Origin of the sequence: Streptomyces sp. SCUT-3 (genome assembly GCF_014083985.1) — a bacterium.
Taxonomy (GTDB): domain Bacteria; phylum Actinomycetota; class Actinomycetes; order Streptomycetales; family Streptomycetaceae; genus Streptomyces_H; species Streptomyces_H thermolineatus.
In genome coordinates, this window is sequence record NZ_CP046907.1 from 1930998 (window position 1) to 1987407 (window position 56410).

Annotated in this window: 51 protein-coding genes, 2 tRNA genes, 1 pseudogene and 1 riboswitch (2 of these 55 only partly in view); of the genes and pseudogenes, 23 read left to right on the top strand and 31 right to left on the bottom strand. The window is 73.3% G+C overall.

The features are described 5' to 3' along the window. Together GQS52_RS08340 and GQS52_RS08345 are read right to left on the bottom strand one after the other, a co-directional pair. Positions 1–1545: the 5' portion of an ATP-binding protein gene (locus GQS52_RS08340; RefSeq protein ID WP_182312793.1), read on the bottom strand. The gene continues 960 nt to the left of window position 1, outside the view; only the first 1545 of its 2505 coding nucleotides appear in the window; it begins with the start codon at positions 1543–1545; the stop codon falls past the left edge of the window. Between the two features lie 315 nt (positions 1546–1860). After that, complete coding sequence (locus GQS52_RS08345) at positions 1861–2592, bottom strand: Crp/Fnr family transcriptional regulator (protein ID WP_182312794.1); 732 nt, start codon at positions 2590–2592, stop codon at positions 1861–1863. Between the two features lie 238 nt (positions 2593–2830). Here GQS52_RS08345 and GQS52_RS08350 point away from each other — a divergent pair, with 238 nt between their 5' ends. The 3 genes from GQS52_RS08350 to GQS52_RS08360 all read left to right on the top strand — a co-directional run bounded on the left by GQS52_RS08350 (position 2831) and on the right by GQS52_RS08360 (position 5469). Beyond that, positions 2831–3574, top strand: a complete 744-nt coding sequence (locus GQS52_RS08350) for a hypothetical protein (protein ID WP_182312795.1) — start codon at positions 2831–2833, stop codon at positions 3572–3574. Between the two features lie 10 nt (positions 3575–3584). Beyond that, positions 3585–4040, top strand: a complete 456-nt coding sequence (locus tag GQS52_RS08355; RefSeq protein ID WP_182312796.1) for a hypothetical protein — start codon at positions 3585–3587, stop codon at positions 4038–4040. 208 nt (positions 4041–4248) lie between these two features. Beyond that, positions 4249–5469 (top strand): cytochrome P450, encoded by a 1221-nt coding sequence (locus GQS52_RS08360; protein WP_182312797.1) that lies wholly within the window; start codon positions 4249–4251, stop codon positions 5467–5469. Positions 5470–5543: 74 nt separating this feature from the next. Here the strand turns inward: GQS52_RS08360 and GQS52_RS08365 are convergent, their stop codons facing one another. From GQS52_RS08365 to GQS52_RS08390, 6 genes are all read right to left on the bottom strand, one after another. Beyond that, complete coding sequence (locus tag GQS52_RS08365; RefSeq protein ID WP_182316294.1) at positions 5544–6734, bottom strand: cytochrome P450; 1191 nt, start codon at positions 6732–6734, stop codon at positions 5544–5546. Between the two features lie 71 nt (positions 6735–6805). Beyond that, positions 6806–7411: an ATP/GTP-binding protein gene (locus tag GQS52_RS08370; RefSeq protein WP_182312798.1), complete on the bottom strand. Its 606-nt coding sequence runs from the start codon at positions 7409–7411 to the stop codon at positions 6806–6808. Continuing rightward, on the bottom strand, positions 7392–7763 hold the full coding sequence (locus GQS52_RS08375; RefSeq protein WP_182312799.1) for a DUF742 domain-containing protein: 372 nt from the start codon (positions 7761–7763) through the stop codon (positions 7392–7394). The genes GQS52_RS08370 and GQS52_RS08375 overlap by 20 nt, the downstream gene beginning before the upstream one ends. After that, positions 7760–8179 carry a roadblock/LC7 domain-containing protein gene (locus GQS52_RS08380; protein ID WP_182312800.1) on the bottom strand — a complete coding sequence of 140 codons (420 nt, stop codon included), beginning with the start codon at positions 8177–8179 and terminating at the stop codon, positions 7760–7762. Before GQS52_RS08380 ends, GQS52_RS08375 begins: the two co-directional genes overlap by 4 nt. Positions 8180–8375: 196 nt before the next feature. Next, positions 8376–10139 (bottom strand): ATP-binding protein, encoded by a 1764-nt coding sequence (locus GQS52_RS08385; RefSeq protein WP_182312801.1) that lies wholly within the window; start codon positions 10137–10139, stop codon positions 8376–8378. A gap of 539 nt (positions 10140–10678) precedes the next feature. Next, positions 10679–11311 carry an MBL fold metallo-hydrolase gene (locus GQS52_RS08390; protein WP_182312802.1) on the bottom strand — a complete coding sequence of 211 codons (633 nt, stop codon included), beginning with the start codon at positions 11309–11311 and terminating at the stop codon, positions 10679–10681. 147 nt (positions 11312–11458) lie between these two features. On the opposite strand from GQS52_RS08390, the pseudogene GQS52_RS08395 reads away from it, so the two are divergent. Beyond that, positions 11459–12510 (top strand): annotated as a pseudogene (locus tag GQS52_RS08395) (transposase). Positions 12511–12560: 50 nt separating this feature from the next. Here the strand turns inward: GQS52_RS08395 and GQS52_RS08400 are convergent. Next, complete coding sequence (locus GQS52_RS08400) at positions 12561–13646, bottom strand: S-(hydroxymethyl)mycothiol dehydrogenase (protein WP_182316295.1); 1086 nt, start codon at positions 13644–13646, stop codon at positions 12561–12563. 82 nt (positions 13647–13728) lie between these two features. Next, on the bottom strand, positions 13729–14715 hold the full coding sequence (locus GQS52_RS08405; RefSeq protein WP_182312803.1) for a LysR substrate-binding domain-containing protein: 987 nt from the start codon (positions 14713–14715) through the stop codon (positions 13729–13731). Positions 14716–14808: 93 nt separating this feature from the next. Between GQS52_RS08405 and GQS52_RS08410 the strand changes: the two genes are divergently transcribed. The 4 genes from GQS52_RS08410 to GQS52_RS08425 all read left to right on the top strand — a co-directional run bounded on the left by GQS52_RS08410 (position 14809) and on the right by GQS52_RS08425 (position 17896). Then, positions 14809–15702, top strand: coding sequence for a pyridoxal-phosphate dependent enzyme (locus GQS52_RS08410; RefSeq protein WP_182312804.1), 894 nt, complete (start codon positions 14809–14811; stop codon positions 15700–15702). A 39-nt stretch (positions 15703–15741) separates the two neighbouring features. Continuing rightward, positions 15742–16233 (top strand): GNAT family N-acetyltransferase, encoded by a 492-nt coding sequence (locus GQS52_RS08415; RefSeq protein WP_182312805.1) that lies wholly within the window; start codon positions 15742–15744, stop codon positions 16231–16233. 185 nt (positions 16234–16418) lie between these two features. Further along, the gene (locus GQS52_RS08420; protein WP_182312806.1) at positions 16419–16832 is read left to right on the top strand and encodes an anti-sigma regulatory factor; all 414 of its coding nucleotides are present in this window, start codon (positions 16419–16421) and stop codon (positions 16830–16832) included. Between the two features lie 167 nt (positions 16833–16999). Beyond that, positions 17000–17896 carry an RNA polymerase sigma factor SigF gene (locus GQS52_RS08425; RefSeq protein WP_259371067.1) on the top strand — a complete coding sequence of 299 codons (897 nt, stop codon included), beginning with the start codon at positions 17000–17002 and terminating at the stop codon, positions 17894–17896. Between the two features lie 19 nt (positions 17897–17915). Here the strand turns inward: GQS52_RS08425 and GQS52_RS08430 are convergent, their stop codons facing one another. Next, the gene (locus GQS52_RS08430) at positions 17916–18446 is read right to left on the bottom strand and encodes a hypothetical protein (protein WP_182312807.1); all 531 of its coding nucleotides are present in this window, start codon (positions 18444–18446) and stop codon (positions 17916–17918) included. 59 nt (positions 18447–18505) lie between these two features. On the opposite strand from GQS52_RS08430, the gene GQS52_RS08435 reads away from it, so the two are divergent. Together GQS52_RS08435 and GQS52_RS08440 are read left to right on the top strand one after the other, a co-directional pair. Next, a complete protein-coding gene (locus GQS52_RS08435) occupies positions 18506–19486 on the top strand; it encodes a diacylglycerol kinase family protein (RefSeq protein ID WP_182312808.1) in 981 nt (326 codons plus the stop codon). 302 nt (positions 19487–19788) lie between these two features. Further along, on the top strand, positions 19789–20046 hold the full coding sequence (locus GQS52_RS08440) for a WhiB family transcriptional regulator (RefSeq protein ID WP_182312809.1): 258 nt from the start codon (positions 19789–19791) through the stop codon (positions 20044–20046). Positions 20047–20278: 232 nt separating this feature from the next. Here the strand turns inward: GQS52_RS08440 and GQS52_RS08445 are convergent, their stop codons facing one another. The 6 genes from GQS52_RS08445 to GQS52_RS08470 form a co-directional block, all read right to left on the bottom strand. Next, the gene (locus tag GQS52_RS08445) at positions 20279–21793 is read right to left on the bottom strand and encodes a PAS domain-containing sensor histidine kinase (protein ID WP_182312810.1); all 1515 of its coding nucleotides are present in this window, start codon (positions 21791–21793) and stop codon (positions 20279–20281) included. A 547-nt stretch (positions 21794–22340) separates the two neighbouring features. Beyond that, positions 22341–23432, bottom strand: a complete 1092-nt coding sequence (locus GQS52_RS08450) for an SIS domain-containing protein (RefSeq protein ID WP_182316297.1) — start codon at positions 23430–23432, stop codon at positions 22341–22343. Between the two features lie 26 nt (positions 23433–23458). Continuing rightward, entirely contained in the window at positions 23459–25042 is a 1584-nt protein-coding gene (locus GQS52_RS08455; protein WP_182312811.1) for a glycoside hydrolase family 3 protein, read from the bottom strand. 7 nt (positions 25043–25049) lie between these two features. Then, positions 25050–25895: a carbohydrate ABC transporter permease gene (locus GQS52_RS08460; RefSeq protein WP_259371068.1), complete on the bottom strand. Its 846-nt coding sequence runs from the start codon at positions 25893–25895 to the stop codon at positions 25050–25052. Positions 25896–25927: 32 nt separating this feature from the next. Then, complete coding sequence (locus GQS52_RS08465) at positions 25928–26944, bottom strand: sugar ABC transporter permease (protein WP_182312812.1); 1017 nt, start codon at positions 26942–26944, stop codon at positions 25928–25930. A 176-nt stretch (positions 26945–27120) separates the two neighbouring features. After that, positions 27121–28395, bottom strand: a complete 1275-nt coding sequence (locus GQS52_RS08470) for an extracellular solute-binding protein (RefSeq protein WP_182312813.1) — start codon at positions 28393–28395, stop codon at positions 27121–27123. A 256-nt stretch (positions 28396–28651) separates the two neighbouring features. Here GQS52_RS08470 and GQS52_RS08475 point away from each other — a divergent pair, with 256 nt between their 5' ends. From GQS52_RS08475 to GQS52_RS08500, 6 genes are all read left to right on the top strand, one after another. Continuing rightward, entirely contained in the window at positions 28652–29398 is a 747-nt protein-coding gene (locus tag GQS52_RS08475; RefSeq protein ID WP_259371069.1) for a GntR family transcriptional regulator, read from the top strand. 258 nt (positions 29399–29656) lie between these two features. Then, positions 29657–31801, top strand: coding sequence for a carbon starvation CstA family protein (locus tag GQS52_RS08480; protein ID WP_182312814.1), 2145 nt, complete (start codon positions 29657–29659; stop codon positions 31799–31801). 10 nt (positions 31802–31811) lie between these two features. Then, on the top strand, positions 31812–32048 hold the full coding sequence (locus GQS52_RS08485; protein ID WP_182312815.1) for a YbdD/YjiX family protein: 237 nt from the start codon (positions 31812–31814) through the stop codon (positions 32046–32048). Positions 32049–32242: 194 nt separating this feature from the next. Next, positions 32243–32524, top strand: coding sequence for a hypothetical protein (locus tag GQS52_RS08490; RefSeq protein WP_182312816.1), 282 nt, complete (start codon positions 32243–32245; stop codon positions 32522–32524). Positions 32525–32664: 140 nt separating this feature from the next. Further along, positions 32665–32795, top strand: a riboswitch (cobalamin riboswitch). Positions 32796–33066: 271 nt separating this feature from the next. After that, a complete protein-coding gene (locus GQS52_RS08495; RefSeq protein WP_259371070.1) occupies positions 33067–35427 on the top strand; it encodes a ribonucleoside-diphosphate reductase subunit alpha in 2361 nt (786 codons plus the stop codon). A gap of 119 nt (positions 35428–35546) precedes the next feature. Then, positions 35547–36521: a ribonucleotide-diphosphate reductase subunit beta gene (locus GQS52_RS08500; protein WP_259371071.1), complete on the top strand. Its 975-nt coding sequence runs from the start codon at positions 35547–35549 to the stop codon at positions 36519–36521. Between the two features lie 58 nt (positions 36522–36579). Here GQS52_RS08500 and GQS52_RS08505 read toward each other — a convergent pair whose 3' ends face one another. From GQS52_RS08505 to GQS52_RS08540, 8 genes are all read right to left on the bottom strand, one after another. Next, on the bottom strand, positions 36580–37317 hold the full coding sequence (locus GQS52_RS08505; protein WP_259370658.1) for a D-Ala-D-Ala carboxypeptidase family metallohydrolase: 738 nt from the start codon (positions 37315–37317) through the stop codon (positions 36580–36582). Positions 37318–37521: 204 nt separating this feature from the next. Beyond that, a complete protein-coding gene (gene def, locus GQS52_RS08510; RefSeq protein WP_182312817.1) occupies positions 37522–38154 on the bottom strand; it encodes a peptide deformylase in 633 nt (210 codons plus the stop codon). A gap of 76 nt (positions 38155–38230) precedes the next feature. Continuing rightward, positions 38231–39217, bottom strand: coding sequence for a hypothetical protein (locus GQS52_RS08515; RefSeq protein ID WP_182316303.1), 987 nt, complete (start codon positions 39215–39217; stop codon positions 38231–38233). Positions 39218–39327: 110 nt separating this feature from the next. After that, positions 39328–39555 carry a biotin/lipoyl-binding carrier protein gene (locus GQS52_RS08520; RefSeq protein ID WP_182312818.1) on the bottom strand — a complete coding sequence of 76 codons (228 nt, stop codon included), beginning with the start codon at positions 39553–39555 and terminating at the stop codon, positions 39328–39330. Between the two features lie 398 nt (positions 39556–39953). Next, positions 39954–40289, bottom strand: coding sequence for a mycothiol system anti-sigma-R factor (gene rsrA / locus GQS52_RS08525; protein ID WP_182312819.1), 336 nt, complete (start codon positions 40287–40289; stop codon positions 39954–39956). Further along, positions 40286–41086 (bottom strand): sigma-70 family RNA polymerase sigma factor, encoded by an 801-nt coding sequence (locus GQS52_RS08530; protein WP_259370659.1) that lies wholly within the window; start codon positions 41084–41086, stop codon positions 40286–40288. Before GQS52_RS08530 ends, rsrA begins: the two co-directional genes overlap by 4 nt. Before the next feature lie 186 nt (positions 41087–41272). Next, on the bottom strand, positions 41273–41923 hold the full coding sequence (locus GQS52_RS08535; RefSeq protein ID WP_182312820.1) for an alpha/beta family hydrolase: 651 nt from the start codon (positions 41921–41923) through the stop codon (positions 41273–41275). A gap of 84 nt (positions 41924–42007) precedes the next feature. Beyond that, a complete protein-coding gene (locus GQS52_RS08540; protein WP_182312821.1) occupies positions 42008–42823 on the bottom strand; it encodes an SOS response-associated peptidase in 816 nt (271 codons plus the stop codon). Between the two features lie 56 nt (positions 42824–42879). On the opposite strand from GQS52_RS08540, the gene GQS52_RS08545 reads away from it, so the two are divergent. The 3 genes from GQS52_RS08545 (at position 42880) to rsgA (ending at position 46058) form a co-directional block, all read left to right on the top strand. Further along, a complete protein-coding gene (locus GQS52_RS08545; protein ID WP_182312822.1) occupies positions 42880–43593 on the top strand; it encodes a M50 family metallopeptidase in 714 nt (237 codons plus the stop codon). Positions 43594–43670: 77 nt separating this feature from the next. After that, positions 43671–45047 carry a 3-phosphoshikimate 1-carboxyvinyltransferase gene (gene aroA, locus GQS52_RS08550; protein WP_182312823.1) on the top strand — a complete coding sequence of 459 codons (1377 nt, stop codon included), beginning with the start codon at positions 43671–43673 and terminating at the stop codon, positions 45045–45047. Between the two features lie 9 nt (positions 45048–45056). Next, a complete protein-coding gene (rsgA, locus tag GQS52_RS08555) occupies positions 45057–46058 on the top strand; it encodes a ribosome small subunit-dependent GTPase A (RefSeq protein ID WP_182312824.1) in 1002 nt (333 codons plus the stop codon). A gap of 63 nt (positions 46059–46121) precedes the next feature. Here the strand turns inward: rsgA and GQS52_RS08560 are convergent, their stop codons facing one another. Further along, positions 46122–46637 (bottom strand): MarR family transcriptional regulator, encoded by a 516-nt coding sequence (locus tag GQS52_RS08560; RefSeq protein WP_182312825.1) that lies wholly within the window; start codon positions 46635–46637, stop codon positions 46122–46124. Between the two features lie 141 nt (positions 46638–46778). Between GQS52_RS08560 and hisN the strand changes: the two genes are divergently transcribed. Both hisN and GQS52_RS08570 read left to right on the top strand, forming a co-directional pair. Next, positions 46779–47579: a histidinol-phosphatase gene (gene hisN / locus GQS52_RS08565; protein WP_182312826.1), complete on the top strand. Its 801-nt coding sequence runs from the start codon at positions 46779–46781 to the stop codon at positions 47577–47579. Positions 47580–47732: 153 nt separating this feature from the next. After that, positions 47733–48206 (top strand): CBS domain-containing protein, encoded by a 474-nt coding sequence (locus GQS52_RS08570; RefSeq protein WP_182312827.1) that lies wholly within the window; start codon positions 47733–47735, stop codon positions 48204–48206. A 99-nt stretch (positions 48207–48305) separates the two neighbouring features. Here the strand turns inward: GQS52_RS08570 and GQS52_RS08575 are convergent, their stop codons facing one another. Continuing rightward, positions 48306–49775: a catalase gene (locus GQS52_RS08575; protein WP_182312828.1), complete on the bottom strand. Its 1470-nt coding sequence runs from the start codon at positions 49773–49775 to the stop codon at positions 48306–48308. 140 nt (positions 49776–49915) lie between these two features. On the opposite strand from GQS52_RS08575, the gene GQS52_RS08580 reads away from it, so the two are divergent. Next, positions 49916–50332 carry a Fur family transcriptional regulator gene (locus GQS52_RS08580; RefSeq protein WP_182312829.1) on the top strand — a complete coding sequence of 139 codons (417 nt, stop codon included), beginning with the start codon at positions 49916–49918 and terminating at the stop codon, positions 50330–50332. 164 nt (positions 50333–50496) lie between these two features. Here GQS52_RS08580 and GQS52_RS08585 read toward each other — a convergent pair. From GQS52_RS08585 to GQS52_RS08600, 4 genes are all read right to left on the bottom strand, one after another. Next, positions 50497–50570, bottom strand: a tRNA-Met gene (locus tag GQS52_RS08585). A 75-nt stretch (positions 50571–50645) separates the two neighbouring features. Continuing rightward, positions 50646–52544 carry a tetratricopeptide repeat protein gene (locus tag GQS52_RS08590; protein WP_259370660.1) on the bottom strand — a complete coding sequence of 633 codons (1899 nt, stop codon included), beginning with the start codon at positions 52542–52544 and terminating at the stop codon, positions 50646–50648. A 252-nt stretch (positions 52545–52796) separates the two neighbouring features. After that, positions 52797–52870, bottom strand: a tRNA-Met gene (locus GQS52_RS08595). A gap of 66 nt (positions 52871–52936) precedes the next feature. Continuing rightward, the gene (locus GQS52_RS08600; protein WP_182312830.1) at positions 52937–55834 is read right to left on the bottom strand and encodes a UPF0182 family protein; all 2898 of its coding nucleotides are present in this window, start codon (positions 55832–55834) and stop codon (positions 52937–52939) included. Between the two features lie 146 nt (positions 55835–55980). Here GQS52_RS08600 and GQS52_RS08605 point away from each other — a divergent pair, with 146 nt between their 5' ends. After that, positions 55981–56410 carry the 5' portion of a PPA1309 family protein gene (locus tag GQS52_RS08605; RefSeq protein WP_182312831.1) on the top strand. 128 nt of this gene lie beyond the right edge of the window, so the window shows 430 of its 558 coding nt (coding positions 1–430); it begins with the start codon at positions 55981–55983; the stop codon falls past the right edge of the window.

Here is a 56410-nt window from a genome sequence, read left to right on the forward strand (position 1 = left end):
GTCCGGGGCGGGCTGCGACGGTACCTGGGGCTGCGGCGGCGGTGTGTACTGCTGGGCGTTGAGCGCGGCGTCGACGCCGTCGGTGTCGCCCAGTTCCCGCCACAGCACCACTGCCTCGGCCAGGAGGGTCGCGGCCACCACGCGTTGGCCGACCAGGAGGCACCGGACGGCTTTCTCGTGGGTGAAGTAGGCCTCGGCCGTCCTGTCGCCCGCCCGCCGGGCGGCGTCCTGGCCCTGGTCGAGCAGCCGGCCCCACACGCCGAACCGCAGTGAGTGCGCCAGCGCGGGCGACACGGCCCGTGCGACCCGCACGGCGAGGTCCGGCCGTCCCTGGTGCTCGGCCAGTTCGGCCGCCAGCTCCAACGCCCGCCCGTGGTCGGCGACCTGGGCCGGGGTGGTGGACGGCAGCGCGGCCCAGCCCGCGAAGTGGTCGCACAGCCGGTCGGCGGGGAACGCCCGGGGGTTCCGGCGCCGGACTTCCGGCACGGCGTCCGGGGCGCACCGGTACCCGCGCTCCGTGGCCAGGGCCAGTCCCAGGCCGGCCAGGTCGCCGCAGAGCGCCGCCGGGTCCGCGACCCGGCACAGTGCACCGATGTGCGCCGGGGCCAGCTCCGCGTCGCCCAGCGTCGCGAGGAGGTGCAGGGCGCTCGTCGCCGCCGCGTCGAGTCTGTCGAGCAGCAGCGGCAGCAGGCCCTTGACCTGGGCCGGGCGGGGCAGCCTGACCGCGTCCGGCGCGTCGAGCCGGGCCAGTCCGGCCGCGCGCAGCAGCAGCAGGGGCCGTCCGAGCGACAGCATGCACAACTCGCCGGCGGCCGCCCGTTCGCCCTCGGGCAGCGGGCGGCCCAGCTCCCGGGCCAGCAGCTCCAGTCCCGCCTCGCGGCGCAGTCCCTGCAGCTCCAGCGGCGTTCCCTCGCCGAGCAGGGTCCGCTCGCGGCCGGCGAGGACGAACGTCGCGTCAGGGGCCGCGTCCGCGAGCAGGTCCAGCTGCTCGGGGGGCAGGTCCGCGTCGTCGAGGTACACCGTCACCCGGACCCCGGCCATCAGCCGCCGCAGTTCCGGGCCCGTCGGCGCGTATCCGGGGGCCTCGTAGCAGGCCTCGAATATCTCCTGGGCGAGGTCTCCGGCCTCCCGGTGGGCCGCGTTCAGGAACAGCGCGCCGTCCGGTCCGGGCTCCAGGCAGCGTGCCGCGTACCGCAGGAGTGTGCTCTTGCCCACCCCGGGCGGCCCCCACAGCTGCACCGGGCCGCCCGCCCGCACGGCTTCCTCCAGGGCGGCCAGGTCGGCGTCCCGGCCCACGGGTTCGCGCCGGCGCCGGGGCAGCAGTGCGACCCGGTCGCGGCGCACCGGCCGCGGGCGCTCCTGCGGCGCGAGCAGGGTCACGGTGGACCCGTGCTGGGCGTCGATCACGACGTTGTGGTTGCCGGCGACCACGGGCCCCGACACGTTGCCGTCGATGTCCACGCGGTACTCGTTGTGCGCCTGCCCGGCCGCCGCGTCCCGGCCGGGCCCGTCCGGGGCGCCCACGGCGCCGTCCGTCTCTTCCATCGCCACGTCTCATTCCCGGTCGCGGAGAGTGCGACCGCCCCCTGGCGGGACGCCTGGGCGCCCGTCGGTTCCGAAGTTCTCCGTGCAGCCGGGCGGTTCGGCGGCACGTCCGCCCCGTCCGCCCGTCGGCCTTCCGGGTTTCACGCTAGCGAGGACCGCGGCGGGCAATACCGTCGTACGACTGCTTCTGCTCATTTGCTCCACAGCTCGCGCCCCGGCGGGCGACGGCGGTCCGTCCCGCCGGTCCGTCCCGCCGGTGCGTCCCGCCGGTGCCGCGCGGCCGCCGCGGTCACGGCGGACGCGGCGGACGCCGTGTCACCGGTGGTCGAAGGCGATGCTGTTCAGACGGGTGAGGTCCTCGACCCGGATGGTGCGGTAGCCCGTGGAGACCACGCCCGCCTCGCGGAACCTGCGCAGCGCCTTCTGCACGGTGGGTTCCGCCGCGCCGGCCAGGGTCGCCAGTTCCGGCTGGGTGATCGGCCAGCGGATCACGACCCCCGCGCCGGAACGCTCTCCGTGGGTCATCGCGATCTGGTGGAGGACCCGGGCCAGCCGGGTGGTGGCGTCGCACCCCGTGAAGTCGATGCGGTGGGTGTTGGCGGCGCGGAGCTTGGAGACGACGGACGCGTTGACCGCGTGCGCGATCCCGGGGTCGTCGCGCATGCGGGCGAGGAATTCGTCGCGGCCGACGACCCTGGCGGCCACCGGCCCGCAGGCCGTGGCCGTCGCCGACCGGGGCTTCCCGTCCAGCGCCGCGAACTCGCCGACCAGGTCCCCGCCCATGCGGACGGCCAGCAGGGCGTCCCGGCCGTCGTGGGTGCGTCCGGTCACCTTGACCACGCCGCCGAGGAGCACCAGGACGAAGGTGGTCGGATCCGATTCGCGCACGAGCACGCGGCCCGCCTCGTACCGTTTCCGCACGCCCAGCGCGAGGAGCCGGTCCCGGGCGGGCCGGGGGAGGCCGCCGAGCAGGCTCGCCGGGGGCCAGGTCCGTTCCTCCCGCGCCGGTCCGCCGTCCGCGCCCCGGCCCTGCGGTGTGCCACCCATGCGCTCCCCGCCTCCTGCCGACGCGGGGTCCGTCGCCGGGACCCGTGCGGCCCCGGGACCCGCTTCGGCGTCTTCTTCGCCGGAGCCCGCTCCTGCGGCTTCGGGCCGATCCAGTATTGCGACGGGATCCGCCCCTTTCAATCGGGGCACAGTGGGAGCACGGACGTGGCAGGGTACGGCCACGCCCCGCTTCGAGGACCACCCGTGCCGGGGCCCGTCCCGCCGTCAGGAGGAGCGCATGGAAGAAGAACCGGAGTACCGGGCCCTGTTCGCCGCGGACATCGAGGGCTCGGCGGGGCGCGGCGACGTGGCGCTCCGGCAGATCCGCGAGGTGCTCCGGGCGGCGCTCCGCGAGTCGTTCGGGCGGAGCGGGATCGAGTGGGAGGAGTGCCTGCGCGACGACCTTGGCGACGGCGTGCGGGTGACGGCTCCGGCCGGGGTCCGGAAGGCCCGGCTGATCCACCCGCTGGTCCACGAGCTCGCGGTCCGCCTCCGCGCCCACAACGAGCTCGCCGGGCCGCTCGCCCGGGTGCGTGTCCGGGTCGCGCTGCACGCGGGGGACGTCCGCATCACCCCGGACGGCAGGGCCGTCGGCCGGCCGCTCGAGGTCCTCGCCAGGATGCTCGACGCCTCACCCGCCCGGGACGCCCTGGCCCGGACCCCCGGGGCCGCGGTGGCGCTGCTCGTCTCGCGGCACTTCCACGAGGAGACGGTCTGCCACGGCTCCCCCGGGATCGACCCCGCCGCCTTCCGCGAAGTCACCTTCACCGAGAAGGAGTACACCGCGTCCGCCTGGCTCCACGTGCCGGAGTACAAGGTGCTCGCCCCGGGGCCCGCCGGGCGGGCGCCGGGCGGCGGAGGGGCGTCCGGCGGCGGAGGGGCGTCCGGCGGCGTGAGGATGATCAGCAGGGCTTCGGGCAACGGGACCGTCTACGCGCTCGGGAACGGCACACAGAACATCCACATCAACGGCAAGGCGTGAAGGGGCCCGGGTGACCGAGGAACTGACCCTGCTGGCGGAAGCAGGCGCCGCGGCAGTGGTCGCGGCGATGGCGACGGACCTGTGGCAGAGCACGAGGGAGGCCGTCCTCGGTCTCTTCCGCCGGGGCGACCCGGACCGCAGTGCCTCGGTCGAGGCCCGGCTCGACGGGAACGCCTCCATGGTGCGGGGGACCGCGTCCCCCGACGACGTCCGGCAGGCGCTGCTCGGGGCCTGGGCCCTGGAGCTGGAGGCGCTGCTGCGCCGGGCCCCCTCCTGCCGCACGTCCCTGGCCCGGCTGGTCGCCGAGGTCGACGGCGCCCTCCGGGACGGCCGCGGGAGGCCCGTCCTGGAGCAGACCAACACCGCCCGCGACTCCGGCACCGTCTTCGCCGTCCAGTACGGCGACCTGCACGCGTACGGGCCGGACCGGACCGGGGCCCCGCCCGGCGCCGACCGGTCGTCGTGACGGAACGCGAGCCGCCCACCCGGTGGCCGAAAACAGCCGTCGGGGGCGTGCCCGCGGGGCCGCCGGGCGGCGGCCGTGAGGTAAAAGACCTTGCACGGAAGGGGCGTTCACCTGCATATACGCGCTTTTTGATGATCGATACACCTAGACCTGACGGTGTGGCAGTCATAGCCTTCACACAGCGTCCACATATCGCTGAAGGAGCGTCATGACCGCTACAGCGCAAGCGCCCGACATCGTGTCCCCGGAGTTCGAGGCCGACCCCTACTCCGCGTACCGCACCCTGCGCAAGGACTTCCCGCTCCTGTGGCACGAGCCGACCAAGAGCTACATCATCTCGCGTTACGAGGACGTCGAACGCGCCTTCAAGGACCAGGTGTTCACCACCGAGAACTACGACTGGCAGCTGGAGCCGGTGCACGGGCGCACCATCCTGCAGATGAGCGGCCGGGAACACTCGGTGCGCCGGGCACTGGTCGCCCCGGCCTTCCGCGGCAGCATGCTGGAGGAGAAGTTCCTGCCGGTGATCGAGCGCAACTCGCGCGAGCTCATCGACGCCTTCCGCGGCGCCGGCAGCGCCGACCTGGTCGCGGACTACGCCACCCGCTTCCCGGTGAACGTCATCGCCGACATGCTGGGCCTGGACAAGGCGGACCACCCGAAGTTCCACCGCTGGTACACGGCGATCATCAAGTTCCTGGGCAACCTCACCCAGGACCAGCAGATCATCGAGGACGGCCTGCGCACCCGCGACGAGTTCGCGGCGTACATGCTGCCGATCATCCGCGAGCGCCGCGCAGACCCCGGCGACGACCTGCTGTCGGTGCTGTGCGAGGCCGAGATCGACGGCACGCGGATGAGCGACGAGGACATCAAGGCGTTCTGCAGCCTGCTGCTGACCGCCGGCGGCGAGACCACCGACAAGGCCATCGCCAGCATGTTCCGCCTCCTGCTCGCCCACCCCGAGCAGCTCGCCGCGGTGCGCGAGGACCGCAGCCTGATCCCCCGGGCGTTCGCCGAGACGCTGCGGTACGCGCCGCCGGTGCACATGATCATGCGGCAGCCGGCCGAGGACGTCACCCTCAGCGGCGGCACGATCCCCGCCGGCTCCACCGTCACCTGCCTGATCGGGGCCGCCAACCGCGACGAGAACCGCTTCGCCGACCCCGACTCGTTCAACATCCTCCGCGAGGACCTGGCGGCGAAGAACGCCTTCACCGCCGCCGCGGACCACCTGGCGTTCGCCCTCGGGCGGCACTTCTGCGTCGGCGCGCTGCTCTCCAAGACCGAGATCGAGGTCGGCGTGGGCCAGCTGCTGGACGCCTTCCCCGACATGCGGCTCAAGGAGGGCTTCACCCCCACCGAGGGCGGCGTGTTCACCCGCGGACTGGACGCCCTGCCGGTCGAGTTCACCCCGCACACCGCGTGACCGCGGCCGCGTGAGCGTCCCGGTGCGGCCCCCCTCCGCAGGGCCGCGCCGGGACTCCCCCGCCCGGAGGCCGCCTAGAAGCCCGCGTCTCCGGCCACGTACGCCGGGCTGAACTCGACCGGGACGGACACCGGGCCGCGCATCCACAGCGACGCCTGCCAGCGGACCTCCTCGGGCTCCACCGCCAGGGCCACGTCGGGGAGGCGGTCCAGGAGCACCTCGACCGTCGCCCTGGCGATGATCTCGGCGATCTCCGGCCCCGGGTACAGGCAGCTGTGCTCGCCGTGGCTGAAGGACATGTGGGCCTGGTTGCCGCGGGAGCCCTCGCTGAAGTCGGGGCGCACCTGCGGGTCGGTGTTGGCGGCGGCGAAGCTGAGCACCAGCAGGTCGCCCGCCTGGATCCGCTGCCCGCCCAGCTGGGTGTTGCGGGTCGCCCAGCGGCCGATGAAGTTCTGGGTCGGGGTGTCCTCCCACAGCACCTCGTTGAGCGCCTGGCCGACGCTGCGCCGCCCGCCCGAGAGGGTGACGGCGAACCGGGGGTCGGTCAGCATCAGCCGCAGCGTGTTGCCGATCCAGTTGGCGGTGGGCTGGTGGGCCGCGGCGAGCACCACCAGGAGGTCCTTGGTGATCTCGTCGTCGGTCAGGCCCGCCGGGTGGGCGAGCAGGTGCGAGGGCAGGTCGTGGCCGGGGTTGGCGCGGCTGCGCTGCAGCAGGGCGGCCATCCGCTCGACGACGCGCTGGTACGCCGCCATGGGCTCGACGTCCTCCAGCGAGGCGGCCACGTCCCGCACCAGGTGGGGGATCTCGTCCTCGTCGAAGCCGAAGAGCATGGCCATGACGCGGATCGGGACCTGGGTGGCGTACTCGGCCATCAGTTCGGCCTCGCCGCGGCCGACGAAGGCGTCGATCAGCTCGTCGGCGACCTTCTCGCTGTACTTGTGCAGCTCGAGCTGGTCGACGCCGGCGAGGAACTCGCTGATGGCCCCGGCCCGCCGCTGGTGCTCGGCGCCCTCCGCGAACATCAGCGACGGCTGGTAGCCGACGTAGGGCATCAGCGGCCAGTCGGCGGGGATGTGCTCCCAGGCGTTCCAGCGGCGCGAGTCCCGGGCGAACAGGTCGGAGTTGGCGGTGACGTAGTGCACCTCGCGGTAACCGAGGACCAGCCAGGCGGGGATGTCCCCGTCGAGCAGGATCGGGGCCACCGTGCCGTGCTCGCGCCGCATGTCCCGGTACATCTGGGAGGGGTCGCGCTGGAACCGCGGCATGTACACGGGCACCGCGCCGGGGTGGGCGGGGCAGCCCGGCGGCGGTGTGCCGGGGGTGTGGGGCTGACTGGTCACGATGCCGCCTCCTGCGAGGACAGTGCGTAGAGGTGGTTGACGAGGGCGATCAGCACGGCCTTGCTGGACTCGCGCTGCCGTGCGTCGCAGTCGATCAGCGGGACCTCGGGCGGGAGGGAGAGCGCCTCGCGCACCTGCTCGAGGGTGTACGCGTCGTCGCCGAAGTTGTTGCGGGCGACGATGAACGGCGTCCCGTGGTGCTCCAGGCGGTCGATGGCGTACCAGGAGTCGGCCAGGCGGCGGGTGTCGACCAGCACGACGGCGCCCAGGGTGCCGGAGAACAGCCGGTCCCACAGGAACCAGAACCGCTCCTGGCCCGGGGCGCCGAACAGGTAGAGCACCATCTGCTCGTTGAGGCTGATGCGGCCGAAGTCGAAGGCCACCGTGGTGGTGGTCTTGTCCTGCACGGCCTGGGCGTCGTCTATGCCGACGCCCGCCTGGGTCATGGTCTCCTCGGTGTTCAGCGGACGGATCTCGCTGACGGACCGGACCATCGTCGTCTTGCCCACGCCGAACCCGCCGACGATGACGATCTTCAGGCCTTCGGTGGCGGTCTCCCTCAGCGGGGTGACGGTGGACGGCTCAGAGCCTCTGGAGTCCAAGGAGCACCTCCTTCAGGATTTCGGGACGGGGCAGCCTGGCTGCCCCGGGCCGGCCGGTGCCGGTGTGCTGCGGGTGGCGGGCCGTGACCTTCCCCGTGTCGAGCAGGTCGCCCAGGAGGATCTTGACGACGCTGACCGGCATGCCCAGGTTCGCGGAGACCTCGACGACCGCGGTGGGCCGCCGGCACATCTCCAGGATCCTGACGTGCTCGGACTGCATGCCGGGCGCGGGTTCGCACTCGCTGACGATCAGCGTGACCAGGTCCAGCCTGCTCTCGTCGGCGCGGCTGCGGCCGCCGGTGACGATGTAGAGCCGGTCGGGGTCCTCGGAGTGGAGCGGCCTTCTGATCATGCTGTCCAGCCGCTTTCGCCGGGCCGTCGCGGCGGGGCGCTCAGGTACTCGCCGATCTGCTCGACCATCTCGTTCATGTTGTGGCCGATGATGCCGACGTCGGCCTCGTCGTCCGCGACGACCGCGAGGTGGGCCCCCTCGCCGGCCTCCACGATGAACAGGATTCCGCCGTGGAACTCGGTCATGGACTGCCGCACGCCGCCGCTGCCGTCGCCGAACTCCATGGACGCGCCGTGCGACAGGCTCTGGATGCCCGAGGCGATGGCGGCCAGCTGGTCGGCCTGGTCGACGCTCAGCCCGTTGGACCGGCACAGCTTGAGGCCGTCCTTGGACAGCACCAGGGCGTGCCGGGTGCCCGGCGTCCTGGCCAGGAGGTTCTCCAACAACCAGTCGAGGTTGTGGTCGGTGATGTTCATCGGGGTTCCGGGGCAAAGGTCCGGGGTCGGTGCCGGACGGTGGGCCCCTGCCTCCATTCTGTTGTCCTGTCCGTTCCGGGCGGGGGAAGCGGCCGGAGCGGATCCTCCGCCGGGCCGACGCGGGCGGCCCGTACGGCTTCGTGCTGGGGTGGGGCGGGTGGCCGTGGCGCCCCCTCCTGGGAGGGGGCGCCACGGGTCAGGAGGTCCCGTCCTCGAAGGGGTTCGTGCCGGTGCCGCTTCCGGTGCCGGCGCCGCTTCCGGTGTCGCCGTCGCCGGCGGTGTCGCTGCCGGTTCCGGTGGCCGCGGCCCTGTGGCGGCCGGCCTGGTGGAAGGCGCCGAGCCGGGACGCGTCGGGGCGGGGGCGGGCCGGCTTCTCCTCCGGGTCGGCGGCGGGGGCCTGCCGGGACGCCTGGGCGAGCGTCTCGCCACGGCGCCGCTTCGGCAGTCCGTACACCTCCGCGCCCGGGGCGGCGGCGGGACCTGCCGGGGCGGCGGGCGCGGTGTGCCCCGTCGGCGCGGCGGGGGCGGCCGGCGCGGCCGGGGCCTCGTAACCCGTCGGCGCGGCCGGCGCGGCCGGGGCGGCGGGCGCCTCGGGCAGCGGGGCCGGGGCGGCGGGCCGGGAGGACGGGCTCACCGGGCGCGGGGCGGAGTGCATGGAGTCCTGCCTGGTCTCGGTGATCAGCTGCCGGGGAATCATGACCACGACTCCGGTGCCGCCGCGGGAGGAGGGCCTGAAGGACACGGTCAGTCCGTGCTTGCGGGCCAGGCAGCCCACCACGGCCAGGCCGAGCCGGGTGCCGGACAGGGTCGTCAGGTCCAGTTCCCTGGCGGAGACGGCCTCCTCGGCGCGGCGCAGGGCCGCGGGGCTCATCACGAGACCGCCGTCCTCGATGGTGACGACGACGCCCGCGTGGACCTCCTCCACGTACACCTGCACCTCCTCCGTGGGAGGCGAGAAGCTGGTGGCGTTGTCCATCAGCTCGGCGAGGGCGTGCATGACGCCCTCGGCCGCGTACCCGGCGACAGCGGCGGTGCTGGTCGAGTGCAGCCGCACCCGCTGGTAGGAGCTGATGCGGCCGACGGCGCCGCGCAGGACGCTCTCCATGACGATCGGCTTGGTCCAGCGACGGCCGGAGCGGGCGCCGGTGAGCACGGCGATGCTGTCCGCCAGCCGCCCGGCCTGGGCGGTGCTGTGGTCCAGCTTCAGCAGGTCGCCGAGGACCTCCTCGCCGTGGCGCCCCTGCATCTCGCGCAGGTCGGCGAGCATGCTGGTGGCCAGGGCCTGGACGCGGCCGGCGGCGTTGGCGCAGGCGGACATCGCGGAGGCGCGCATGCGCTCGCTGCGGCCGACCTCCCGGGCCAGGATCTGCAGGATGCGCCGGTGCGCGGGGAGGGCGGGGCGGGCGGTCCTGGCGAGGGCGGTGTCGGCGGAGGCGCCGTCGCGCAGCTGCTTCACCAGGGCGGGCAGCGTCTCCTCGGCCAGGCGGTTGGTCTCCTCGGCCAGCCGGGCGCTCTCCTCGATGCGGCGGGCGGCCTCGGCCTGCGTCTCCTCGATGCGGCGGGACGCCTCGGCCTCCACGGCCGCCATCTGCTCGCGGTAGTGGCGGGCGGTCTCGGAGGCGCGGCGGTTGGCCTCCGCGTCCATCGCGGCCATCTGCTCGCGGTAGTGGCGGGCCGCGTCGGCGGCGCGGCGGTCGGCCTCGGCCTCGGCCGTCCGGATCCGGTGGCGCAGCTGCTCGGCGGCCTGCGCGCCCCGGGCGGCGACCGCCGCGGCGATGCTCACCAGGGCCGCCGCCACCCCCGTGGACCAGGCCACGAACGTGCGGCTCCCGGTGGGTGCCGCGGCCGTCAGCCACAGACACGCCCCGGCGGTGACCACCCCCGTGACCAGCAGAACGAGCAGGGCCCGCCCCTCGGACGGCCTGCGCACCTGTTGGCGGGTGGGTATGTGTGCTGACATCAATCAGGTCCTCGTGGACGGTCGGTGGCGCGGGGAGCGGGATCGTCGTGGGCCGGGGCACTGCTCGGCCGGGCGGATCACGCAGGCTTCGAGCCGTGGGGGCGGACGGTTCGTCCGGCCGGTCGAGGCGCGGGGTGAGGGGGCAGCGGCGGGCGCGGCGCCGGGGGCTCCGCCGCCCGGGCTCTTCCCACTGTCCTGCCGAGACCTCGTTCCACCTGCGGTTTCTCCGCCCTGGGCTCCGTGCGGGCACGGATACGAGCCGCCCTGCGATGAAGATCTTAGTACCGGACTGACACCCGCTCTTATTGGGCGGGCGTCAAATTAACTCAACGAGCGAGAAGTTTTCACCCCGCGGGAACGCGCTCCGCGCCGGGATGCCGCCTTCGCCCGGCATCGGGGCGGTTTTTCGGGCGCGAACCTGTGAGCAAATCCTCGACCGGAACCCAACTCTCTTCAAAAATAAAGTAGTTGGTTGCCGAAGGCGACCGGAGTGCCTTCCGGTCCAGGAACACGGGCACGGGCCGGTCCGCGGCGCGGGGTCAGTGGCCCCGGGCGATCCACTCGTCCAGGTGGGGCGCCTCGTCCCCGACGGTCGTCGGGTCCCCGTGGCCGGTGCGCACCACGGTGCCCGCCGGGAGGGTCAGGAGCCGGTCCCGGACGGAGGCGACGATCGTCGGGAAGTCCGAGAAGGAACGCCCGGTGGCGCCCGGCCCGCCCTTGAACAGGGTGTCCCCCGTGAAGACGGTGCCCAGGTCCGGCGCGTACAGGCAGACCGCGCCCGGGGCGTGGCCGGGGGTGTGCAGGACGGTCAGCTCCGTGCCCGCCACGGTCAGGACCTGCCCGTCGGCCAGTTCCCCGTCCGGGGAGCGCTCGGGGTGGGTCATCCTCCACAGCGGCAGGTCGTCCGGGTGCAGCAGGACCGGCGCACCGGTGCGGTCCGCCAGGGCCGGGGCGGCGTCGACGTGGTCGTCGTGGGCGTGGGTGCACACGATCGCGACCACCCGGCGCCCGCCGACCGCCCCGGCGATCGCATCGGCGTCGTGGGCGGCGTCGACCACGAGCACCTCGGTGTCGTCGCCGACGATCCACACGTTGTTGTCGACGTCCCACGTGCCGCCGTCGAGGGAGAACGTGCCGGAGGTGACGAGGTGCTCGACGCGGGCGGCCGTCACAGGACTTCCTCCAGGAGGCTTCGGCCTTCAGGCCGGGGAGGAATGAGGCCTTGCTGCGAAGCCGCGAAGCGGCGGATTTCTGTGCGCATCTGTTCCAACCTGGTCTTTCTTCCGGTGTCAGTGGGAGTGGATAGATTTCTGGCGGTGATGACAACAGCAGCGGTGGCCGGTGAAGTGGCGAGGTGTGCCCGGTACACGTACCGGTTGCGGGTGTCGTCGACCGCGTGCGCCCGGTTGGAGGCGGAGTGGGCGCGGTGCCGGTGGGTGTGGAACGAGTGCGTGGCCGTCTCCCGCAGGATCCACGCCCTGAACCGGGCCTCCGGCGAGAAGGCCGCGTGCGGCGCAGGGCCGGGCTGCCGCGGCACAGGAAGAAGCGCGACGCCGACCCCACCTTGAACTACACCGTCCGGGGCTTCCGGCTCAAGGACGGCCGGCTGCACCTCGCGGGCGGCATTGTGCTGACCGTGGTGTGGTCCCGGGAGCTGCCCGCCGACCCGACGAGCGTGCGCATCTACCGGGACGGTCTGGGCCACTGGTACGCCTCGTTCGTCGTGGCTGCCGCGGTGCAGCCGCTGCCCGCCACCGGCCGGGTGATCGGCGTCGACTGGGGCGTGCGGGAGATCGCCACCACCACCTCCGACGCGCACGACCTGCCGCACCCCGGGCACGGCATGGCCGCGGCGCAGCGGCTGGCCCGCTATCAGCGGATGATGGCCCGGCGCCGCCCGGCGCGCGGGCAGGCCGCCTCCGCCGGATACCGGGAGGCACGGCGCCGGACCGCGAAACTGCACAAGAAGGTGGCACGGCAGCGCCAGGACACCGCCCGCAAGTGGGCCAAGACCGTCGTCCGGGACCATGACGCGGTCGCGGTGGAGGACTTCCGCCCGAAGTTCCTCGCCAGGACCACGATGGCCCGGAAGGCGGCCGACGCCGCGATCGGCGCGACGAAGGCGGCGCTGGTGGAGATGGGCCGCAAGCACGGCCAGGACATCCGTCTGGTGCATCCCGCGCACACCACCATGGACTGCGCCCGGTGCGGAGCGAGAACCAAGCACGCACTCCCGCTGTCCGAGCGAACGTACCCGTGCACCGCGTGCGGAGCCGTCTCCCCCAGGGACAAGAACTCCGCCCGCGTGATGCTCGTCCGGGCCGGTCTCGCCCCGGCCGGCGCTGATCTCGTAAGACCTGCCACCTGCTAGGTGCCGGGCGGAGTGAGCCAGAAATCCACCTCGGTCACGAGGAGGAGGAGTCAAAGGACCACCACCGAGCGGAGCACGTCGCCGGCGTGCATGCGGTCGAACGCCTCCTCCACCGCGTCCAGCCCGATCGTCTCCGTCACGAAGGCGTCCAGGTCGAGCCGGCCCTGCAGGTACAGGTCGATCAGCATGGGGAAGTCCCGGGAGGGCAGGCAGTCGCCGTACCAGGAGGACTTCAGCGCGCCGCCCCGGCCGAAGACGTCCAGCAGCGGCAGCTCCAGCTTCATCTCCGGCGTGGGCACGCCAACCAGGACCACCGTGCCCGCCAGGTCGCGGGCGTAGAACGCCTGCCGGTACGTCTCGGGGACGCCGACCGCGTCGATGACGACGTCCGCGCCGAAGCCGCCGGTCAGCTCGCGGACCGCCTCGACGGGGTCGGCGGAGCGGGAGTCGACGGTGTGGGTGGCGCCCAGCTTCCGGGCGGTCTCCAGCTTGCGCCCGTCGACGTCGACGGCGATGACCCGCGAGGCCCCGGCCAGGTTGGCGCCCATCACCGCCGCCCCGCCGACGCCGCCGCAGCCGATGACGGCCACCGTGTCGCCGCGCTGCACGTTCCCGGTGTTGAGCGCGGCCCCGAGCCCGGCCATCACCCCGCAGCCCAGCAGTCCCGCGACGGCCGGGGAGGCGGCCGGGTCGACCTTGGTGCACTGCCCGGCGTGGACCAGGGTCTTGTCCGCGAAGGCGCCGATGCCCAGCGCGGCGGTCAGCCCGGTCCCGTCCGCGAGCGTCATCCGCTGCGCGGCGTTGTGGGTGTCGAAGCAGTACCAGGGACGGCCGCGCCGGCAGGCGCGGCACTGCCCGCACACCGCGCGCCAGTTGAGGATCACGAAGTCGCCGGGTGCCACCTCGGTCACCCCCTCGCCGACCGACTCCACCACTCCGGCCGCCTCGTGGCCGAGCAGGAACGGGAAGTCGTCGGTGATCCCGCCCTCCCGGTAGTGCAGGTCGGTGTGGCACACCCCGCACGCCTGGATCTTCACCACGGCCTCGCCCGGCCCGGGGTCGGGGACGACGATCGTCTCCACCCGCACCGGTTCGCCCTTGCCCCGCGCGACGACGCCGCGCACTTCCTGCGCCATGAGGCAGCCTTTCCACTCGATCACGTGGATTCCACTGTGCTGCGCCGGAGAGCGGGCGTCCAACACCGGAACGCGATCGGATTCAGCAGTCGGAGTGATCAATCGACGCCAGCAGGGCCCGGGCCGCCGCTCCCCGCCGTCCGCCCGCGGGTTCGACCACGCCGACCTTCCACACGGTGCCGTCCGCCAGCGGCAGCGCGCACAGCCCCCGCGCCTGCTCCTTCAGCGTGACCGGGCGGGGCACCACCGCGGCCCCCAGGCCGCGCGAGACCAGGTCGAGGAGGGTGTAGACGTCGTTGACCTGCATGGCGACCTTGCGCGACACACCGGCCGCGGCGAAGGCCGAGTCGGCGGCCTGCCGCGCGCCCCAGTCGGGGTGCAGGTCGACGAAGGCCTCGTCGGCCAGCAGGTCGAGCGGCAGCGGCGCGGGGCCGGCCGTCGACCCTGCCCGTGCCGCCCCCGTCCCGTCCGCCCGGCCCGTCCCGTCCGCCCGGCCCGTTCCGCCGACCGCTGCCGCCGTCGCGCCCGTCCCTGCTCTCGCCGCCAGCGGGTGGTCGGGCCTGCACAGGAGCATCATCGGCTCCCCGGCCACCGGGTGCAGCCGCACCCCCTCCGGCGTCCCGTCGTAGACCACGAACGCCAGGTCCAGGACGCCTCGGCGCACCTCCTCCAGCAGCCGGGCCGAGCCCGCCTGCACCATGTGCACCTCGACCCCGGGGTGCCGGGTGCGGAACTCCGCGAGCAGCGAGACCGCGTCCACGGTGCCCATGCACTGCTCGGTGCCGACCGCCAGGGTGCCGCGCAGCAGCCCGCGCACGGCGGCCACCGCCTCCCGCGCCGCGGCGGCCGAGGCCAGAGTCCGCCGGGCCTCGACCAGCAGCGCCCGGCCGGCCTCGGTCAGCCGCACCTGGCGGGTGGTGCGGGTGAACAGGTCCGCGCCCAGTTCCCGCTCCAGCGACCGCACCGAGGCGGACAGCCCGGACTGGGCGATGTGCAGCCGCTCCGCGGCCCGGGTGAAGTGCTGCTCCTCGGAAACGGCGACGAAGTGCTCGAGGTGCCTGAGTTCCACGATTCAGCAGCCTACGTGCTGACTCACCCGTCGTCGCCCGATCGGGCGGATTCGGGGCGGGGCCGGGGCGGGGCCGGGCGGGAGAATGGGCGGATGCCGCACGCAGCCCTCCCCTTCGACGCCCTGAACCCCCGCCTGCCGTCCCCGCTGCAGGAGATCGAGGACGAGCGGTGGTCCCGGCACGGTGTGCGCCTGCTGCTCAAGCGCGACGACCTGATCCACCCGGACCTGCCGGGCAACAAGTGGCGCAAGCTGCGGCTGAACCTGCAGGCCGCGGCCGACGCCGGGCACGACACCCTGCTGACCTTCGGCGGCGCGTACTCCAACCACCTGCGGGCCACCGCGGCGGCGGGCCGGCACTTCGGCTTCTCCACGATCGGGGTGGTCCGCGGCGAGGAGCACCTGCCGCTGAACGAGTCGCTGGCCGCCGCGGCCGCCGACGGCATGCGGCTGACCTACCTCGACCGCACGACCTACCGGCGCAAGACCTCCCCCGAGGTGGTCGGGGGCCTGCGGGAGCGGTTCGGGCGCTTCTACCTGGTCCCGGAGGGCGGCAGCAACGCCCTGGCCGCCCGCGGCTGCGCCGCGCTGGGCGAGGAGCTGCGGGGCGCGGCGGACGTGGTGGCCGTGGCCTGCGGCACGGGCGGGACGCTGGCCGGGCTGGCGGCCGGGCTCACCCCCGGGCAGCGGGCCGTGGGCTTCGCCGTCCTCAAGGGCGGCGCCTTCCTCGCCGGCGACGTCGAGCGCCTGCAGCGGGAGGCGTTCGGCGCCCGCACCGGCGACTGGGAGCTGGAGGACCGGTTCCACTTCGGGGGCTACGCCCGGCGCACCCCGGAGCTGGACGCGTTCGCCGCCGACTTCGGCGCCCGGCACGGGATCGTGCCCGACCGGGTCTACGTGGCCAAGATGCTGGCCGGCCTGCTCGCCCTCACCGAGGAGGGGCGCTTCGCCCGGGGCACGGCCCTGGCCGCGGTGGTCACCGGTTGACCGGACCGGTCGTCGGCGGCCTCGTCTAGCCTGGTGCGCATGATTCGACCCGCCACCGCCGACGACGTCCCCGCCATCCACACGATGATCCGCGAGCTCGCCGACTACGAGAAGGCCCTCCACGAGGCGAAGGCCACCGAGGAACAGCTGCGGGAGGTGCTGTTCGGCGACCACCCGGCGGCCTTCGCGCACATGGCGGTGGACGACACGACGGGCGAGCCGGTCGGCTTCGCCCTGTGGTTCCGCAACTTCTCCACCTGGACCGGGACCCACGGGATCTACCTCGAGGACCTGTACGTGCGGCCGGCCGCGCGCGGCGGGGGCCACGGCAAGGCGCTGCTCACCGAGCTGGCGCGGATCTGCACCGAGCGCGGATACCATCGTTTCGAGTGGTCCGTGCTCGACTGGAACGAGCCCTCGATCGGCTTCTACAAGTCGCTCGGCGCGGAACCGATGGACGAGTGGACGGTCTACCGGCTCTCCGGCGAGCCGCTGCGCGAGCTCGCCGCCCCCGCACCGCGACCGAATTGAGACGACCGGACCTCTGCCACGTTGAGTGTCCGAGGACCTACCATCGGTGACGGAGGGTGCGGGCCGCCCCGGCGACAGCGGGGCGCGGATCGCGATACCGTCGCTGGCGGTGCGCAACCGCCCCGCGACAGCGGGCGAGGCGCCGTGAACCTGCTGAACCACCGTGTGCCACCTTGGAGGTGAGGGTGTCCCAGTTCGAAGGCGAGCCCGGGACGAAGGACTTCGTCGAAGTCCGCCTGCCCGCGGCGGGGGCCTACCTGTCGGTGCTGCGTACGGCGACCGCCGGTCTCGCGGCCCGGTTGGACTTCACCCTCGACGAGATCGAAGACCTGCGCATCGCCGTCGACGAGGCGTGCGCCATCCTGCTTCAGCAGGCCGTGCCGGGCAGCGTGCTGTCCTGCGTGTTCCGGCTGGTCGGCGACTCCCTGCGGGTCACCGTCTCCGCACCGACCACGGACGGCCGGGCGCCGGAGCGCGACACCTTCGCCTGGACGGTGCTCTCCGCGCTGGCCGGCGAGGTGGAGTCCACCGTCGACGACGACAAGACGGTCGGCATCAGCCTGCACAAGAAGCGCGGTGCGGGTCCGGGGCAGGGTTGAGGAGCCGAGTCCGTGCGACCGTATGGGAACGGGGGATCGCCGTGAGTGACGTGGAAGGCAGCGCACCGGTGGTGCGGAGCCGCACCGTGCCCGCCCAGCCCCCCGCGGCCGGGGAGGCGTCGCGGCCCCGGCCCCGCCCGTCGGAGCCCAGGAGCCCGGTGGACCCGGTGGACCCGATGGAGCTGATCGAACCGGTGGAAGCCGTGGACGACACGATCCCCGCGGAGCCGGCGGAGGAGCACGGGGCCGACGACGGGCACCACGCCCCCGAGGTGCGGGCCGGGCACGACGGGCGCGCGGACCGGGCCGCCGCGGAGCGGGCCAGGGCGCGCGAGCTGTTCGTGGAACTGGCCTCGCTGCCCCCGGGCTCCCCCGAGCGGGCCGAGGTGCGCGACCGCCTGGTGCGCATGCACCTGCCGCTGGTGGAGCACCTGGCCCGCCGCTTCCGCAACCGGGGCGAGCCGCTGGACGACCTGACCCAGGTCGCCACCATCGGGCTGATCAAGTCGGTGGACCGGTTCGACGTGGACCGGGGCGTGGAGTTCTCGACCTACGCCACCCCCACCGTGGTCGGCGAGATCAAGCGGCACTTCCGCGACAAGGGCTGGGCGGTGCGGGTGCCGCGCCGCCTCCAGGAGCTGCGGCTGTCGCTGACCAACGCCACCGGCGAGCTGTCCCAGCGCCACGGCCGCGCGCCGACCGTGCACGAGCTGGCCGAGCACCTGCACATCTCCGAGGAGGAGGTGCTCGAGGGCCTGGAGTCGGCGAACGCCTACAGCACGCTGTCGCTGGACGTGCCGGACACCGACGACGAGTCGCCGGCCGTGGCCGACACCCTGGGCGCGGAGGACGACGCCCTGGAGGGCGTGGAGTACCGCGAGTCGCTCAAGCCGCTGCTGGAGCAGCTGCCGCCGCGGGAGAAGAAGATCCTGCTGCTGCGCTTCTTCGGCAACATGACCCAGTCGCAGATCGCCCAGGAGGTGGGCATCTCGCAGATGCACGTCTCCCGGCTGCTGGCCCGCACCCTGGCCCAGCTGCGGGACAGGCTGCTGGTCGACGAGTAGCCGGCCGGCCGCGGCCGGGTCACCGGTCGCGGCGGCGGGGGTCCCCGGACCTCCCCGGCTTCCCGGGCTTCCCGGAGGAGCCGGACCTCCCCCGCGAGCCGGAGGCCCCGGAGTCCCCGGACGCGGCGGAGGCCCTGGCCGCCTCGGACTCGTCCAGCGCCTGTGTGGTCGCCGGGTGCATCAGCAGTACGAGGCCGGCCACGGCGGCGACGCCGAGCACGATCCCGCCGGACGCCATGGCGCCGCCCGCGGTGAACAGGGTCCAGGCGACCGGCAGGGCCATCAGCTGGACGATCAGGGCCGGGCCCCGGCCCCAGCGGCGGCACTTCCACAGTCCGGCGCAGGCGAGCAGCGGCAGCACCGCCAGGGCCAGCGCGGTCAGTCCGCCGGCCTCGGCCTGGGCGGGGCGGTCGGGGTGGCCGATCAGCCCCATCACCAGCATCCACACGCCCCACGCGGCGAGCACCGCGCCCTCGGCCGCGGCGAGCAGCACCACTGCGGTCAGCGTGGCGGGACGGGGCCTGGGCTGCTGTCTCTGCGTAGCGCTCACGTCCGAAAGCGTAGCCCGGTTCCACGGGGTGGGCCGTCCGGGTGGTTACCCTTCCTGTCATGCGTGCCCTCCTTGTGGTCAACCCGGCAGCCACCACCACCAGTGCGCGGACCCGCGACGTGCTCATCCACGCGCTCGCCAGCGACCTCAAGCTGGAGGTGGCCGCGACCGAGCACCGGGGGCACGCCAGGGAGCTGGCCCGCAGGGCGGCGCAGGACCGGGACGTCGAGCTGGTCGTCGCGCTCGGCGGCGACGGCACCGTCAACGAGGTGGCCAACGGGCTGCTGCACGACGGGCCGGACCCGGAGGGACTGCCGCGGCTGGCCGTGGTCCCGGGGGGCAGTACCAACGTCTTCGCCCGCGCCCTGGGCCTGCCGAACCACCCGGTGGAGGCGACCGGGGTCCTCCTGGACGCCCTGCGGGAGGGGCGCGAGCGCACGGTCGGCCTGGGCCTGGCCTCGGGGACCCCCGGCTCCGAGGACGAAGGGGTGCCCGCCCGCTGGTTCACCTTCTGTGCGGGCCTGGGGTTCGACGCCGGGGTGGTGGGGCGCGTGGAGCAGCAGCGCGAGCGCGGCAGGCGTTCGACGCACGCCCTCTACGTGCGCCAGGTGCTGCGGCAGTTCGCCGGGGAGGAGCACCGCCGGCACGGCACGATATCGGTGCACCGCCCGGGCGGGTCGGGGGGTGCGGAGGTGGTTCCCGACCTGGCGCTGGCGGTGGTCTGCAACACCTCGCCGTGGACGTTCCTGGGCAACCGGCCGATCTACGCGACCCCCAGGGCCTCCTTCGACACCGGCCTCGACCTGCTGGGACTCACCCGCCTGTCCCCCACTGCGGTGGCCCGGTACGGCACCCAGTTGCTGATGTCCTCGCCGGAGCGGGGGCCGCACGGCCGGCACGCTCTTTCCCTGCACGACCTGAGCGAGTTCACCTTGCAATCGCAGGTGCCACTGCCCTTTCAGGTGGACGGTGACCACCTGGGACTGCGAACCAGCGTGAACTTCACAGGCGTACGCCGTGCACTGCGTGTGATTGTGTAAGTAGAAGGGCCGAAAGTCCTTCCACTCGAACGCATAGTCTGTCCTCCACCCCATGGAAGTATGGCTGTGACCTAAGCGACACCAATGAATCCAAAAAAACTTCCTGGAAGGGGTTGTATCCAACACCCAGGTTTGCGAGTCTCTTCTTGGCGATCGGAGCGGCCCGCAGGACAGGGCCCCGAGAGAGCCGATCCTCCTCAATCAAGCGGGACCACACCCGGATTTCCGGGCGTCGGCCCCTCTCTTCGTGGAGGATTCGTGAAAGCGTTCACATTCACAAGCAACTAGGAGTTGGAGCAGTTATGGACTGGCGCCACCGCGCTGTTTGCCGCGAGGAAGACCCCGAGCTCTTCTTCCCCATCGGCAACACCGGTCCTGCACTGCTGCAGATCGAGGAAGCCAAGGCCGTCTGCCGGCGTTGCCCGGTGATGGACCAGTGCCTGCAGTGGGCGTTGGAGACCGGACAGGACGCCGGTGTGTGGGGTGGCCTCAGCGAGGACGAGCGTCGCGCCATGAAGCGCCGCGCCGCCCGCAACCGGGCGCGCAACGCCACCGCCTGATCCACAGGCTTTCCGGGCAGGGCCCCGGGGGTGACGGGAGACCGTCGCCGCCGCCGCGGCCCCGCCCGCCCCGAGCCGCAGCGCGCAGGTCCCCCGCCGCGCAGCATTCGACACCGCACGGAACGCCCCCGGCCCCACAGGCCGGGGGCGTTCCGCATTGCGGGGGCCGCATTGCGGGGGCCGCTGGGGACGTCGCAGGGGGCCGCCGCGGGGGCTTGTCCCCGCGCCCGGGTCACTGCTTCTGCTTCGTGGCCCCCGCCGGGATGTCCAGGAGCACCTGGGTGCCGCCGGACTCCGCACGGCGCATGTCGAAGGTGCCGCCCAGCTCCCCCACCACCAGGGTCCGCACGATCTGCAGGCCGAGGTTGCCGGCCCGCTGCGGGTCGAACTCCTCCGGCAGCCCGCGGCCGTCGTCGGTGACCGTGATCAGCAGCCGCTCCTGGGACGGCCCGCGCCCGTCCCGGGGGCTGATGTCGCGGCCCGGCACCCGGCTGCGCACCGCTCCTATCTCCACCGCCCCGCTCTCCCCCGGGCGGAACCCGTGCTCGAGGGCGTTCTGCAGCAGCTCGGTGAGGACCATCGACAGCGGGGTGGCGGTCTCGGCCGTCAGGATCCCGAAGTGGCCGACCCGGCGTCCGACGACCCGGCCGCCGGGCGAGAGCTCGGCGACCATCGCCAGCACCCGGTCGGCGATGTCGTCGAACTCCACCCGCTCGTCGAGGTTCTGCGACAGGGTCTCGTGCACGATCGCGATGGACCCCACCCGGCGCACCGCCTCCTCCAGGGCCGACCGGGCCCGGTCGTCGTCCATGCGGCGCGCCTGCAGGCGCAGCAGCGCGGCGACGGTCTGGAGGTTGTTCTTCACCCGGTGGTGGATCTCCCGGATGGTGGCGTCCTTGGTCATCAGCTCGCGCTCGCGGCGCCGCAGTTCGGTGACGTCCCGCAGCAGCACCAGGGAACCGATGCGGGTGCCCCTCGGCTTGAGCGGGATGGCCCGCAGCTGGATGACGCCGCCGGCCCCCTCCACCTCGGTCTGCCGGGGCGCCCAGCCGCTGGCGAGCTTGGCCAGCCCCTCGTCCACCGGCCCCCGGGCGGGAGCCAGCTCCGCGGTGGTGTCGCCCAGGTGGTGGCCCACCAGGTCCGAGGCGAGGCCGAGCCGGTGGTAGGCGGAGAGCGCGTTGGGGCTGGCGTACTGCACGACGCCGTCGGCGTCCAGGCGGATGAGCCCGTCGCCGACCCGCGGGGAGACGTCCATGTCGGTCTGCTCGGCCGGGTACGGGAAGGCCCCGGCGGCGATCATCTGCGCCAGGTCGGAGGCGCTCTGCAGGTACGTCAGCTCCAGCCGGCTGGGGGTGCGGACGGTCAGCAGGTTGGTGTTGCGGGCGATGACGCCCAGCACCCGGCCCTCGCGGCGCACCGGGATCGACTCGACCCGCACCGGCACCTCCTCCCGCCACTCCGGGTCGCCCTCCCGGACGATCCGCCCCTCGTCGAGGGCGGTGTCCAGCATGGGGCGCCGGCCCCGGGGGACCATGTGGCCGACCATGTCGTCCTGGTAGGAGGTGGGCCCGGTGTTGGGCCGCATCTGGGCCACCGAGACGTACCGCGTCCCGTCGCTGGTCGGCACCCACAGCACGAGGTCCGCGAAGGACAGGTCCGAGAGCAGCTGCCACTCCGAGACGAGCAGGTGCAGCCACTCCAGGTCGGATTCGGACAGATCGGTGTGCTGGTGCACGAGATCGTTCATCGAGGGCACACCCGGAGCGTACCCGGGGAAGCCGCGCCCCCTCACACCTCGGGCCCGGGGGCTGTAGGTTGTACCGCGACCTGGACAACCGGAAATGGTCCAGTCCACAATGGTCGGACAACTCCATGGACTTCCGTTCCCACCGCACATGGGGGCGGAGACGAGGCCCGCGACGCTCTCTGCCCTGACTGCGCCCGCGGACCTCATGGTCGGTCCGGACGGGCCCGGGGACCGCACGCCCCGCCGCCGACGTCCCCCGACGGCAGTCCGGGCTGCGGTGCCGGAAGGGCTGAGGGTCCCTCGCCGGCGCCGCGGCCCGTGGCACTTCCCCGCCCGTGGCACCTCCCCCGCCCGTGGCTCCCCTCCTCCCCGCAGCGCCGCGCGAGCACGGCACACCCGCGCACCGGCACACCCGCGCCTCCGTCGGCCATGACGCACACGGCGCACACGACTCACACGGCAGCCGTCCACGACGCGCACGACGGAGGCGGGCGCCGCCGGTGTCCCGCACCGGCGGCGCCCGCCTCCGCGTCCCTGCCCTGCTGCCTCAGTGCGTCTCGGTGACCTTGGCCAGGGCGCGCGGCGCGTCGGGGTCCTGGCCGCGGGCCACGGTGACCTCGTACGCCAGCCGCTGGAGCGGCAGGATCTCCAGCACCGGCTGGAGCTCCTCGGGTACCCCCGGGGGCAGGACGAAGCCGGCCGACGCGGCCTCCACCTGTTCGCGCGGGCCGAGGACCACCAGGTCCGCCCCGCGCCCGCGCAGCCTGTCGAGCACCGGCCGGAGGGCCCGGCCGCCCCTGCCGTCGGGGACGATCGCGATCACCGGGGAGACGTTGTCCACCATGGCCAGCGGGCCGTGGAGCAGGTCCGCGCCGGAGAACGGGGTGGCCGGGATGTAGGTGGTCTCCATCAGCTTCAGCGCCGCCTCGCGGGCGGTCGGATAGCCGTAGCCGCGCGAGGTGAGGACCAGTCGCTGGGCGAAGCGGTAGCGTCCGGCCAGTTCGCGGACCTCGTCCCGGCGGTCCAGTACCTGCGCGGCCAGTTCCGGGAGCGCCGCGGCGGCCGCGGTGCCGTCCCTGCCGCGCAGGCCCTGCACGAGCAGGTAGAGGGCGAGCAGCTCGGCGGTGTAGGTCTTGGTGGCCGGCAGCGCCTTCTCCTCGCCGGCCAGGACGTCGACGTGGAACTCGCAGGCCGCGGCCAGCGGCGAGGCCGGGTTGTTGGTCACCGCGAGGGTGACCGCCCCGGCCCGGCGCGCCGCCTCGGCGGAGGCCACCAGGTCGGGCGAGCCGCCGGACTGGCTGACCGCGACGAACAGGCAGTCGGTCAGGTCGGGCTCGGCGCCGTACGCGGTGGTGGTGGACATCGAGGCCAGGCCGGCGGGCCTGCCGAGTTCCACCTCGACGAGGTACTTCGCGTACAGGGCGGCGTTGTCGGAGGTGCCGCGGGCGGCGAACAGGACGAAGCGGGGCCTGCGGGCTGCGATCGCCTCCGCGGTGCGGCGGATCGCGGGCGCGCCCTCGGTGAGGATGCGGTGCAGCACGGCGGGCTGCTCGGCCATCTCCCCGGCCATGATCCGGCCCGGGCGCGCCCGGTGCGGGTCCGGGCCGGCGGTCTGCCGGTGCGGGTCGGTTGCGGACATGCCGGTCTCCTCGGGTCGTCGGTCGGTCACCGCGGTTCTCCTTCGCCGCCGTGCGGCTGTCCGGTGCGGCCGGTGATCACCTCGGCCGCCGCGCGCCCGCACACGCGGGCCGCGCCGTGGGTGGCGATGTGCAGGGCGCCCGCGGGCGCGGCCCGGGGCACCCCCATCTCGACCACGATCGTGTCGGGGCGCTCCCGCAGCAACGCGGCCACCGTGCGGGCCATCCACCGGTGGCGGTGCAGGTCGCGCACCACGGCCACGGTCCTGCGGCCCGACGCGGCGGGCAGCACCTGCGCCATCAGGCCGGGCAGGGCTTCCGGCTCCGCCTCCTCGGCGCCGACCCGGCGCACCTCGGTGCCGGGCAGGAGGCGGTCCAGTTCGGCGGCCACCCCCCAGGGGGTGCCGTCGCCGACGGCGATGTTGGTCACCGGGGTCAGCGCCAGGACGTAGGGGGCGGACCGGACCGGTTCGAACGGCCGCGCGGCCGTGATCCGCAGGGCCCGCCGGGCGGCGGCCAGGCCGATCCCCTCCCCGTCGCCCTCCTCGGCGCCGTCCCCGGGGTGCGCGGCAGCCTGCGCGGCGGCCTGCGCGGCGCTCCAGGCGCCCAGGTCACGGACGCGGGCGGCGGCGTCGGCCAGCCGCTCCTCGGCCAGTTCGCCGGTCCGTACCGCCCGCACCACCGCGTCGCGCAGCCGCAGGACGGTGGCCTCGTCGGCCAGGCCCCCTCCGACGCAGATCGCGTCGGCGCCGGCGGCCAGGGCCAGGACGGTTCCTCGTTCGATGCCCCAGGTGGCGGAGACCGCCTTCATCTCCATGCCGTCGGTGACGATCAGCCCGTCGTGGCCGAGGCCTCCCTCGGCGACGGGGCGGCGCAGCAGGTCGTGCAGGACGGCGGGGCTGAGGGTGGCGGGGCGCCCGGGGTCGAGGGCGGGCACGAGGATGTGCGCGCTCATCACCGCCTTGGCGCCGGCCGCGACCGCGGCGGCGAAGGGGACGAGCTCGCGCGAGCGCAGGGTCTCCGGGTCGGCGAGGACGCTCGGCAGGGCGTGGTGGGAGTCCACCGAGGTGTCGCCGTGGCCGGGGAAGTGCTTGGCGCAGGCGGCCACGCCCGCCGCCTGGAGTCCCTCGACCCAGGCGGCGGTGTGCCGGGCGACCAGTTGCGGGTCGGAGCCGAAGGAGCGCACGCCGATCACCGGGTTGCGCGGGTCGGAGTTGACGTCGGCCGAGGGGGCCCAGTCGAGGGTGACGCCGCAGGCCGCGAGCATGCGGCCGAGCTCGCGGGCCACGGCGCGGGTCAGGTGGGGGTCGTCGACGGCGCCCAGGGCGAGGTTGCCGGGGAAGGAGGAGCCGGTGCCGGCCTCCAGCCGGGTGACGTCACCGCCCTCCTCGTCGGCGGCGACGATGAGTTCGGGCTGTTCGGCGCGCAGCCGCGCGGTGAGGGCGGCCAGCTGCTCGGGGCGGTCGATGTTGCGGGCGAACAGGGCGACGGCGCCCAGGCCCTCGCCGATCCGCCGCAGCAGCCAGTCCGGGGCGGTGGTGCCGTGGAAGCCGGGCTGCAGGACGGTGAGCGCGTCGCGGGTGAGTGTGTCGACGGGTGCGGTGGTGGTCATCGGCGCGTCATCCCTTCACGGCGCCGGAGGTCAGTCCGGCCGCCACCTTGCGCTGCACGATCAGGAAGAAGACGACCACCGGGAGGGCCATCAGGGTGGAGCCGGCCATCATCGGCGCGTAGTCGGTGCCGCGCGAGGTGACGAAGTTGCCGAGCCAGACCGTGGCCGTCTGGTTGTCCTGGCTCATGATCAGCATGGCGTACAGGTACTCGTTCCAGGCCTGGACGAGCGCGTAGATCGAGGTGGCCACCAGCCCGGGGGCGAGGAGGGGCAGGACGACGCGCAGGAAGGCGCCGGTGCGGGTGCAGCCGTCGACCATCGCGGCCTCCTCCAGCTCCTTGGGGATGTTCACGATGAAACCGCGCAGCGTCCAGACCGTGAAGGGGAGCACGAAGGTGAGGTAGGTCAGGACCAGGCCGGTGATCCTGTCGACCTGGCCGATCTCGTTGAGCAGCAGGAAGACCGGGATGATCATGGCGACCAGGGGGACCATCTGCACGGCGAGGACGGCGACGATCACCGCCCTGCGGCCCCGGAAGGCGAAGCGGGAGACGGCGACGGCCGCGAGCAGGCCGACGACCAGGCCGATGCCGACGGTGGCGCCGGCCACGGTCGCGCTGCGGCCGACCGACCCCCAGAAGTCGCCGACCTCCAGGGCGTCGCGGAAGTTCTCCAGGGTGGGGGCGGCGGGCAGGAACTTCGGCTCCGGGGCGAGGGCGTCCCGGGCCGGCTTGAACGCCGTGTTGACCATCCAGTAGAGGGGGAATCCCGCCGTGACGGCGAACACCAGGGCCAGCAGGTTCGGGACCGTCCTGCGCCCCCCGTCCGCTCCCCCGCGGCGGGCCGGGGGCAGGGACCGCCTGCCGGCGGTCGTGCCGGGCACGCTCACTCGACCTCTCCGATCTTGAGCATCTGACGCATGTAGACGGCCATGACCCCGAGCAGCAGCAGGACGGTGACCACGGCGATGGCGGCGCCGGCGTCGTAGTCGTTGACCACGAACGCCTGGTCGTACGAGTAGGTGGTGAGCACCTGGTACTCGGGCTCGGGGTGGCCGTCGCGCATGAGGAAGACCTGCGGGAAGACGCCCATGTCCCAGATGACCGACAGCGTGGTCAGCATGACGATGACCGGCTTGAGGACCGGCACGGTGACGTGCCGGAAGACCTTGACCGGGCCCGCGCCGTCGAGGCGGGCCGCCTCCTCCAGCTCCTTGGGGACCTGGGTGAGGCCGGCGTGCAGGGTGATGGCGACGAAGGGCACGGCGCCCCAGACGACCAGCAGCACGATCACGGCGAGGCCCTGGGTGCTGTCGGTGAACCAGTTGTGGCCCTCCAGGTCGACGCCGGGGATGCGGCTGAACAGCCAGTTCAGCACGCCGTAGTCGCTGTCGAACATCCACTTGAAGACGGTGATCGCCACGACCACCGGCATCGACCAGCTCGCCACCAGCACGATGTTGACCAGGACCTTCACCCACGTGGAGACCCGCTGCAGCAGCAGGGCGACCGCCATGCCGACCGTCATGGTGAGGGTGACGGCGGCCAGGGTGAACAGCAGGGTCCGCAGGACGACGGACCAGAAGGCGCCGTCGGTGAGGATGTGCGTGTAGTTGGCGAGGCCCTGCCAGTCGCCGGGCAGGCCCTGCCACAGCTCCGCCTGCCCGTACTGCCTGAAGGAGATCACCAGCAGCCGCACCAGCGGGTAGCCCAGGACCAGGGCCAGCACCAGGAGGGTGGGCGCCAGCAGCAGCCAGGGGGCCCAGGCGGGGTCGCGGCGCGGTCCGCGTCCGCGTCCGCCTCCGTGGGGCTTGCCGGGCGGCGCCTTTCCGGGGTCGGGCCCCGGGGCGGGCGAGGGCCGCCCGGCCGGCGCCCTGGCTATGGATGTGTCAGCGGCACTCATCGTGCGTGCTCCTCAACTGTCCTGCTGTCCTGCGGGCTGCTGCCCCGGGCGGGGCTGGTCCGTCCCGGGGATGGTCCGTCCCGGGGATGCCGTCCCGGGACGGACCAGCCCCGGGGGAAGCGGGGCCCGGGGCGCCGCGGGGGCGCGCCCGGGCCCGGGGGCGGGGGCGGGGAGGGTCAGCCTCCGTTGATCACCGCGTTGATCTGCGCGTCCGCGTCCTTCGCCGCGGCCTCGACGGACTTCTTGCCGACCGCGATGTCGTTGAGCATGTTCTGCAGGACCTGCTTCTTCTCCACCTGGAGCCAGCCCGGGGCCATGGGGACGAACCAGGTGTTCTCGTTGGCCCTGGCCGCGGCGGCGGTCTCGGGGTCGTCGGCGAGCGGGGCGAGCAGCGACTTGGCGTTGGGCAGGTTGCCCTTCTCGATCAGGCCCCGCTGCGCCTTGGTGTCGGTGAAGCCCTTGATCCAGTCGGCGGCCATCTCCTTCGCGTCCGACTTGGCGGGTATGACGAGGTCGGACCCGCCGATGAAGTTCGGCATGAGGCCGCCCTTCGTGCCGGGCAGTGCGAAGGACTCCAGGTTCTCGGCGAGCTTGCCGCCGGTCTTGTCGAACTTCGGGTCGGCGGCGGTGGCGCCCTCCCAGCTGTTCGCGTAGATCATGGCCGACCTGCCCTGGCCGTAGACGATGTACCGGTCGGCGTCGTCCTTGTTCTTGTCGCCGTGCATGTACGCGTCGATGACGGCCTTCCAGTTCTTCAGGCCCTTCACCGACTCGGGGGTGGAGAGGGTGGCGGTCCACTTGCCGCCCTCCAGTTCGGCGATGTCGCCGCCCGCGTCCTTGACGAAGGCCATGCCCGTGTACCAGTCGCGGGTGGGCTGGTACCAGGCGGAGAACTTGTCGCCCTTCTTCTTCTGGATCTTGTCGAGGGCGGCGGTGAGCTCCTTCCAGTCGGCGGGGGGCTCGTCGACGCCGACCTCCTCGGCGATGTCCGTCCGCCAGGTCGCGGTGCGGGCCCCGGCGTAGTAGGGGACGCCGTAGAGCTTGCCGTTCCAGGTGACGGACTCCCGCAGGGCGTCGAGCCACTGCTCGGAGTTCTCGAAGCGCGACGGGTCGATCTCGGCGAAGGCGCCCTTGGCGAGGTAGCCCAGGGTCTCGGAGTTGCCCATCTCCACCACGTCGGGCACCTTGTCGGTGGCCAGGACGGCGTCCAGCTTCTGGTTCTTGGCCGTCCACTCGAAGTACTCGTGCTTGACCTTGACGCCCTTGTGCCGGGCCGCGAACGCCTGGTCGGCCTGCTTCACCAGCTCCGGCCAGTTCTTCTGCGCGTCCACGGTCAGCCAGACCGTGATCTCCCGGGCGGCGGCCTCCTCGCCCCCGCCGTCCGCCCCGCAGCCGGCGATACCGGCCGTCATCGCCGCCACGCAGACCGCGGCCATGAGTCCTCGCTTCACAACACCCTCCTCATGGGATGCCGACACTTCCCCCCACTGCCCACGAGACGGGGAGTGGTCTTTAATGGTTTAGACCAGTTGCCGCGAGCTTGGACCAGACCTTTGAGAGTGTCAAGGGGCGGGAGGGGACACGGGAAGCCCCGTGCACGACGGGGCGGCACCGCCCCGGCCCCGGCAAGCGGTGCACGGGCCGTGCCACGATGGGACCCACGACGGGGAGGAACCGGTGACGACAGCGGAAGCGGGAACGACGACTGTGCACGACGGGGAGGAGGGGGCCGGCGGCACCACCGCCCGGGTGCCGAAGTACTACCGGCTCAAACGCCACCTGCAGGAGATGACCGAGCAGCTGCCCCCCGGCAGCCCGGTGCCGCCGGAGCGCACCCTGGCCGTCGAGTTCGACACCTCCCGCACCACCGTGCGCCAGGCCCTGCAGGAGCTGGTCGTCGAGGGCCGCCTGGAGCGCATCCAGGGCAAGGGCACCTTCGTCGCCAAGCCCAAGGTCGCCCAGACCCTCCAGCTCACCTCCTACACCGAGGACATGAGGGCGCAGGGGCTGGAGCCCGCCTCCCGGCTGCTGGACACCGGGTACGTCACCGCCGACGAGCGGCTGGCGGGCCTGCTCGGCATACGCGCCGGCGGGCAGGTGCTGCGCATCGAGCGCCTGCGGCTGGCCGACGGCGAGCCCATGGCCATCGAGGCCACCCACCTGTCCGCCGAGCGGTTCCCCGGGCTGCGCGGCAGCCTGGACCGGTACGCCTCCCTGTACGCGGCCCTCGCCGAGGCCCACGGCGTGCGGCCGGCCGAGGCGGAGGAGACGATCGAGACGTCGCTGGCCACCCCCCGCGAGGCCGGGCTGCTGGGCACCGACGTGGGGCTGCCGATGCTGATGCTCTCCCGGCACTCGTTCGACGCCTCCGGGCAGCCGGTGGAGTGGGTGCGCTCGGTCTACCGCGGCGACCGCTACAAGTTCGTCGCCCGGCTCCGGCGCCCCGCCCCGTGAGCACGGTGAGCGCCGCGTGACCGCTGCGGGTCGGCCCGTTCCGCACCGTCACGGCGGCGCCCCGACAGTTTCCGTGCCGCAACAGCAGGGATCCGACTGATTCCGCACCGTTGCTCCACGGGTAAACGAGTCCTAACCGATATCTCCCGGGTGGTGCCGGAGGAGGTGAACTGCTCTAGATTCCAGCACGCCAGGGACCTGTGAAGAAAGGTCCGACAAAGCACCGGTGGTACCGGTCGCACGACAGGAGGAAGCCCGGTGCGCAGGGCGAATCCGAAGAGCATCGTCATATGGGCGCTGGTCGCGCTGGTGGGGGCGGCCGGCTGGACCATCCTCGCGGTGTCGCGTGGCGAGGAGGTGTCGGCTGCCTGGATGGTGGCGGCCGCCCTCGGCTCGTACGCCATCGCCTACCGCTTCTACTCCCGGTTCATCGCCGACCGGGTCCTCAAGGTCGACAAGGACCGGGCCACCCCGGCCGAGCGGCTCAACAACGGCGTCGACTACCACCCGACCGACCGCCGTGTGCTGCTCGGCCACCACTTCGCCGCGATCGCCGGCGCGGGCCCGCTGGTCGGCCCGGTCCTCGCGGCCCAGATGGGCTACCTGCCGGGGACCATCTGGATCATCGTCGGCGTGATCTTCGCCGGGGCCGTCCAGGACATGGTCACCCTGTTCTTCTCGATGCGCCGGGACGGCAAGTCCCTGGGACAGATGGCGCGCGAGGAGATCGGCCCGGTCGGCGGCGTCGCCGCCCTGGTCGCGGTCCTCCTGATCATGATCATCCTGCTGGCGGTGCTGGCCCTGGTCGTGGTCAACGCCCTGGCGTCCTCGCCGTGGGGCACCTTCTCCATCGCGATGACCATCCCGATCGCCCTGCTGATGGGCTTCTACCTGCGCGTCCTGCGCCCGGGCCGGGTCATCGAGGTCTCGGTGATCGGCGTCGCGCTGCTGCTGCTGGCGATCGTCTCCGGCAGCTGGGTCGCCGAGTCCTCCTGGGCCGGCACCTTCACCCTCTCCCCCGGCACCCTGGTGATCTGGCTGGTCGTCTACGGCTTCCTCGCCTCGATCCTGCCGGTGTGGATGCTCCTGGCCCCGCGCGACTACCTGTCGACCTTCATGAAGATCGGCACCATCGCGCTGATGGCGCTGGGCGTCTTCCTCACCCTGCCGACGCTGAAGGCCGACGCGATCACCGAGTTCGCCACCAGCGGCACCGGCCCGGTCTTCGCCGGATCGCTGTTCCCGTTCGTCTTCATCACCATTGCCTGCGGCGCGCTCTCCGGCTTCCACGCCCTGGTCTCCTCGGGCACCACCCCGAAGATGATCCAGAAGGAGACCCAGGTCCGGATGATCGGCTACGGCGCCATGCTGATGGAGTCGTTCGTCGCCATCATGGCCCTGGTCGCGGCCTCCATCATCGACCCCGGCCTGTACTTCGCGATGAACGCCCCGGCCGGCGTCATGGGCGAGACCGTGCAGTCGGCCTCCCAGGCCGTGGCCAACCTCGGCTACACCATCTCCCCCGACGACCTGGCGGCCGCCGCGAAGGCCGTCGAGGAGGAGAGCCTGGTCTCGCGCACCGGCGGCGCGCCGACCCTGGCGGTCGGCATCGCGGAGATCTTCTCCTCGGTGATCGGCGGCGCCGGCATGAAGGCCTTCTGGTACCACTTCGCGATCATGTTCGAGGCCCTGTTCATCCTCACCACGGTGGACGCCGGCACCCGCGTCGGGCGCTTCATGCTGCAGGACATGCTGGGCAACGTCGTCAAGCCGTTCAAGGACGTCAGCTGGAAGCCCGGCGTGTGGTTCGCCAGCGCGGTCGTGGTCGGCGGCTGGGGCTACTTCCTGTGGGTCGGCGTGCACGACCCGCTGGGCGGCATCAACCAGCTCTTCCCGCTGTTCGGCATCGCCAACCAGCTGCTGGCCGCGATCGCCCTGACCGTGTGCACCACGCTGCTGATCAAGTCCGGCCGCCTGAAGTGGGCCTGGGTCACCGGCGTCCCGCTGGCCTGGGACCTGATCGTCACCCTGACCGCCAGCTGGCAGAAGATCTTCTCCTCCGACCCCAAGGTCGGCTTCTTCGCCCAGCGCGGGGTCTACCAGGACGCCATCGAGCGCGGAGAGGTCCGGCCCCCGGCCAAGACCATGGAGGACATGCACACGGTGGTCACCAACTCCACCGTCGACGGTGTGATCCAGGCGGTCTTCGTCATCCTGGTGCTCATCGTCCTGGCCGACGCAATCCGGGTGTGCGTCAGGGCGGTCCGCCGCCCGGCCGCCACCGCCCTGGCCGAGGTCCCCTACGTGAAGTCCGAGCTGGTCGCCCCGGCCGGCCTGATCACCACCCGCGAGGAGAAGACCGAGCTGGCCGCGGCCGGCGCGGCCCCGGGCGCGGGGAGCTGAGGAGGAGACGATGACGACGACGGCGCCGGCGAACGCGGCACGGAGCCCCCTGCGGGCCCTGCGCAGGGCGGGCCGCACCCTGTGGTGGTACCTGCGCGAGGTCTCCGGGGAGGCCGACTACGAGCGCTACGTCGCCCACGTGCGCCGGCACTCGCCGGACGCGCCGGTGAAGTCCCGCCGGGAGTTCGAGCGCTGCCGCACCGACGAGCAGGAGGCGGACCCCCGCAAGGGCTTCCGCTGCTGCTGAGGCCGCCGCGGACCGCCGCCGCACGGCACGGCCCCGCACGGCACCGCCGACGCCCCCCGGCCCCGCGCACCCGCGCGGGGCCGGGGGGCGTCGGCGTCCGGCCGGGGCGGCCCGCGGCGGGAACCCGCTGGTCGGCGCAGTGGGGCGGGGTGTGCGAGGATCCCGGAAAACACCGTGGGACAAGGGGACTTCGCATGCTGCCCAGCCGTCTTGATCCGGAGCGGGCCGCCCGCCTGTCCGCCCTCGTGGCCGAGTACCGGCCGCAGGCCGTGGACGCCGCCGCCGTGGTGCGGATCCAGGAGGACCTGTACGGGCGGGGGCTCAACACCATGGACGCGATCCTCGTCACCCGCGAGCTGATCGGCGCCGGCCCCGGCGGGCTGGGCCGGGCCCAGGAGATCGTCCTGGCGCACCCGTCGCGGGCCGCCGAGTGGCAGGCGCAGCAGGAACTGATCGAGGGGCTGGAGCGGAGCTGAGCCGCCCGCCGCCCGCCGCGCCGCGGCCGCCCGCGCCACGGGGCCCGGCCCAGGGCGGCCGTGGCCCGCGGGCTCCCGCAGCCGCAGGCCCGGAGGACCGGCCGGTCCCGGCACAACATATGGGGGTGCGCGAGCCGAGCACCACAAGATGTATGCTCGGTCCGCTGTCGAGCAGGGGAATCCGGTGCGAGTCCGGAACTGCCCCGCAACGGTGAGCGGGCGCCGCGTGCGCCCGTGAGTCCGAGGACCTGCCGGCGGTGCACCCGGCATGCGTCCGCGCCCGGGTGCCCGACGTCCGGGCCTCGTGGATTGGGCCGGCGGACGCGCGCCGCGGCGTGCCCACGACACGGGCCCGTGCCGGCGGCGCGCCCTGCCCTCCCCGAGGCCCTGCCATCGAGGGAGAAGAGCACGTGACGATCGCACCGGCCGAATCCGCCCCGTCCGACGGGGCCGCCACCGGCGGCCCGCCGTCCGCGTCCCCCGCCGGGGAGACGGCCGCCGGCGAGGGGCCCGGCAGCCGCCGGGAGGAGACCGGCGCCGCGCTGCTGCGCACGCTGACCGGTCTGGCCGCCGACCTGCCCGACACCGACCCGGGCCGGGTCGCCGCCGCCGCGCTGCGCGGCCGGCACGCCGGGGCGACCGCCTCCGACCTGCGGGACCTCGCCGTCGAGGCGGCCGCGGGCCTGATCGTCGAGGACCCCCAGTACTCGCGGCTCGCCGCCCGCCTGCTGACCGGCGCGATCGCCGAGGAGGCGGCCGGGCAGGGCGCCGTCTCGTTCTCCGCCTCGGTCGCGGTCGGGCACCGCGAGGGCCTGGTGGCCGACGCGACCGCCGCGCTGGTGCGCGCCCACGCCGCCCGCCTGGACACCCTCGTCGAACAGGCCCTGGCCGACGGGGCCGACGACCGCTTCGGCTACTTCGGGCTGCGCACCCTCCAGGGCCGCTACCTGCTGCGGCACCCGGTCACCCGCAAGGTGGTCGAGACCCCGCAGCACTTCCTGCTGCGGGTCGCCTGCGGCCTGGCCGAGGACGGCTCGGCCCGGGCGGTCGACGAGGTGGCGTCGCTGTACGGGCTGATGAGCCGGCTGGACTACCTGCCCAGCTCCCCCACCCTGTTCAACTCCGGCACCCGGCACCCGCAGATGTCCTCCTGCTACCTGCTGGACTCGCCGAAGGACGAGCTGGACTCGATCTACGAGCGGTACGCGCAGGTCGCCCGGCTGTCCAAGCACGCCGGCGGCATCGGCCTGTCCTGGAGCCGGGTGCGCTCCCGCGGTTCGCTGATCCGCGGCACCAACGGCCACTCCAACGGCATCGTGCCGTTCCTGCGGACCCTGGACGCCTCGGTGGCCGCGGTCAACCAGGGCGGCCGCCGCAAGGGCGCGGCCTGCGTCTACCTGGAGACCTGGCACGCCGACGTCGAGGAGTTCCTGGAGCTGCGGGACAGCACCGGCGAGGAGGCCCGCCGCACCCACAACCTCAACCTGGCGCACTGGATCCCGGACGAGTTCATGCGGCGCGTCGAGGCGGACGGCACATGGTCGCTGTTCTCCCCCTCCGAGGTGCCCGAGCTGGTGGACCTGTGGGGCGAGGAGTTCGACGCCGCCTACCGCGCGGCCGAGGCGGACGGCCGGTTCGTCCGGCAGGTGCCGGCCCGGCAGCTGTACGCGCGGATGATGCGCACCCTGGCGCAGACCGGCAACGGCTGGATGACGTTCAAGGACGCGGCCAACCGCACCGCCAACCAGACCGCCGAGCCGGGGAACGTCGTCCACTCCTCCAACCTGTGCACCGAGATCCTGGAGGTCACCGACGACGGCGAGACCGCCGTGTGCAACCTCGGCTCGGTCAACCTGGCCGCCCACCTGGGCGAGGACGGACAGATGGACTGGGAGCGGCTGGACGCCACGGTGCGCACGGCGGTCGTCTTCCTGGACCGTGTGGTGGACGTCAACTTCTACCCGACCGGGCAGGCCGCGGCCTCCAACAGCCGCTGGCGGCCGGTGGGCCTGGGCGTGATGGGCCTGCAGGACGTGCTGTTCCGGATGCGCCTGCCCTTCGACTCGCCGGAGGCGGTGCGGGTCTCCACCCGGATCGCCGAGCGGATCATGCTGGCCGCCTACGCGACCTCCGCCGACCTGGCGGAGCGCCACGGGCCGCTGCCCGCGTGGGAGTCCACCCGCACCGCCCGCGGCGTGCTGCACCCCGACCACTACGGGGCCGGGACGCACTGGCCGGAGCGCTGGGCCGCGCTGCGCGAGCGGATCGCGGCGGTCGGCATGCGCAACTCGCTGCTGCTGGCGATCGCCCCGACCGCCACCATCGCCTCGATCGCCGGGGTGTACGAGTGCGTCGAGCCACAGGTGTCCAACCTGTTCAAGCGCGAGACCCTCTCCGGCGAGTTCCTCCAGGTCAACGCCTACCTGGTGCGGGACCTGAAGGAGCGCGGGCTGTGGACGGCCGCCACCCGCGACGCGCTGCGCGAGGCGAACGGGTCCGCGCAGGCGGTCGCCGGGCTGCCCGAGGAGGTGCGGCACCTGTACCGGACGGCGTGGGAGCTGCCGCAGCGCGCGCTGATCGACATGGCGGCCGCCCGCACCCCGTTCCTCGACCAGAGCCAGTCGCTGAACCTGTTCATGGCCTCGCCGACCATCGGCAGGCTCAGCTCGATGTACGCGTACGCCTGGCGCAAGGGCCTGAAGACCACCTACTACCTGCGCTCGCGGCCGGCGACCCGGATCGCCGCCGCGGCCGGCTCCTCCGCGGCCGGCTCCCCCGCGACGGGTGCCGCCGGCCCCGTCCCCGTCCCCGTTCCCCCCTTCGTTCCGGCGGAGCAGCCGGAGGCGGCCGAGGCCGTCGCCTGCTCCCTGGAGAACCCCGAGTCCTGCGAGGCCTGCCAGTGACCGCGTCCGCCGAGAACACCGCCGGGAACACCGCCGGGGCCGCCCCCGGGAACACCGCCGGGACCGCCGTACGGAGGAAGAACCTGCTGGACCCGGGGTTCGAGCTCACCCTGCGCCCCATGCGCTACCCGGCCTTCTACGACCGCTACCGGGACGCGATCCGCAACACCTGGACCGTGGAGGAGGTGGACCTGCACTCCGACGTCGCCGACCTGGCCAGGCTCTCGCCCGGCGACCAGCACCTGCTGGGCCGCCTGGTCGCCTTCTTCGCCACCGGCGACTCGATCGTGGCGAACAACCTGGTGCTGACCCTGTACAAGCACATCAACTCCCCCGAGGCGCGCCTGTACCTGTCGCGGCAACTGTTCGAGGAGGCCGTGCACGTCCAGTTCTACCTGACCCTGCTGGACACCTACCTGCCCGACCCGGACGAGCGGGCGGCGGCGTTCGCCGCGGTGGAGAACATCCCGTCCATCCGGGAGAAGGCGCAGTTCTGCTTCCGCTGGATGGCTGTACTCGAAGGAGAGGAGGGGGTCGAAAGACTGGACCGGCTGGAGAGCCGGGAGGACCGCCGCCGCTTCCTGCTGAACCTGATCTGCTTCGCGGCCTGCATCGAGGGGCTGTTCTTCTACGGGGCCTTCGCCTACGTGTACTGGTTCCGCTCCCGCGGCCTGCTGCACGGCCTGGCCACCGGCACCAACTGGGTGTTCCGGGACGAGAGCATGCACATGGACTTCGCGTTCTCGGTGGTGGACACCGTGCGCGAGGAGGAGCCCGACCTGTTCGACGAGGAGATGGGCCGTCAGGTCACCGCGATGCTGGAGGAGGCGGTAGAGGCCGAGCTGCAGTTCGCCCGCGACCTGTGCGGCGACGGCCTGCCGGGGATGAACACCGACTCGATGCGCGATTACCTGCGCTGCGTCGCCGACCAGCGGCTGCGGCGGCTGGGGCTGCCGGAGCGCTTCGGTGCGCAGAACCCGTTCGCCTTCATGGAGTTGCAGGGCGTGCAGGAGCTGACCAACTTCTTCGAGCGGCGGGTCTCGGCCTACCAGGTCGCCGTGGAGGGCTCGGTCTCCTTCGACGACGACTTCTGACGCTCCGGGCGCGGCCGCCCCGCCGGGTGCGGGGCGGCCGCGCGGGGCGGACGCGTCGTCAGACGCCGCAGGTCGGGGCGGACCAGTAGCGGCTGCTGCGGTGGTCGACGTGGGTGTGGTCGTCGTGGTCGGGGTAGCCCGGGCCGAGGATCCCGTTGAAGCCGTGGTAGCGGGCCTGCTTGGCCATGGTGCACAGGGTGTGCGAGCCGGCGCCGAGGTCGGCGGCGTCGCCGTAGAGGTGGCGGCTGCTGGAGGAGCCGCCGACCGCGCTGTTGCAGGCGTAGGAGCGGAAGCCGCTGGTGACCCGGATGGACTGGTCGCCCAGGGCGTGCCGCAGCGCCTCCAGCTTCCACATGGTGCGCAGGGCGTTGGACTTGGCGGTGGCCGCGGAGACCGCGCCGCCGGACCAGTCGCTGTTGCACTTGTTCAGCTCGGCGTAGCTGAAGTGGATCGGCGTGCAGTCGTCGTCCTGCAGCTCGTAGATCTTGCTGAAGGTCTGCGGGCCGGCCATGCCGTCGGCGGTGAGGCCGTAGGCGGACTGGAAGCGCTTGACGGCGGCGGACGTGGCCGGGCCGTAGCTGCCGTCGATCGCCAGGACGCCGCCGTAGCCGGCCCAGCCGGCCACGCGGATCTGCAGCTGGGACACGTCGGAGCCGGACATGCCCTCGGAGAGGTTGCGGCTCCAGGTGTAGCAGCCGTCGGCCTGGGCGGTTCCGGCGGTGGCCACCACCCCGCCGAGCGCTGCTGTCAAGGTCATGACAAGGGTGAGCAGGAGCCTGGTGGTACGTCTGAGCACGGGGGCCCTCCACGCGGTGCGGAAAACGGTCTCCCCAGAGGGTGGCGGCCCGTGTGACGCGCGTCAACCACCAGTCGCCCCGACGCGGTCGAAGCGTCGGGGCACGGCAGGTGAACGTACCGGGGCGACCGGGGCGACCGGGGCGATCAGGGCGGCCGGGGCGGCCGGGGCGGCCGGGTGCAGCCCCGGACGGCCCGGGGCCGGTCAGTCGTTGGGGACGGTCTCGTACTTCGGGGTGCTCTCGGCCATCTGCGCCAGCACGTCCTTGCGCTCGCGCTTGGACAGCCTGTCGATGTAGAGCCGGCCGTTGAGGTGGTCGGTCTCGTGCTGGAGGCAGCGGGCGAAGAAGCCGGTGCCCTCCACCGCGACGTCGTTGCCGTGCAGGTCCTTGCCCCGCACCACGGCGTAGTCGGGGCGGGCCAGCTCCATGTAGGCGCCGGGCACCGACAGGCAGCCCTCGGGCGAGTCGTCCAGCATCCGCCGCCCGGCCGGGAGCTCGTCCAGCACCGGGTTGACCACGTGCCCCACGTGCCGCACGCCCGCGTCGTCGGGGCAGTCGTACACGAAGACCCTCAGGTCGACGCCGATCTGGTTGGCGGCCAGGCCAACGCCCTCGGCCGCCCGCTGGCTGGCGAACATGTCGTCCACGAGCCGGGCGAGGTCATCGCCGAACTCGGTGACCTCGCGGCACGGCGTGTGCAGCACCGGGTTGCCCACCACGGTGATCGGGCGGACGGTGCCGCGCTCGCGGTGGGCCAGCTCGCGCGCCTCGGCGTCCGTCGTGTCGTCCGTGAACTCCGGCGAACGCCGGTCCTGCTCTGTCTCCTGCTGGGACATGGTGTGCGTGGTGCCTTCCTCGGGCCTGGATGCAACCCTCCCAGGGTAGATGCTGCGGCCGGCCCCCTCGCGGGCCTCAGCAGACCTCCTCCAGGTCCCCCCAGTCGCGGGTGTCGGGGCTGTCGGCCACCCAGCCGTCCAGCAGCCCGTGCACCAGCCCCGCCGGGGCGGCGATTCCGCACTCGCGCTCGGGCACCCAGTGGGCGCCGGAGCTGCGGTGGCTGAGGTGCCCGGGGTGGCCCGGCTCGCCGTGGTCGTGGGGGTCGTGGTGCTCGGTGGTGCCGTCGTCGGTGGCCATCCGGCTCTCCGAGCAGGTGCGGCACAGCAGCCGCACCGAGGAGGACCAGTCCTCCGCCGCGTAGCCGGCGTCCGCGGCCAGCTGCTCCAGGGCGTCGCGGTCGGCCTCGGTGGCCGCCTCCAGCAGGACCAGGAAGGTCGGCACGGGCGACGGCGCCCACAGCTCGATCTCGTCGAAGACCGGGTACACCGAGCCGTCGGCGGTCGTGCGCTCGCCGTGGGGCACGCCGTCGTGCAGGACCACCTCGCCCCAGCGGCGCCCCGAGGAGGGCAGCGGGATGCTCAGCACCTCCACCCGGGCCGGGTCGAGCCGGCGGCCCCACACCACCTCGGCCTCCCCCTCGGGCGACAGCCGCACCGCGGCGCTGCCCAGCGCCAGGTCCACGGGGCCGTCCGGCGCGTGCGGGGTCGCCGGACCCGGCACCCTCAGCCCGTACGCCTGCCAGGCCCGCCGGGCCAGCGGCCAGTCCTGCAGGGCGGTGGCGGCGATCCCCAGGTTCCACCAGTCGGGGGCTCCGGCGTCGCGGTCCAGCAGGGCGACGGCCCGCAGGCCCGCGGCACGCGCCTGCTCCCAGTCGTGCCGGAACTTGTGCAGCAGCGCGAGGTTGTACCAGGACTCGGACAGCCACGGCTCGAGGTCCGCGGCGCGGGTCAGCAGCGCGCCCGCGTCCTCGTAGCGCCCGTCGCCGATCAGCGTGAAGGCGCGGTCGGTGGCCCTCCGCCACGTGGCGGAGGGCCGGTGCCGTGCTCTGCCGAAGATCCTCACCATGACCCGCCTGCTCGCTCTGCCTGGACGTTTCCTTCTCGTGGTGCCGCCGGGACTCCGCGGCGTGACGCAGTGTGCCGCACCGGTGTTCTGCCCACTCGGGCAGGGGTTCAGCCGGTGCCCCGCCCGATGACCGCCAGGACGTCTCCCTCCTGCACGACGTCCCCCTCCGCCACCTTCAGCTCGGTGACCCTCCCCGGCCCCTCGGCCAGGACCGGGATCTCCATCTTCATCGACTCGAGGATGACCAGGGTGTCGCCCTTCGCGACGTCCTCGCCCTCGGAGACGACCACCTTCCACACGCTGGCCACCATCTCGGCCTGGATTTCCGCGTTCACACTGCTCCTTGCCACCCGTAGGCGCCGCCACACCCGGAGAACGACCGGTTTGCAGCCGTTTCCGCTTTTCGTTGCGCATCCAACCACGTCACTGCGCGAAAGCGCTCATTACCTGCGGGTTCACCCGGGAACGCACAGGTCACGCACGGTGCGGGGATACGGTGGGACGGGTCCGGCGCAGAGGCGCCGGGAGGCGGGACGTGCGGGGACGTGCGGGGACGTGCGGGCTCTCCGGGCGCACGGCGACGGCCCGCCACGTGGGCGGGCCGTCCGGTGGTGCTTCGATCGTCACGGGCGCGCGTGGCCCCCTGTGCGCGGGACCCCGGCCGTGCGGGGTCCCGGGCGTGCAGGGGCCCCGGGCGTGCGGCCGACGGGGCGCGAGGAGCCCTCGGGGGTCCTCAGGCGGGGTCGGCCGGGGCGGCCTCCCGGCCGGCCGGGCCGGGGGCGGGCTCCGCCTCCACGGGGTGCTCGGGGGCCTCCCCCGCCCGGATCAGCTCGATCCGGGTGAGCACCTTCGACCGCAGGCCGGCGGGCACGTCGTCGGACCCGCAGCAGCGCTTGACCAGCTTCTTGACCGCCTTCTCCAGGCCGTACTTCTCCAGGCACGGAGAGCACTCCTCGAAGTGCACCTCGAACTTGGCGCACTCACCCTCGGGCATCTCCCGGTCGAGGTACTCGTACAGGTGGTCGAGGACCTCGGAGCAGTCCGTCTCGTGCGGCTTTCCGCAACTCATGACCCCGAGCCTTTCCGGTCGTCCGGCGACGCCCCCGCCGGTACGAGCCCGCGGTCGCGGGCGTAGTCCTCGAGCAGGCTGCGCAGTTGGCGCCGCCCGCGGTGCAGCCGGGACATCACCGTTCCGATGGGGGTCCCCATGATGTCGGCGATCTCCTTGTAGGCAAACCCCTCGACGTCCGCGAGGTACACCGCGATGCGGAACTCCTCGGGAATCGCCTGCAGCGCCTGCTTGACGTCCGAGTCCGGCAGGTGGTCCAGCGCCTGGGCCTCCGCGGAGCGCAGACCGGTCGACATGTGCGACTCGGCGCGCGCCAGCTGCCAGTCCTCGATCTCCTCCGCGGCGCTGCGCTGGGGTTCGCGCTGCTTCTTGCGGTAGGAGTTGATGAACGTGTTGGTGAGGATCCGGTACAGCCACGCCTTGAGGTTGGTGCCCTCGCGGAACTGGTGGAACGAGCCGTACGCCTTGGCGTACGTCTCCTGCACGAGGTCCTCGGCGTCGGCCGGGTTGCGCGTCATGCGCAGCGCGGCCGAGTACATCTGGTCCAGGAAGGCAAGGGCGTCGCGCTCGAAACGCTCGTTCCGCTGCGCCTGCGTCTCCTCGCCCGCAGACCCTTCGTCGGTCCCGGTGACCGGACCCACCTCCTCCAGCGTGGTGGCGGACCCGGTTGCGGACCCGCTGCAAACGGAGGATATAGGCCCGCCGGAGACACCGCCCACTGCCGCACCGATGGGGCGCACCGGTGTCCACTCGAGCCGGTGCGTCTCGGTTCGGGGCGGGCATGCGGCTGAGACCATGCGGCTGCCTTCCTCGTCGGTTCCTCGCGCCGTCGTTCGGCACCCCCGGACAACACCCCATTTCCGACGGGTATTCCCCCCTCCGGGGCGGCGGGAGGAGGGGCGGCCGGGAGCCGCCGTACGGGGGACGGGCACGGCCGCCGGCACCGGTGAGCGGCGGGCGGCGGCCAGTACCGGCAGGCGGTGTCAGACGGTTGCGTCCAGCCAGTCGGCGACCGCGGCGGTGAGCCGGCGCAGCGCCTCCTCCTGGCCGACGGCGGCCGACTTCGGCACGGCGAACCCGTGGTCGCCGCCGGGGACGGGCGCCACCTCGCTCCCGGCGGGGAACTCCTCGGGGCGTCCGAAGGGGTCGCGGTCGCCCTGGACCACCAGGGTGGGCAGCCCGGTGCCGAGGAGTTCGTCGGCGCGGCTGCGTTCCGGGCGGCCCGGCGGGTGCAGGGGGAAGGCCAGCGCGAGGACGGCGGACGCGCCGAGGGGACGCGCGGTGCGGCAGGCCACCCGGGCCCCCGCGCTGCGGCCCCCGGAGACGACCGGTGCGCCGTCCGCCCCGGCCGCGACGCGCTCCCACAGCGCCCGCTGGGCGGTGTCCAGCGTCTTCGGCGCGGGGGCGACCTTCTTCCCCGCGACCCGCCACGGCTGCTCGACCAGCACCACGGCGTGTCCCAGCGGCGGCAGCGCCAGGGCCAGGGCCCGCAGGTCGCGGGCCTCGACACCGCCGCCGGCGCCGTGGCCCAGGGCCAGCACGCAGCGGGCCGGGGCGCCGGCGGGCCGGTGCCAGGTCAGGCGCGCGTCCCCGGCCGGCGTGGGGACGGTCTCCGTCACGGGAGTGATGCTCATGACCGGCCACTGTAGGGGGCGGGCCGGGGCGGGGGCCGGGCCTCCGGGCGGCGGCGGACCACCGGGGTCCGCCCCGCGGGGTCCTCAGAACAGGGTCTCCGCGATGCCGCCGCTCAGGGGCTCCAGCAGGTGCGGGCCGTTGTTGCGGACGTTGCTGACCTCGGCGGAGACCGGGTAGGCGGTGAACGCCCCGGGCGGCGGGGGCGTGAGGAGCTCCCGCAGGTCGTCGGGGTCGGTGCGGGCCGGGTCCAGCCAGGCGTCCCACCTGTCCGGCGTCATGGCCAGCGGCATCCTGGGGTGGATGTCGGCCAGGGACCGCGGGCCGTGCTCGCCCGCCTCCGCCATCGGGGCGGTCTCGGCCTCGGTGGTCAGCACGGTGCAGGTGGACCACCACGCCTGCGGGTGGTCCTCGGGCAGGGTCCTGTCCCGCCAGAACTCGAAGAGGCCGGCGAGGGCCATCACCGAGCCGTCCGCGGGGGTGACGAAGTACGGCTGCTTGCGGGGCCGCTTGCGCGCCCCCTCCTCCTCCTTCTTGCGCTCCTCCCTGCCCGTGACCCACTCGTAGTAGCCGTCGGCGGGCAGCAGGCAGCGCCGGGCCGCGAAGGCCCGCCGGTAGGACGGCTTCTCGTGGACGGTCTCGGCCCGCGCGTTGATCATCTTCACCCCGACGTCGGGGCTCTTGGCCCAGGAGGGCACCAGCCCCCAGCGCAGCACCCGCAGCTGCCGCACCGGCTCCGGGTTCTCCGAGCCCTTCAGGGGGCGCTCCAGCACCGCCCACACGTTCTTCGTCGGAGCGATGTTCCAGTCCGGCGGGAGGTTCTGGTCCGGCTCCCGGTGCTCCACGTGGAACAGCTCCGCCAGGGCGTCGGCTCCCCGGCCCAGCGCATATCGACCGCACATGAGTGCAACACTGCCACGGCACTTCCCCCGCCGTGCGGCGCGTCGAAAGGTGGAGCATGGACACGACGCAGATCACCGACGTCTGGGACAGGGTCGTGGGCACCCAGCCCGCACCGCCGTCCTGGCTGGTCGTGGCCACGGGCCTGGTCGCCCTGGCGGCCGTGCTCCCCGCCGGGGTGTGGCGGGTGAGCAGGAACGTGGTGACGATCGCCCACGAGGGGGGCCACGGCCTGGTGGCGCTGCTCACGGGCCGCCGCCTGGAGGGCATCCGGCTCCACTCCGACACCTCCGGCCTGACCGTCTCCCGCGGGAGGCCGACCGGGTTCGGCATGGTGCTGACCGCCGCGGCCGGCTACACCGCCCCGTCCCTGACCGGCCTGGCCGGCGCGTGGCTGCTGGCCGCCGGGCACATCACCGCGCTGCTGTGGACGGCGACCGCGCTGCTGCTGGCCCTGCTGGTGATGGTCCGCAACGCCTACGGGGTGCTGTCGGTGCTGGTCACCGGCGGGGCCTTCGTCACCGTGTCGTGGCTGGCCGTCCCGCAGGTGCAGGCGGTGTTCGCCTACGCGGCGGTGTGGTTCCTGCTGCTCGCCGGGGTGCGGCCGGTGGTCGAGCTGCACCGCGGGCGGCGGGACGGCGGCGCGCCGGACTCCGACGCCGACCAGCTGTCCCGGCTCACCTCGACACCCGCCTGGGTCTGGACGGGCTTCTTCCTCCTGGTCGCGCTGTGCTCGCTCACCGGCGGGGGCCGCTGGCTGCTGGCGCTCTGACCGGAGCCGGTTTCCGCGGCATTGCGGCGCAAACGATCAGGATTGCCCGCCCCCCGGTCCGACTAGAGTGGACTTCCATGACCGGCATCCCCGCGCAGAGCGCTCTCTGGCCCGCCCCGACCGCGGCGCGCCCCGTCGACGCGACCGTCACCGTGCCCGGCTCCAAGTCGGTCACCAACCGCGGACTGGTGCTCGCCGCGCTGGCCTCCGAGCCGGGCTGGCTGCGCCGCCCGCTGCGCAGCCGCGACACCCTGCTGATGGCCGAGGCGCTGCGCGCCATGGGCGTGCAGATCGACACCGTGCCGAACAACTCCTCCGGCAGCGGCGAGGGCGCGCGGGGCGGCGGCGACGCCTGGCGGATCATCCCCGCCGGGCTGCGCGGCCCGGCCGCCGTCGACGTGGGCAACGCCGGCACGGTCATGCGCTTCCTGCCGCCGGTCGCGGCGCTGGCCGAGGGGCCGGTCCGCTTCGACGGCGACCCGCGCTCCCACGAGCGCCCCCTGCACGGCGTGATCGACGCGCTGCGCGCCCTGGGCGCCCGGATCGACGACGCCGGCCGCGGCGCGCTGCCGCTGACCGTGCACGGCACCGGGTCGCTCGAGGGCGGCACCGTGGAGATCGACGCCTCCTCGTCCTCCCAGTTCGTCAGCGCGCTGCTGCTGTCCGGCCCGCGCTTCAACCAGGGCGTGGAGGTCCGGCACGTCGGCGGCTCCCTGCCCTCGCTGCCGCACATCCGGATGACCGTGGAGATGCTGCGGGCGGCCGGCGCCAAGGTCGACGCCCCCGAGGACGGCGGCGAGCCGGACGTGTGGCGGGTCACGCCCGGCGCCCTGCTCGGCCGCGACCTGACCGTCGAGCCCGACCTGTCCAACGCCGCGCCGTTCCTGGCCGCGGCCCTGGTGACCGGCGGCCGGGTGACCGTGCGCGACTGGCCCGCCCGCACCACCCAGCCGGGCGACGCGCTGCGCGAGATCTTCACCCGCATGGGGGGTTCCTGCGAGCTGACCGAGGACGGGCTGACGTTCACCGGCACCGGCCGGGTGCACGGCATCACCGCCGACCTGCACGAGGTCGGCGAGCTGACCCCGGTGATCGCCGCCGTCGCCGCCCTGGCGGACTCCCCCTCCGAGCTGAGCGGCATCGCGCACCTGCGGCTGCACGAGACCGACCGCCTCGCCGCCCTGGCGAAGGAGCTGGGCGGCCTCGGCTGCGGGGTGACCGAGACCTCCGACGGCCTGCGGATCGAGCCGCGCCCGCTGCACGGCGGCGTCTTCCGCACCTACGAGGACCACCGGCTCGCCACGGCCGCCGCGGTCGTCGGCCTGGTCGTCGAGGGGGTGCAGGTGGAGAACGTGGCCACCACCGCGAAGACCCTCCCCGAGTTCCCCGAGATGTGGACCGGGCTGGTGGACCCGGGGGCCGCCGGGCCCGGCACCTCCGGACGGCGGGGCTGACGACCGGGCATGCGCCGCTACCGCAAGGACTCCGACGAGGACGACATCCGGATCCGCCCCGGGCGCCGGGGCAGCCGCCCCCGCTCGAGCATCCGGCCCAAGCACGAGGACGCGGCCGAGGGGTTCGTGGTCACCGTGGACCGGGGCCGCATCACCTGCGTGGTCGGCGACCACGAGGTCACCGCCATGAAGGCCCGCGAGCTGGGCCGCAAGTCCGTGGTCGTCGGTGACAGCGTCGCCGTGGTCGGGGACCTGTCCGGCGACGAGGGCTCCCTGGCCCGGATCGTGCGCGTGCACACCCGCCGGTCCGTGCTGCGGCGCACCGCCGACGACGACGACCCGTACGAGCGGGTGGTGGTGGCCAACGCCGACCAGCTGGCGATCGTCACCGCCCTGGCCGACCCCGAGCCGCGCCCCCGGATGATCGACCGCTGCCTGGTCGCGGCCTACGACGCGGGGCTGGAACCGCTGCTGGTGCTCACCAAGTCCGACCTGGCCCCGGCCGAGCCGCTGCTGCGGACCTACCGGCCGCTGGGCGTGCGCCACGTGGTGACCACCCGCGACACCCTCGCCACCGGCGGCGCGGAGGAGGTGCGCGAGCTGCTGAAGGGGCGGACCACCGTGTTCGTCGGGCACAGCGGGGTCGGCAAGACGACGCTCGTCAACTCCCTGGTGCCCGGACGGGCCCGGGCGACCGGCGCGGTCAACGCGGTCACCGGGCGCGGCCGGCACACCACCACCTCGGCGCTGGCCCTGCCCCTGGACGCGGAGAGCTGGGTGATCGACACCCCCGGGGTGCGCTCCTTCGGCCTGCACCACGTCGACCCGTCACGGGTCATCCACGCCTTCCCCGACCTGGAGCCGGGAACCGTCGGCTGCCCGCGCGCCTGCAGCCACGACGAACCGGACTGCGCGCTGGACGCGTGGGTGGCCGAGGGGCACGCCGAGCCCGCCCGGCTGAACTCCCTGCGCCGGCTGCTCGCCACGCGGGAGCGCCGCGAGGGGGACTGACGCGGGAGACCGGTGCGACCGGCCGCCGGCCGGCCGGTCGTCCCCGGGCCGGTCGTCCCCGGGTCAGTCGTCCCCGGGTACGGCGGTCTCCTGCCCGGCGGACCCGTGCCCGGCGGCGAGCCGGGCGGTGGAGGCGTCGCGCAGGCGGCGCACGATGCGCGCCAGGGTCGCGGCGTCCTCGGCGCCGAGGGGCCCGAGGAAGTGGCGGCGCAGCGCCTGCGCGTGGCGCTCCTGGGCCCGCTCGGCCAGGGCCACGCCCTCGGGGGTCAGCGCCACGTAGGTGACGCGCCGGTCGGTGGCGCACGCCTGCCGCTCGAGCAGCCCGGCCCGCACCAGGCGGTCGGCGAACTTGGTGAACCCTCCGGAGGTCAGCGACACCTCGTTGGCCAGGCGCGTCATCGTCAGGCGCCGTTCGGGGCTGCGCAGCAGCCGCAGCAGCACCTCCAGCCAGGGGCCGGGCAGGGCCACGTCGATGCCGAGGTCCTCGGTGACCAGCCGCCCGGTCCGGGCGTGCGCCTCCACGACCAGGCCCCACCAGGTGATCAGTTCCCGGTCGTCGACGTCGTCCGCATCATCCATGGGGCCACAGTATGCGGCCTCCCGGCCCCCCGGGAGGACAGGTCGCGCGGGAGGCCCCGGCGGCCCGCCCGCCGGGGTCGGACCGGGCCGGGCGCGGCCCTGGTGCGTGCCCGGCGGGGGCGCGGTCGATACTGTTCGCCCATGCCGGACTACCTCGACGACCTGCGCCTCGCCCACGTCCTGGCGGACGCCGCCGACGCCGCCACCATGGAGCGCTTCAAGGCGCTCGACCTGAAGGTGGAGACCAAGCCCGACCTGACCCCGGTCACCGAGGCCGACAGGGCGGCCGAGGAGCTGATCCGCGGCGCGCTGCGCCGGGCCCGTCCCCGGGACTCGGTCCTGGGCGAGGAGTTCGGCGGCGAGGGCGCGGGGCCGCGCCGCTGGATCGTCGACCCGATCGACGGCACCAAGAACTACGTGCGCGGGGTGCCCGTGTGGGCGACGCTGATCGCCCTGGTGGTGCGCGGGGAGTCCGGCGAGGACGAGGGCGTGGTGGGCCTGGTCTCCGCGCCGGCCCTGGGCCGCCGCTGGTGGGCCTCGAAGGGCGGTGGCGCCTGGACGGGCCGCAGCCTGTCCTCCGCGGCACCGATCCGGGTGTCGGGCGTCTCCCGCCTGGAGGACGCCTCGTTCGCCTACTCCTCGCTGTCCGGCTGGGAGGAGCAGGGCCGCCTGGACGGCTTCCTGGACCTGACCCGGGCGGTCTGGCGCACCCGCGGCTACGGCGACTTCTGGCCGTACATGATGGTGGCCGAGGGTTCGGTCGACATCTGCGCGGAGCCGGAGCTGAGCCTGTGGGACATGGCCGCGAACTGGGTGATCGTCGAGGAGGCCGGGGGCACCTTCACCAGCCTGGAGGGGGAGCGGGGCCCCGTCGGGGGCAACGCCGCGGCCTCCAACGGACTCCTGCACGAGGAACTCCTGGCGCACCTGCGCGCCCGCTGACCGGCGGCGCGCCCCCGGCCCGCGCGGGCGCACGTCCGCGCGGGCCGGGAACCGGGCGCTTCGCGCCCCTTGTCGGGCCCGCCGCCGCATGTGAGCATGAGAACGCTCCCCCCTTGTGAACGTGTGAATCCGTGTCTCGAGGAAGGCGGCCCCATGCTCGTGCGCGACGCGATGAGCTCCGTGGTACTGACCATCGGCCCCGATCACACGCTCCGCCAGGCGGCGCGCCTGATGTCCGCGCGGCGCGTCGGCGCCGCCGTCGTGCTGGACCCGGACGCGGGCGGCGTGGGCATCCTCACCGAGCGGGACGTGCTGGACTCGGTCGGGGCGGGCCAGGACCCGGACCGCGAGAAGGTCGCCGCCCACGTGACCTGCGACGTCGTCTTCGCCGACTCCGGGTGGACCCTGGAGGAGGCCGCCGCCGCCATGCTCCGCGGCGGCTTCCGCCACCTGGTCGTCCTGGACGCCGGCAGTGCGAGCGGCATCGTCTCGGTGCGCGACATCATCCGCTGCTGGACACCCCTGCGCGCGGCCCCGGGCACGGCGGTCCCGGGTGCGGCGGGGACGGAAGCGGACGGCACCCCGGGAACGGTCGACGTGCGGGGGACGGCGGCCGCCTCGCCCTGAGCGCCGGGAAACGGCGGTGGCCGGGCCCCTCGTGGGAGGGACCCGGCCACCGCCGGCGCCGGAGCCGGATCGCGTCGGATCGAGCCGGATCGAGCCGGGTCAGCCGCGGAGCGCGCGGACGGCCTCCTCCAGGCGCTTGCCGTACTCGGCGTCGGCCTGGCGGAAGTTGTTGATCGCGCGGTCGACGATGTCCTCGCGGGAGACCTTGGCGATGAAGCCGGCCAGGTTGTCGATCAGGCGGCCCTTCTCCTCCTCCGACATCAGGCGGTAGAGGTTGCCGGCCTGGACGAAGTCGTTGTCCTCGGGGTGCGAGGGCGCGGCGTGGTTGCCGGTGTACCCGGTCACCGCGGCCGGCTGCCACAGCGGGGCGCCGGTCTCGGCCGGGCCGCCGAAGCTGTTCGGCTCGTAGTTCTTCGCCCGGCCGTGGCGGCCGTCGTACATGTGGCCGTCGCGGCCGTAGGTGCGCGCCTCGGTGGCGTGCGGGCGGTTGACCGGCAGCTGGTCGGCGTTGATGCCGACGCGGTAGCGGTGGGCGTCCGCGTAGCCGAAGAGGCGGCCCTGGAGCATCTTGTCCGGGGACGGGCCGATGCCGGGCACGAAGTGCGCCGGGGAGAAGATCGACTGCTCGACCTCGGCGAAGATGTTGTCCGGGTTTCGGTTGAGCTCGAACTTGCCGATCTCGATCCGCGGGTAGTCGGCGTGCGGCCAGACCTTGGTCAGGTCGAACGGGTTGAAGCGGTACGTGGCCGCCTCGTCCGCCGGCATGATCTGGACGTAGACGGTCCAGGTCGGGAACTCACCGCGCTCGATCGACTCGCGCAGGTCGCGCTGGTGGCTGTCGGGGTCCTCGCCGGCGAGCCTGTTGGCCTCGGCCTGGGTGAGGCACTTGATGCCCTGGTCGGTCTTGAAGTGGTACTTGACCCAGAAGACCTCGCCGTCGGCGTTGTTCCACTGGAAGGTGTGGGAGCCGAAGCCGTCCATGTGGCGGTAGGAGGCGGGGATCCCGCGGTCGCCGAACAGCCAGGTGACCTGGTGCGTCGACTCCGGCGACAGGCCCCAGAAGTCCCAGACGTTGTCCGCCTCCTGCGAGCCGGTGTACGGGTCCCGCTTCTGGGTGTGGATGAAGTCCGGGAACTTGATGGCGTCCTTGATGAAGAAGACCGGGGTGTTGTTGCCGACGAGGTCGTAGTTGCCCTCCTCGGTGTAGAACTTCAGCGCGAAGCCGCGCGGGTCGCGCACCGCGTCCGCCGCGCCGAGGCTGCCGGCCACCGTGGAGAAGCGGGCGAAGACCTCGGTCTGCTTGCCGACCTCAGAGAGGAACTTGGCACGGGTGTACCGGGTCACGTCGGCGGTGACGGTGAAGGTGCCGTAGGCGCCGGCCCCGCGGGCGTGGACGATCCGCTCGGGGATCTGCTCGCGGTTGAAGCGGGCGAGCTTCTCGATCAGGTGCTGGTCCTGGAGCAGCACGGGACCGCCGAGCCCGGCGACCTCGCTGTTCTGGTTGTCCGCGACGGGTGCACCCGACTCCGTGGTCAGCGGTCCGCTCGCCTTTTCCTGCTGCACGGTCACGTGCGCCTCCTGGTCGATGTCAATGCCTGCCCCGTTGCCAACTACGGAACCGATCCTACAATGGACTTTGTCCAAGTCAATATGAAACCCAGATCCGTACCCGTTCGGGACACCGTTCCCCCGCTGTTAGGCTTGACGACATGAGCGACCTGCTGGAACGACTGAGGGAGCGCGGCTGGCGGCTCACCGCACAGCGGCGAGTCGTGGCCGAGGTCCTCAACGGGGACCACGTCCACCTGACCGCCGACGAGGTGCACGCCCGTGCCGCCGACCGCCTGCCCGAGATCTCCCGGGCGACGGTCTACAACACCCTGGGCGAACTGGTCTCCCTGGGCGAGATCATCGAGGTCAGCACCGACGGCCGGGCGAAGCGCTACGACCCCAACGCGCACCGCCCCCACCACCACCTGGTGTGCTCGCGCTGCGGCACCATCCGGGACGTCCACCCCGGCGGCAACCCGCTGGACGACCTCCCCGCCGGCGAGCGGTTCGGCTTCACCGTCTCCGACGTCGAGGTGACCTACCGGGGCGTGTGCCCCGAGTGCGCCGCGGCCTGAGGCCCGGGCCGCGACCGCGCGGCCGGCTCCCCGCGGACCGGCACCGGCGGCGCCCGTGACGGCGACGGACGACCACGACGGCAGACGGCAGACGGCCACGACGGCCACGACGGCACACAACGACGAAGGCCCGGAACCTGTTGGTTCCGGGCCTTCGTCTTCAGTAGCGGGGACAGGATTTGAACCTGCGACCTCTGGGTTATGAGCCCAGCGAGCTACCGAGCTGCTCCACCCCGCGTCGGTGATCACCACACTACGCGACCCGGCCCGGCGGACCAAATCCCTTACGGACGGCCCGCGCGGGAGGGGCCGGTCAGGCGCTGAGTTCCTGCCGGAGCGCGTCCCGCAGGCGGGCCGCCCGCTCGGCGACCTCCGCCGGCCCCAGTTCGACCGCACGGGCGCACCAGGCCTGCGCCTCGGCCAGTTCGCCGCCGCGCGCGGCGAGCAGCGCCAGGCGCAGTGCGGCCCGGCCGTGGCCGGCCTCGGCGGCCCTGGTCCACCACACGGCCGCCTCCGCGTCGTCCCCCCGCCTGGCGGACAGCAGGCCGAGGTTGAAGGCGCCGTTGGTGCTGCCGGCCTCCGCCGCCGTGCGGTACCAGTGCGCCGCGTCGTCGAAGTCCCCGCGCCGGGCGGCGTACATGCCCATCCGGACCTGGGCGCGGCGGTGTCCGTGGCGGGCGGCCTGCTCGTACCACTCCTCCGCCTCTTCCTGGCGGTCCTCCTGACGGCCCAGCAGGGCGGCGAGGCGGAAGGCCCCCTCGGCGCTGCCGCCGCCCGCGGCGCAGCGCAGGTGGCGCTCGGCGGTGTGCGTGTCGCCCTCGCGCAGCAGCGCGATCCCGACCTGCAGGGCCGCCTCGGCGTGGCCGGCGGCGGCGGCGTGCTCGTACCAGCGGCGGGCCTCCGCCTCCTCCTTGCGGCTCGCGTGGAGGATGCCGAGGTTGAAGGCCGCGTCCACGCTGCCGGCCTCGGCCGCCTTGGAGAACCAGGGCTCGGCGCCCGCCGGGTCGCCCTGCTGGAGCAGGAGCACGGCGAGCGCGTTGCCCGCCTCGCGGTGGCCCGCGTAGGCGGCGCGGCGGTACCACTGCTCGGCCTGGGCGGTGCGGCCCCCGGCCGAGCAGAGCAGGCCCAGGTTGAAGGCCCCGTTGACGTCGCCGGCGTCCAGGGCGCGGCGGTACCAGCGCTCGGCGGCGTCGGTCTCCCCGCGCTCGGCGTGCTGGGCGCCGAGGGCGTTGGCCGCGTTGCCGTCCCCGTCCTCGGCGGCGCGGCGCCACCACACGGCGGCGCCGTCCGGGTCCCCGGCGTCGCGCAGCAGGAAGCCGAGGGCGCAGGCCGCGCGGGCCTCGCCCTCGCGGGCGGCGTTGAGGTACCAGCGCATGGCCTCGTCCGTCTCGCCCCGCTCCTCCAGGAGCATGCCGAGGCGCAGCGCGGCCCGGCGGTGGCCGCGGGCGGCCGCCTGCCGGTACCAGGTCTCCGCGGACTGCTCGCGGGGGCGTCCCTCGTCTGCGGCGCGGTTCTCCAGGATGCGGGCCAGGCGGTAGGCGGCCTCGCGGTGGCCGTGCTCGGCGGCCGCGAGGAACCACCGCTCGGCGCCGACGTCCCGGCGGTGCTCCAGGAGGTCGGCGAGGGCGTAGGCGCCGAGGGTGTGCCCGGACTCGGCGGCCTGGCGCAGCCAGTACTCGGCCGCGGGCTCGTCGCCCTTCTCGCGGAAGTGCCGGCCCAGGGCGTGGGCCGCGGAGGCGCTGCCGGCCACGGCGGCGACCCGCCACCAGCCGGCGGCCTCCTCGGTGAGGCCGCGCTGGTGCAGCAGGACGCCGAGGTTGTTGGCGGCGGCGCGGTCGCCGGCAGCGGTGGCATTGCGCAGGTGGGTCTCGGCGTCGTCCAGGTCCCCGCGGCGCAGCAGCAGGGTGCCCAGGACGCTGGCCGCGGCGGGGTCGCCCGTCTCGGCGCTGCGGCGCAACCGGGCCTCGCGGGCGGAGAGTTCGATCTCCTCGCGGGCGGCGAGCTCGTCCTCCAGGGGCAGGCCGGGGACTTCCGGGGGCAGGCCCGTCCCGGGCCTGCCCTGCGTCCTGGTCCTGGGGCCGGGCAGCAGCTGGGTGGTCGTCGGGGCCGGGTGCGAGGGCGGCACGCCCGCCGGTCCGCCGGTGCGGCGGGTGTGCGGTCCGTGCGCCCGACGGGCGTTCAGCAGCCTTGCACCGTCCCCCATGATGTCCATCGTCGCACCACCCGTAACCCGCGTACATCCGCTGCCCTGCGGCCAGTTGAGTCACTACAGCGTTTTGTCGACTTCCCGACTTCCCGACACAACGACAGAGCAAACCCTACCGGCAGTTCTCCCCAGACCCGACGCAACCGAACCCGATCCGCGCCCCCCGGGCCGCGTCCGGACCCGGACACCGGGGCCGCGCACACGCACACGCACACGAAGAAGGCCCGCAGCCTGTCGGCTGCGGGCCTTCTTCTTCAGTAGCGGGGACAGGATTTGAACCTGCGACCTCTGGGTTATGAGCCCAGCGAGCTACCGAGCTGCTCCACCCCGCGTCGGTATGTACCAACAGTACCACGGGGTGGGGCGTGAATTGGCCCTCACTCGTTCGGGGGCCGGCGCTACTCCTGCTTGACGGCGGCCTCCTCCGCCTTCCTGGCGCGCTCCAGAGCGTCCTTCAGGTCCTTCTGCGCCTCGCCGTACTTGCCCCAGTCGCCGTCCTTGAGGGCCTCCTGGCCCGCCTCGTAGGCGTTCTGGGCGTCCTGCAGCGCGTCCTGGAGGTCGCCCGGGGCCGGCGTGCCCTTCTCCGGCGGCGTCGTGCCCTTCTCGGGCGGTGTCGTCCCCTCGCCGGGGCCGCTGGGCGCGGCCTCGCCGAAGACGACGTCCAGCGCATCCGCCAGGGTGTCCTCGAAGGCGGTCTTCTCGCCGTAGGTGACCAGCACCTTCTTCAGCAGCGGGTAGCTGGTGCCGGCGCCCTTGACGTAGACCGGCTCGACGTAGAGCAGGCCGCCGTCCAGCGGGACGGTGAGCAGGTTGCCGTACTGCACCTCGGAGTCGCCGCGCCTGAGGATGTTGATCTTGTCGGCGACCTCGGGGTTGGAGTTGAACTTGCTCTGCACCTGCTGCGGGCCGTCGACCGTCGTGCTCGAGGGCAGCTTCAGCAGCCTCATGGTGCCGTAGTCGTCGCTGGAGGCGTCGGCGTTGACGGCCATGAAGGCGGCCAGGTTCTGCCGCTTGTTGGGCACGAAGGTCGTGGTCAGCGAGAAGTCCTGGGCGTCGCGCCCGGGCATCTTCAGGCTCAGGTAGTACGGCGGGACGTCCTCCCTCCCCTTGGTGGTCGGGTCGGACGGCACCTGCCAGACCTCGCTGCCGCTGAAGAACGTCGACGGGTTGGTGACGTGGTAGCGGGTGAGCAGCTCGCGCTGGACCTTGAACATGTCCTGCGGGTAGCGCAGGTGGCCCATCAGCTCGTCGCCGATCGCGCTCTTCTTCTCCACCGTGCCCGGGAAGGCCTTCATCCAGGTCTTGAGCACCGGGTCCTCGGTGTCCCACTCGTACAGCTTCACCGAGCCGTCGTAGGCGTCGACCGTGGCCTTGACCGAGTTGCGGATGTAGTTGACCTGGTTGTCCCGGGTCAGCACCGCCCGCTGGGCGTCGGTCAGGGAGTCGGCGGTGGTGTCGCCCAGCGTGGTGCGCGAGGAGTACGGGTAGCCGTTGGTGGTCGTGTAGGCGTCGACGATCCACTGCACCTTGCCCCCGACGACGGCCGGGTACGGGTCGCCGTCGATGGTCAGCCAGGGCGCGACCGCCTCGACGCGCTCCTTGGGGGTGCGGTCGTACAGGATCCTCGAACCCTCGCCGATGGCGCCGGAGTAGAGGATCTGCGGCTCGCCGAAGGCCGCGGCGTAGGCGGCCCGGTTCAGCGGACCGTCCAGCGCCACACCGCCCTTGCCGGTGTAGGTGTAGCTCTTCTCCCCGTTGTCGTCGGAGTAGTCGATCTCCTCGGTGGGACCGCCGACGATCGAGTACTGCTTCGTCTGCTCGCCGAAGTAGATCCGCGGCTCGTACTTGCCCAGGTCGCCCCTCGGGGGGATGTCCTTCTCGGTGAACTGGGGCGAGCCGGTGCCGGTCACCGACGTGCCCTCGGCGCTGACGACGCCGTAGCCGTGGGTGTACTTGAAGTGGTCGTTGACCCAGTTGCGCTCCGGGATGCCCTCCACGTTCAGCTCGCGCAGGCCGATGACCGTGTCCTGGTCCTTGCCGTCGATCGCGTAGCGGTCGACGTCGAGGGTGGCCGGGAACTGGTAGTAGCCGCGGACCTGCTGCAGCTGCTGGAAGGTCGGCGAGACGACGTTGGGGTCCAGCAGGCGGATGGCGGCGGTGGTGTCCGCCGCCGACCGCAGCTCCTCGTCGGAGGCCCCGCTGGTGCCCTTGTAGTCGGTCTTCTTCGATTCCGCGATGCCGTAGGCCTCCCTGGTCGCCTCGATGTTCTTGGCGATGTAGGGGGCTTCCTTGGCCTGCTCGTTCGGCTGCACCTGGAACTTCTGCACGATCGCCGGGTACAGGCCGCCGATCAGGATCGCCGAGAGCGCCATCAGGCCGAGGCCGATCATCGGCAGCGACCAGGTGCGCCGCCACAGGGTGGCGAAGAACAGCAGGGCGCAGATGATCGCGATCCAGAACAGGATCGTCTTGGCCGGCAGGTAGGCGTTGGCGTCCACGTACCGCAGGCCGGTCCAGCCCTCGGTGGCCTTGAAGTCACTGGACTTCACCGCCAGCCCGTACCGGTCCAGCCAGTAGGCGACCGCCTTGAGGGCGACGAACAGCCCCAGCAGCACCGACAGGTGGCCGGTGGCCGCGGCGGTCGCCCTGGCACCGGGGCTGGTCAGCCGCAGGCCGCCGTACAGGTAGTGCACCACCACGGCGGCGATCAGCGAGAGCACCACGGCCGCGAAGCCGAAGCTCAGCAGGAAGCGGTACCAGGGCAGGTCGAAGGCGTAGAACGAGACGTCCTTGCCGAACTGCGGGTCCTTGTTCCCGAACGGGGTGCCGTTGACCCACTGCAGCCAGGTGCGCCACTGGCCGGAGGCCGAGGCGCCGGCGATCAGGCCCACCATGACCGACACCGCGGGCAGCACCCACTTGCGGTAGGGCGCGATGCCCATGCGGTAGCGGTCCAGGTTCTGCTGCTCGAGCGACATCGCGCTGAGCGGGGGCCGCAGCCGGTGCGCCAGGTAGATGTTGAGTCCGACCGCGACCGCCATCAGCAGTCCGAAGACCGCGAAGAGGCCGATCTTCGTCCACAGGGTGGTGGTGAAGACGGAGGAGAACTTCAGGGACCGGAACCACAGCAGCTGCGTCCAGAACCCGGAGAACATGACGAACGCCATGAAGAGCACCGCCAGGACGCCCAGCGTCGTCAGCAGTGTGCGGGTCCGCCTGGACGGAGCGCCCACCGGAACGCGGGGGCCGGGCGGCCCTCCGCCGCGGTCCGGCATCTGGAAAGCCAACGTGCACACCTCGAATTAAGTCGACCGGATCGTCCACCGGAGTGGGAGGGTGCCCGGACAGCACCCCACTGATGCAACTTACTAAGCCTTTACCCGAGTTCCCGAGAGCCTGCCGAAGTCGCGTCCTCCCCTCCGCGGCAGGCAGGATACGGAGCATGTCCAACACTCCGACCGGCGGTACCCCGGTCGCCGCCACCCCCCTGACCCGTGCCGTGCTCGAGATCGACGAGTACGCCGCCGGGCTGGGCTGGGACCGGCCCGCCCGCCTCTTCGCCCTCGTCGACACCGACCGGCTGCGCTCCCAGGAGCCCGCCCTGGCCGACCAGCTCGGCCTGGAAGACGCCGCCGCCGGGACGCTGACCCCCATCGAACAGGACGAGCTGCCCCCCGGCACTGCCCTGGACGAGTTCCTCGCCACCATCGCCTGGCCGGACGCCGTGGCCGGCTGCGCCCTCGTGGTGGAGCGGCTGATGCTCCCGCCGACCGCCGAGGAGGCGATCCCCTCGGACCTGGACGAGGCGCAGCTGGGCAAGTGGGTCGCCGAGCACCCCGAGCGCCAGGAGGTGCGGATGACGGTCGCCGTGC

Excerpts from the sequence above, each read along its gene's own strand:
- GQS52_RS08345 (WP_182312794.1), bottom strand. The coding sequence starts at position 2,592 with ATGGGTGGCACACCGCAGGGCCGGGGCGCGGACGGCGGACCGGCGCGG.
- GQS52_RS08350 (WP_182312795.1), top strand. The coding sequence starts at position 2,831 with ATGGAAGAAGAACCGGAGTACCGGGCCCTGTTCGCCGCGGACATCGAG.
- GQS52_RS08360 (WP_182312797.1), top strand. The coding sequence starts at position 4,249 with ATGACCGCTACAGCGCAAGCGCCCGACATCGTGTCCCCGGAGTTCGAG.
- GQS52_RS08365 (WP_182316294.1), bottom strand. The coding sequence starts at position 6,734 with ATGCCGCGGTTCCAGCGCGACCCCTCCCAGATGTACCGGGACATGCGG.
- GQS52_RS08375 (WP_182312799.1), bottom strand. The coding sequence starts at position 7,763 with ATGATCAGAAGGCCGCTCCACTCCGAGGACCCCGACCGGCTCTACATC.
- GQS52_RS08380 (WP_182312800.1), bottom strand. The coding sequence starts at position 8,179 with ATGAACATCACCGACCACAACCTCGACTGGTTGTTGGAGAACCTCCTG.
- GQS52_RS08385 (WP_182312801.1), bottom strand. The coding sequence starts at position 10,139 with ATGTCAGCACACATACCCACCCGCCAACAGGTGCGCAGGCCGTCCGAG.
- GQS52_RS08400 (WP_182316295.1), bottom strand. The coding sequence starts at position 13,646 with ATGGCGCAGGAAGTGCGCGGCGTCGTCGCGCGGGGCAAGGGCGAACCG.
- GQS52_RS08410 (WP_182312804.1), top strand. The coding sequence starts at position 14,809 with ATGCCGCACGCAGCCCTCCCCTTCGACGCCCTGAACCCCCGCCTGCCG.
- GQS52_RS08415 (WP_182312805.1), top strand. The coding sequence starts at position 15,742 with ATGATTCGACCCGCCACCGCCGACGACGTCCCCGCCATCCACACGATG.
- GQS52_RS08435 (WP_182312808.1), top strand. The coding sequence starts at position 18,506 with ATGCGTGCCCTCCTTGTGGTCAACCCGGCAGCCACCACCACCAGTGCG.
- GQS52_RS08440 (WP_182312809.1), top strand. The coding sequence starts at position 19,789 with ATGGACTGGCGCCACCGCGCTGTTTGCCGCGAGGAAGACCCCGAGCTC.
- GQS52_RS08445 (WP_182312810.1), bottom strand. The coding sequence starts at position 21,793 with ATGAACGATCTCGTGCACCAGCACACCGATCTGTCCGAATCCGACCTG.
- GQS52_RS08450 (WP_182316297.1), bottom strand. The coding sequence starts at position 23,432 with ATGTCCGCAACCGACCCGCACCGGCAGACCGCCGGCCCGGACCCGCAC.
- GQS52_RS08455 (WP_182312811.1), bottom strand. The coding sequence starts at position 25,042 with ATGACCACCACCGCACCCGTCGACACACTCACCCGCGACGCGCTCACC.
- GQS52_RS08465 (WP_182312812.1), bottom strand. The coding sequence starts at position 26,944 with ATGAGTGCCGCTGACACATCCATAGCCAGGGCGCCGGCCGGGCGGCCC.
- GQS52_RS08485 (WP_182312815.1), top strand. The coding sequence starts at position 31,812 with ATGACGACGACGGCGCCGGCGAACGCGGCACGGAGCCCCCTGCGGGCC.
- GQS52_RS08490 (WP_182312816.1), top strand. The coding sequence starts at position 32,243 with ATGCTGCCCAGCCGTCTTGATCCGGAGCGGGCCGCCCGCCTGTCCGCC.
- GQS52_RS08500 (WP_259371071.1), top strand. The coding sequence starts at position 35,547 with ATGCGCTACCCGGCCTTCTACGACCGCTACCGGGACGCGATCCGCAAC.
- def (WP_182312817.1), bottom strand. The coding sequence starts at position 38,154 with ATGTCCCAGCAGGAGACAGAGCAGGACCGGCGTTCGCCGGAGTTCACG.
- rsrA (WP_182312819.1), bottom strand. The coding sequence starts at position 40,289 with ATGAGTTGCGGAAAGCCGCACGAGACGGACTGCTCCGAGGTCCTCGAC.
- GQS52_RS08530 (WP_259370659.1), bottom strand. The coding sequence starts at position 41,086 with ATGGTCTCAGCCGCATGCCCGCCCCGAACCGAGACGCACCGGCTCGAG.
- GQS52_RS08535 (WP_182312820.1), bottom strand. The coding sequence starts at position 41,923 with ATGAGCATCACTCCCGTGACGGAGACCGTCCCCACGCCGGCCGGGGAC.
- GQS52_RS08540 (WP_182312821.1), bottom strand. The coding sequence starts at position 42,823 with ATGTGCGGTCGATATGCGCTGGGCCGGGGAGCCGACGCCCTGGCGGAG.
- GQS52_RS08545 (WP_182312822.1), top strand. The coding sequence starts at position 42,880 with ATGGACACGACGCAGATCACCGACGTCTGGGACAGGGTCGTGGGCACC.
- aroA (WP_182312823.1), top strand. The coding sequence starts at position 43,671 with ATGACCGGCATCCCCGCGCAGAGCGCTCTCTGGCCCGCCCCGACCGCG.
- rsgA (WP_182312824.1), top strand. The coding sequence starts at position 45,057 with ATGCGCCGCTACCGCAAGGACTCCGACGAGGACGACATCCGGATCCGC.
- GQS52_RS08560 (WP_182312825.1), bottom strand. The coding sequence starts at position 46,637 with ATGGATGATGCGGACGACGTCGACGACCGGGAACTGATCACCTGGTGG.
- hisN (WP_182312826.1), top strand. The coding sequence starts at position 46,779 with ATGCCGGACTACCTCGACGACCTGCGCCTCGCCCACGTCCTGGCGGAC.
- GQS52_RS08570 (WP_182312827.1), top strand. The coding sequence starts at position 47,733 with ATGCTCGTGCGCGACGCGATGAGCTCCGTGGTACTGACCATCGGCCCC.
- GQS52_RS08580 (WP_182312829.1), top strand. The coding sequence starts at position 49,916 with ATGAGCGACCTGCTGGAACGACTGAGGGAGCGCGGCTGGCGGCTCACC.
- GQS52_RS08590 (WP_259370660.1), bottom strand. The coding sequence starts at position 52,544 with ATGGACATCATGGGGGACGGTGCAAGGCTGCTGAACGCCCGTCGGGCG.